Here is a 57,671-nt window from a genome sequence, read left to right as displayed (position 1 = left end):
TCCTCAGGAAGGCGTCATTATCGAGAACGACTGGGAGACAGAACCTTTCATTTCTACCGTTAGCTCGTTAGAAAATGAGACGGAAATCATTGGATATGTGTTCATGTTTCAAGACACAGAAACCGTTCATTCATTAATTAAACGATTAAACCAACATTTTCTCCTTGCTGGGTTCTTAACGGTTGGTCTAACATTATTTATTATCGCTTTGCTTTCGAAAGCAATCACCAAGCCTCTTATCAATATGAAGGACGCAACCTTTCAAATCAGTCAAGGGAACTACTCCATCTCCTTGCCCGAAACAGGGAACGATGAACTTGGCGATCTAGCTAAATCGATTGAATCGCTCGCACATGATCTTACCTTTTTAACGCAAGAGAGAAATGACTTTCTGGCAAGCATATCGCATGAATTACGAACACCGATCACTTATATAAAAGGGTACACAGAAATCGTCATGAAACGCGAGTTATCTGAAGACGAAAGACAGAACTACCTAGCTATTATTCTTGAAGAAACCAATCGTTTAAATGACTTAATTAAACAGCTATTTGACTTAGCCAAAATGGATCAAAATTCGTTTTTGATTGAAAAAACGGAAGTCAACATAAAAGAGATTCTTGAAAAAGTGGAAGTGAAACTAGCTCCAGCTTTTAAGGAGAAGGGAATGAATCTTCACATCTCCTGCCAAAAGGATTTCTTTTTACTGGCTGATCCGATCCGAATGGAACAGGTTTTTTTGAACTTACTGGATAATTCGATGAAATATTCTTCTTATAGTGGATGTACTAGCGTGATTGTTGAACTAAGAAAAAACCAGCTTTATGTGACGATTCGTGATACCGGTAACGGCATCCCTGAAGAGGATTTGCCACATATCTTTAACCGTTTTTACCGGGTAGATAAATCGCGGACTCGCATGCTAGGCGGGGCCGGTCTTGGTCTTTCCATTGTTAAGGAACTAGTAAATAAACATGACGGAACGATTACTGTGAAAAGCCAATTACAACAAGGAACAGAATTTCAAATGATGTTTAGGGGAGCGTGGAGTGATGAAAACGATCTTACTGGTGGACGATGAGCAAAGAATGTTGGATTTATTGTGCCTTTATCTAGAACCAAAAGGATACAAATGCGTTCCACACACTTCTGCTTTGTATGCACTTGAATACTTATCATCCTCTCAGGTTGACCTCGTGCTTCTTGATATAATGATGCCTGAGATGGACGGGTGGACGTTATGTGCAGAAATCAGAAAAAAATGGGATATTCCCATTATCATGTTGACGGCACGAACGGATAAGACCGATATTGTGAAGGGACTTGATATTGGTGCGGATGATTATATCTCAAAGCCATTTGATGAAGACGAACTACTTGCTCGAATTGGGGCCGTATTAAGAAGAAATAAGTCGACAAGCCAAATATTAACTTTTAAAGGGCTGGTTTTGAATCTAGAATCCTTTGACCTGCATTATGAAAAAACACCGATTCCATTAACACCAAAGGAATTTTCCATGATGGAGCTGTTTTTAACCCATCCAAATAGGGTATTTACGCGCGACCATTTAATCACCTCTATCTGGGGCCATGGTGTTGCTACTGAGGACAGAACCATTGACTCTCATGTTCGGAATCTCCGAGAAAAATTAAGAAAGGCCCATTTCCCTGCCGATGAGCACTTACAAACCGTTTGGGGATTAGGGTACAAGTGGCAGGACGGACAATAATAAGTGATGATTGACATACTATTTATTTTTGGAAGTGTGATTGGGAATGTGTTAATCGCTGTGGTTGGTGTTATTCCAAGTGCCTTTTTGACAGCAGCGAATATTTCCGTTCTCGGTTTTGAGGTTGGGTTAGTTGTTTCCATTATAGGAGAAGCACTTGGTGCCATTGTGAGCTTTTGGCTATATCGAAAAGGATTTTCGCATGTGAAGGAGAAGGTACATTTCAAGTGGAGATGGGTTCGACTCCTCCTTGACCGATTGTATCAATCAAAAGGATTTGAAGCTGTTTCCATCGTTCTTTTACTCCGGTTGTTGCCGTTTGTTCCGTCAGGTTTCGTGACGTTAACTGCTGCTATTGGCAAGATAAATATAGTAGCTTTCGGAATAGTGAGTACGATAGGAAAGATCCCTTCTTTGTTTATCGAAGCTTATGGGGTTCATCAAGTTTTGAAATATGATACGAAACTTCAACTCATCTTAGCTGCTGTTGTTATGATAATTTTTGTGATTTATTTTTTCGTAAAAAAGCGTCCCCGTGATTAATTAAAGGGTTCCGTTTTCAGTGCATACGTCTTTTCTTTATTTATTAACGTTTCTACGAAATTCCATTAACTTTGACATATTCAATTGACATCATTATTAAGATGGACAATAAGTATTGTACAATTAAAATAGAGGGTAGAAACTTATGTCATTTGCAGTTTTATTGATCTTTATAAGCTGGTCGATAAAAAGCTGCTGATTCCCGCATCTAAGTTCAAGAGGGTCCGCACTTTTCGGTTGAGGGTTCAGGTTAAGCACCCGAGCTGATAAATAGACGGAGAAATTCCGCTTAATTAGCAATTATGATTAAAAAAAGCTTAAATAGACGTAAAGATTCCGCCTATTGGCTCGAAAAATTTGAAAAGGGGAGATTTTGCTTTGCATAAGCGGAAAACCTCTCCTTATTTCCCCCGAAACGAGCTCCATTCTGTATCTAACCGGAAAATCTCCGCTTATTTTACTTTTGCTGGTTACTCGCTTTAGGGCAAGACATCTTATTTTAATGAAGGACACTCTATCTTTAGTTATTCAAATTTTGACCCACAATATTCTCCAATGCAATAATCAAATCATTCAGTTGATCCAAGCTAGCAATAACCTCTTTCATTGAATGTCTTTGGTCTTCGACTCCGGCATAAATTTCTTCCGTTGTGGCGGATGCTTCTTCCGTAATATTGCTAATTGAAGTCACTTCATTTACAATACTGTCCGAAGCTTCTAATAGCGATTTAGTTTTATGCTGGATTTGATCCGCTTGTGAAAATACATTGGTTGCATTCTGACTAATGAGATGAAGAATATTTTCTGCTTCTTTAGCCGCTTGCGAACTTAGTTCAAAAGCATTTTTACTAGTATTGAGCTTTTCTTGAAGCTGTATTATTTTAGAAAAAATATCCGTTAGCATACTTCCCACTTCTTCAGTTGCTTGACGTGAATGTTCGGCTAATTTTCGAACCTCGTCGGCAACGACCGCAAACCCCTTGCCTTGTTCACCTGCACGAGCTGCCTCAATACTTGCATTAAGAGCAAGCAAATTCGTTTGTTCCGTAATTCCTTTAATCGACCCAAGCATTTCTTCAATTTTGCTATTTTGAGCGGCAAGTGTGCCCATCAAGCTTACTGTTTCCGTCATGCTTCCTTCTACTTTGCCCATATTAGAAGCAAGCTGAGATAAATGTGTTGCTCCCACTTGAGTGGACTCACCTGTTTTACCAGATAACGCCTTCATCTCCTCTGATGTTTGAGTAACAAGAGAGATTTCCTTATGAATTTTTTCGATATTATCCTTAATATCATGGATCGAAACCGCTTGGTATTCGACACCTTTAGCGACTTCCCCAAAACCAACCGCAATTTCCTCTGTTGCCTTGCCCGTATGATTGACCTCGGCTTGAATGGATTGATAAAAAGATAATAACCCTTGAACAGAGCTTTTAATGTTCTCAAAGGTTTCCTGAAGTTGCTGCTGCTGATTTTTTGATTCTTCTAAGTGCACGTTCACATCAGAAACTACTTTTCTACCAATCACTGAGATGATGATTCCAGCCACACCACACATCGCAACTAACACGTATAGAACAACCAGATCCAGAACTGGCAATTGAACCGCTTGAAATGCTGGATTTATAAAAAACTGAATGGTAAAAACGAATAACATAAGAGCTGTTGCCATAAACATCACTTTACGATCCAAATAAACAATGGAAAAGATCAAATACAAAATAAAAATCGTCCAAGCATTAAACGTTGGAATGGCTATTAGTAGAAAATGACTCGCAATAAACATTAACGAGACTACTAGATACTTCGTCCAACTGAAGCTTGCAAGTTTTTTGTTAATTACAAATAGTAAAGAACAAACGATTACCGTTAACACAAAGAAACCAATCATCGGTCCAAGCTCAATCTGATTGAAAAAATACATGAGCCCGATGATCGGAATCGCCGATAGATAGAGCGAAATTACTGTATACGTCAGCAACTTCGTCCCCAGTTTTTCATAATGTGTTGCCATAGTGCACCTCTTCTATAATTACTTTGTTTTCCTAGATGAAGTATCGACAAATTTCGCGATACCTTTAGCTGAAAAACACACCGATAGAAAATATTTTTTACACTTAATGATAACGGCCCCAAGTAAACAAAAAGAAGGGTTCATGCTTCTAATTAGCACGAACCCTTCTTTTTATCCAGCCTTTTTTACCGACTCTATTACGGCTTGCGATTTTAACTTATGAATATCAGCTCGAATTAGTAAAGAAAGAACAAGGGCAACTACAAATAATCCCGAAAAGAAGGTTAAGCTTCCTGCATAGCTTCCTGTCGTATCCTTGATCCAAGCTGCGAACAGTGGACCTGCCAAACCAGCAGCTGCCCATGCGGTTAAAATATATCCATGGATCGCTCCTAATTGCTTCGTTCCAAACAAGTCGCCGATATAAGCTGGAATCGATGCAAATCCCCCACCATAACATGTATAAACAACGATCAGCATGCCCATAAACAACCATTGAATGGACACTTGTGGCAAGAAAAAGAAGATAACCATTTGCAGCACGAAAAATGCGGTATACGTATTTGGTCTACCAATATAATCCGATAATGAAGCCCAGCCAATTCGTCCAAGACCATTAAATATTCCAATCGCACCAACTAATGCAGCCGCTGTTGCCATATCAATACCGATTGCTTCCATTGCTAATGGCTTTGCTACTGCCAAAATTGCAATTCCACAGGTAACGTTAATAAATAACATGAACCACAAATACCAGAAACGCTTAGTCTTAACAGCTTGATTGGCTGTTAATTGTGATAAATCCAACGTAGCCTTTGCTTTTCCACTAGCAATCTTCTCTTTAAATCCTTCTGGCATCCAGCCTTCTTGCGGTTTTTCAAGATATAAAGAAGAGACAACCATGATGAGAAAATAAGAGATACCTAGAATATAAAATGTGTTAGCCACTCCAACAGACGTAATTAATGAGTTCATGATCGGGCTAGCAATCGCTGCCGCAAAACCAAATCCCATAATGGCTAAACCTGTTGCTAACCCTCTTCTGTCAGGAAACCATTTTACGAGAGTTGAAACAGGAGCAATATAACCTACTCCAAGTCCAATTCCTCCAAGTGCCCCATAAAACAAGTACAACAAGGACTTGGATTCCATATCAACGGCAAACCCTGCCCCTGTCATCCCAATTCCGAAGAAAACTGAAGCTAGCAACCCAGCTTTTTTCGGGCCGTACTTTTCTACAAAATGTCCTAAAAAGGCCGCAGATAATCCTAAAAATAAAATAGCAATACTAAAGGTTAAAGCCACTTCAGAATCCGACCAACCAAACATCTCTTTTAACGGTGCAGTAAAGTTACTCCATGCATACACGGAGCCAATCGAAATATGAATCCCCACTGCTGATAATGCGATCAACCATCTGTTCTTCCTCACTAACATCTCTCCTTAGTAAATTCTATCTATAAATTCTAAAAACGTTATGAGTGGATCATAACGGATTTTGCTTACCATAGGATTGAATCAACCAAAACACGAACATTATTAAAATAAACATATAAAATATTCGTCTTTTAAAAAGAATAAACCTACTTTACCATGTGAAAGTGAGGAAGACAATAGTAAATATGATATTTAATGTGGGAATGTTATAAATTTGAGGAATGAAAAATAGCTGTAAGCCTTTTGATAAGTGCTACAGCTACTGATGTTTATTAGAGGAAATAACAAGTGGTTTAGTTGGTCGTATGGATTTAATCCAACTGAAAAACTCTCTCTTACTATGCGATAAGCTATCATAGCTAAAAAAGGAGTAGTCCACAAAATCTAGATAGTTCTTTAACTGTTTCTTGTGTCCATTTCTAAACGCATTATAATCCCATAAGTTAGGTCTTTTAACAGGCAATGGTTTTACTTTTTGTAAGTAAGGATGCTGTTGATAAACGATCGCAAGAGTACGGATCAACCGTTTTTGAGTCCGATGATGTCTAGCCTGAACTAACAATTGTATGTAATCGACTCTGTCTCCAACCTGATAAATCAGTTGAATGATATCTAGAAAGTGTTTCGGGGAATCAAGATTATGTCTCCATCCATGCAAGCAGATCATATAAAAAGTATGATAGTCTGATAGTTCTTTTATATATTGGTAGCTTCCTAAAGTCCTAGCTCCTTGCCAAAACTCTTCTATCGGAAGCTTGGAGGTATCATCCTTCAACAGGTTCCAGTGTAACTCTATCGTTAATGGAATTTTTGAATTTGGAATTGGTTTACTAAAGCTACAGTGAAAATGACCTTTGATTGCTTTCTCTTCAACACAAAAACCTAAAGAGATAACTGTTGATATTGCACGTTCCAAGTCCTCCGGCTGAATGAGTACATCTATATCTGATGTACTTCGGGCTCCAATATGACCAAAGTACTTTTCAGCAAATAGTACGCCCTTCAAAGGTATGGCTGGGAGTTTAACTTGCTCAAAGCAATCCAATACTTTCGTTAATTGGCTTTTGATAAAAAGAGATAAAAAGAGATTTTCTTCGTATTGCTCCTTCAAACGTTCCTGGAAAAATACAGGTGTTCGATCTAATGTTCTTTGTTGCTTTAATCCGTAGTAAACTTGAGGAGCAACACCAAACTCCATGATTTCTTTTAGTAGAGATTTGTAATCATATGAATCTAGGGTTGCCTCTGATTCATACAAAGCCTGAATCCATTTCATGACACACCCTCCTTTCTTTATGCAAGTGATAGCTCAACTATTGGTTTGAACTTTGTGCGACTAAGTGTGTGGAAGTTCGTCATAAAAAAACACTTTTTCTATTTAGATATCTTCTTAAAAAGTCAGTTAAAATGGGGTGATTCATAATCAACCTTCCCCAGAGATGGATTCTTAGTTGGTTTGGAAAAACTTTACGGTTTCCTTTATCAATATATTTGAGTGTTCCAAGTATATTTTCATATTCGATTGGCTGATCAAAACCTATATTTGTATCACCTTTGCAGAAGTATTGTAGTTTTCCGTCTCTAACCTTACTATAGTAGAAGCGATGGGCAATCAATTGACCTGTTTCAGACCAGAATAAAATGACATCCCCCTTCTTCAATTGATTCCCACTACAAGGAACAAAGCGACAGAGATCACCATTTTGAATGGTCGGGTACATACTATAACCTTGACTTGGAAGATCTAACCACCCATCTTTTTGAATAGTTTTCTGCAATAAAGAAACCGTATCACTATCAAACCTCATGGGTTAACAGCCCATATTGCAACAATTCATCCAAAAACCGCTCGATATCTTCTGTAGTAATATCCTCGACACTCGAATACTCTTCTTGAACAGCCTGCCTAATTGTTTCAGCCGTTTGCTTTGATTCTAAAAGAGTCCAGCAGTATCCACCCACTTCATTCACTTTCGTAACGGTAAAATTGTCCGTATTTAAAATAATCCAGTCATTATCTAATTGGGTACAATCATATGCACTCTTTTTTATATATTGTTTCATTAAGAAATCAACTCCCAAAACGTATTATTCTTTTGGAAATGTAACTCGTAAACTGGAACTTGTTCAACTAGCACTTTTAATAGATTTAATACTTGCTTAGTCTCTTCTTTAGAATGGGACCAATAAAAAATCTTATTGACTAATTCAAGATACGCATCTGATTTTGCCATTACTTCTCTACTATTATGCGTTGCTTGATGTAATAGTTGAATAGTAGCTAGAGAAGCAGGGCGTTCTTTTCCTGATGCTTCTAACTCACTTCGAAAAGGGGAGTTGAACACCTTAATGCCCTCATTTGTAATCTTAACTATACTTGCCTCATCGGAGAGCAGCCTCCTAGGGCTAGAAAGCTTTGCTACTGTCGACTTACCTGCACCTGAATGTCCAGTAAAAATGTGCGCCTTCTTATTATCCAATACACATGAAGAATGAATTAATATTCCCCAGTTATGGTACACAATGTAGGAACTATATACGTTCATAAATGCATGTTTCAGAGCTAATTCATCGTGAACATAAATGGTCACTTCTTTATAATCTAATGTTGCTTCTATTAAATAATCCGCTCTACGAAAAGTGATGTATTTTGAGGATTTTGAAATATCGACTTCGTAATCCACAAAAGGCTTTCCGTAGTTGTCATGGATACTAATCTTCATATCAAACCTATTTGAAGATATAATGGCATTATTAAAATATTTTTCTATATATCTCCCTATCCAATTGGAATCCCATTTCAAGAAAGTGTAATGTTCAGCAATTAATACACAGCTTTTGTTCATATCATCAACCCTTAGAAAAATAAGATCAAATTGTTAATCCTTGATTCCCAAATTTTTTACCGCTCAAGTTTTTCTTAATACAGAACATCCAAGATGTATTCATACAAATCTATATTGAAAATGCACTTCTTATCATATAAAAACATTGGATACTACGGTTTATTTTATCTCTTCGTTAGTTCTTTTTAAAGAACATTCATTCGACACTTTTCGCTATTCTTTAATCATCCTCACCATCACAGCTTTATATTATGATCGTTTTCTTGGGCACGAGTAATTCTTTTCAATAGGTTACCAAATCTAGATTGGCTTCTATGATATTTCTTTCGCGTAAAGTACCATAATGCCCAAACCCCTATACCATTTTTCATTAAATCAACTAGAGAGAAAGAACGAAAGGGAATATAGTATTGATGTAGTTCATCAACTACTCCATAGCCGAATGCTATAACAACGGCAAATAGTTCTTTTTTATGTGACAGCTTTCCAAATATGAGGAAAGCCATCACTAAAAATAAATATAAAAGACCAAATTCAAAGAGATGGGCTAACTCTAGCCCAGCACCTATAAGCAATAGTATGTTCATGTCTATTTGAGTGGAAAGCATATAGACAGATTCAGGATCGAAGTTGCTAGTTTGAATCCAAATCAGTGCCATATACACGATGGGGATAACAAGTAGGAGCAATCTTATAAAAATCATTTTGTACCTCCGTTTATTAGCATCCCATCACAGTTTTCCTTGCAAAACAACATTACTCATCATTTCTGCATTTGGGTACTCTACGTTCTTGTACTGCTCTACTACCTTATGGACATCATAGCTCACTCGGACGTTTGAGGTTTGAATACTCCCCTCATTAATTTCAATAATAGAGTAAGAAGCCTTATTTACCCCGTCAAATGGAAGCCCTACACTTCCAATGTTTACTATACATTTTCCGTTGATAAAACGTATGTATGGCTTGTGAATATGAGCGTAGATATATAAATCTGCTTCCATAGTAACCAACTTTTCTAGGATGGTTTCGTCACTTGCTGATGGGGGAACTACTTCGAACAGACTGTCCGGAGTAGCATGGAAAGCTTGGATTCGTATTCCTTCAACCTCAAGGTTCAACTGAGTTGGTAATTTTCTTAAATAATCGATACTTTCATCAGATAGTTGGGAGACAATCCAATCTCTTTCTTTGTTCATTAGTTCGAGGACATGATCAGGGACCTCACCCTGCTGAACACCACGTACTACCCATTCGTCAGCATTACCTTTGATTACATTACAATCGAGTGCTCGAACTAGATCTAACGCACGCTGTGGTTCAGGTCCGCGGTAGCAGATATCACCTAGGACAAAGACTTTATCTACATTATTCTTTTGTATATCTTGTAGTACCGCATCCAGTGCAATGGCGCTGCCGTGGATGTCGGAGATGAATGCTAGTTTCATGCTCATTCCTCACTTCTATTTTGTTTAAATGTAATTATACTCCATCTATTCAATAGTTAAATTGTAGGCTCCTTACTAAATGAGCATTAATGAACAATAGAAAGATAGTTCACCCTATCAATTTCATTATTTTCACTGCTTCCCACCCTATATTATATACAATTATTTAATACCTGTTTCAATTGACTAGACAGAAATTTTAGTCTTTTGATTAATAATATCGTTATCAATATATTTACTAATCGGCTTAAAAACTAAATTTATTAAAAACGAAGAACATAAACAAAGAATTATTAGCCACAGGAAAATCAATATAGGATATTTAGGCGCGAATGTCAGGGTTGGAAAGATAGTCATGTAAAAAAACATATGTGTTAACCAAATATTTGTTGAGTGATTCCCAAAAAAATTTAAGGTATTTTTAATAAGAAGGCTTTTGTCTATAGCATTAAAAAAACAAATGAAAGTAATTGCTGTAAAAGGTGCAACAAACATCGATTCTATAAATCCGTGGAATACGATTAATATTAATATTCCAATGGAACATGTTAAATTCTTGAATTTTATTTTCCTCATTCGTTCACTAAAGAATGCGTAAATATTCTCCTTTAAAAATAAAGAGCCAATAATAAATGGAAATAATGATGTACCAATCAACACAATTGTATTGAATAGGAAAATTAATATTTGATTGTCTCCTAAGTCAATAATTTGTTTTATTCTGAATACATAAGAGACAAAATAAACACTTAGAGCTAGAAAGAAAATTAACTTGGAGTTAGTTTTCTTTACCATTTTTAGTATATATGGAGATAAAAGAACCAAAAGTACATAAGTTTGTAAAAACCACCAAGCACCATTATATGAATTTGATAGTAGTAACATATTATTAATAAATTCAATAAATGAACCTGGATAAATGTTGGGCCTAATTACGTTGCCCAGACCAACAAATAATATTAGAATTATCCAGTAGTTTAAAATAAGCTTAGAAAGTCTACTCCTATTTGAGTTTTTATAGGTAGGATTTTTTTGTGTGTAACTAAAATAAAGCCCATATCCACTAGCAAAGCAATATATTGGAACGCATGCATCCCCGAATAATGCAAGATAATATATTAATGGTTCATTTCCAATATAAATTAATGGTTCATATAGACCTTCATATTCCTTTCTACAAAATAAATGAAGGAGTAACATCATTAAGATAGCTACTCCTTTTGTTATATTCATATCTTTTTTTGTGATCTCCATAATACCTTCCTTTCTCTAAAATAGTACGATAATCAATGAGTAACATCTTTAAGGCATCACACTGAACTTCTTAATAAGCACTACCTTTGCTCAACTATATTATTTGTGTTTATATCAGTTGACCGTAGTTTTAACAGTGCGTTAATAAGATGATTATCTGCAATCTCATATTCAGCTGTATTCTCTTTAACGTTTAATGTATCAATACCAGTTATTGTTTTTTTAGTAATTAGCTGATTACCAACTATGCTAACCACTGACACATTTGTTGGCTTTGAAAATTCATATGTCCCAATTTTGATTAATGGTTTATTCTCTTTATTATTTAGAGCAGAAACTTTACTATTTTTAAGCTCCCATTTTTCTGCTCCTTGGATATAAACTGCTGCACCGTATCCTATATCCCCTAGTATTTCTAAGTTTGAATTTATTACTTGAATATTTGGATTCCCATATAAACTATTAACTTTAAGAAGATTATCATTACTAATTATCTTACAATTTTCAAGTACATATTTCCCTTCTCTATTAATTTCAAGCACTCCTACTTGTATATTGCAATTCCTATAGAGTCCAGCGGGTAAAAGTGTTCCTTTATTATGCTTATCTTTAAGGACTAAATTTTCTAGTACACTTTGATTGTTACCAACACCAGATAAAAGACTCTCTTCTATTGAATCAGAACTGATACTTACATTATTTAGTTGAATTGGTTTACTATCTAAGTAAAGTGCAACTCCCTCAACCTCTCTGTTATTAAAGTTCACATCGCTAATAAGCTGTTTATTAGCAAACCCTACATGTAGGGTTCCATCTTGGATTTTTGCTCTATTAAATGAAATCCCCATACCATAAAGTGAAATTCTCCCCTTAGTAAAGCTATTATTACTAACAATTGCATTCTTTGAATGCAATGTTAAATCTGATCCATTAAAAGTATTTCCCCTTATTATAACATCTCCTTTAAAACCTTCGTGTGAATATACTCCCACGCTCCCTTCAACAGATTGATTAAAAGTATTAGCTTCAATTTTTACATTTTCTCCATAAGCTAATACAATTTGAATTTTATTGTTCGTGAATGTATTCCCCTTGATAACTGTATTTTTACCTGGAAAATAACCCGGTTCAATATCAATTCCACTTTGCGGAGCTGTCCCATTTGTATGGTGAATATAGTTATTTAATATCCTTACATTTTCTGATCCAACTAAACTAATACCCTGGCGTCGGTTATACCCAATGTCACAATTTTTGATGGTAATATTTTTAGATGTATCCACTGTCATCCGACTAACTTTAACTCCTAATGGAGAAGGGGCACTAAAAACAGCACGGAAATAATCGGCGTCCTTCGGAATTGTTGATTCCCCGGTGTAAAATTTTAAATGTCTATCAAATTTAATAAAGCTCCTGTCTTTTCGATAGTAAAAAACATCTACTTTACTACTTGAGTCTATCCCTTCAGGTAACTAGAAATATATGTTACGATATTTTGTATATGCTTCATTATCAAAATTTGTAACTTCTCTAAGCTTAGTTCGAATCTTACCATCTTTTTCAATAGGCTCTCCCTTTTCATCAATAGCTCCTAATTCTAAACTATCTTCATTAATTTGTGATCCTGTAACTGTAGTTGCGGTTACAATAATACCGTCACCAGTAAATCCTTCTAGTTTTACATTTTCTATCATTATATTTTCTGATCCAGCTATATGAATCCCATATCCCCATTCATGTGTTCCACTAGTAAATTCACTCTTTTTTGAATAATCATGGGTTTCACGATCCCCTTTAAAAGTACCACCTTTTATTGTTACATTACTTACATCAGGTCCAAGATAAAGTATTGAATAAATTTCAAACCCATTGGTTTCTTTTTGAAATATTGCATTCTTACTAAGAATTAAATTCAAATTACTTTGTAGATTTATTCTAGATTCAGTGTCATTTTCTTTATCACCTTTTGCAACAAGGTATTTTCCATCCGGAACAATAAATTCTGTGTACCCCTTAACTTTTGCCCACTTTATTGCTTCATTAAAACCTCTAGTTGTTTCTGTTGGATGTGTTCCATCGTTATATATGTTCCAACGTTCTAGTTCTAGTTCATAGGAGGAATATTTTTTTTGTTTTAAATGTTCCTCTTGTACAAAGATACAAAACAAGCTAAAAAATAAGGTTATTAATATGATTGGTTTATACAAATCAAATCCTCCATAACAAAATAAAAGGAAATAGTGTTTACTATTTGAATATTACTTCAAATGTGTATTTTACCTCCTAAAGATGCCCGTACAAATTTGTAATTAATTCATATACTCATATTAAATAATTAAATTAAGGAGGAAATAGTATGAAAAACTTTTATGGAGCTTTTTATAATTCTTCCAAAATGTTAGGTGTATATATATGACAACTTATTTAGTTGAGTTAACACGTTGGAACATAAAAAACGATGGCACTGATGCTGTATCCACATCTTCAGGTATAAATGGTGCCTTAAGTTGGGCGGAACTGGAGGGCTATAACGAAGTAATACTACCTAGAGGAGTATATCTAATTGATGAAAATAACCCTGTAAAACCTTATAGCTTTATGACATTTAATCTAGGTGGAGCAACATTAAGGATTAGGAATAATAGCTTACCAAAATATGCAATAATTCTATTAGCAAATAATCAAAAATACACAAAAATCACAAACGGAAAAATCGAAGGCGATCGATATAATCACGATTATGCAGGAGGAGGTACCCACGAGTTCGGGGTAGGAATTGAATTAAGATATGGTGTTGAGAATATAAAAATAAATAATCTAGAAATATATAACACTACTGGTGATGGAATTCTTGGCATTACTTCTTTTGGTGGCATCGGTGGGAATTTCCCCAAGCTCTCTGGTAATATGGAATCAGGTGGTATAAATACATCAACAGGTGCTTTGACACAAGAAACTAACCGTATAAGATCAAAAGTTAACATTCCTATGGTCCCACAAATTACTAATTTAGGTTATTTTGGACTATATGGTGATAGTTTTGGAGGAGTCGGAAAAGAAATTACCACAGATGTTTATGATGTAATATTTTATAAGAATGATAATTCCTTTTTATCTTCTGTAACTGAGCTTCATTTTTTTGATGAAGTTGAGGTTCCTCCAGGCGCAAGTTATGCAAAAGTAGTTTTACACCAACAAAATGTGCCTTCTTCAACAGGGAATACTATTCTTATCAGAACTCCTGAATTCCCTAAATATGTTTTCATCGATAATTGTAATATTCACCACTGCCGAAGACTAGGGATAGCTATTTGTGGAATGAAATATTGCTATATTAATTCCTGTGAGATTCATCATATTAGTGGAATTGCTCCACAAGGTGCAATTGATATTGAAGATGGATATGACTTAAATCAGTATATATTTATTAACGGAAACAATTTATACGATAATAAAAGCTACAATATAATCGCTGTCGCAGGTAAACACTTAAATATTACTAATAATAGAATACAATTAGGTATTTTCACTATTAATTCTGGCGTAAATAAAGCCATTGTAGAAAATAACTATTTTTATAATTGTGGCCCACGCCTTGAAGGAGAAACGATATTCTCAAATAATCACTTATATGGATCACGTATGCTACTTCTTGGACAAGGCCAGTTATTAATAGCAAATTGTCACTTCCAAAATACTCCTATCATTTTCCAAAAGAGTAAAGCCTTCACTGTACAAGTAAGTAACACAAAATTCTACTTTGATAATGACTTTAAATTAGCTTCTACCAATCAAGGTTCACCACTAGTTTTTAGTATAGAGCCACAAACTATATCTGATTCTATATTTGAGGGATGTGGAACTGAAGCATTTACTTTAGTTCCAGCCGGTGCACATGATTGGGTATTAAATAACGTTACGTTTAATAATACTAGGCATGAGCAAAATCGAATATTAAGATTACCTCCAGGTGTTTATATAGGTTGTAAATTTATCAACAGTGGACGCCTTGGAGAGAACCCTGGAGGAACTTTCACCAAATACGAATTTGATGATTGCCATTTTGAGTGGAACTCTTATCCGTTGTTCTACATGTCTCCATCTGAATTGATAAATTTGTTTAAAGTGCATAACTGTCATTTCTACAATCAGAGTAGTTTGGATCCAAGCTTCTTTATTAATGGTAATTGGGGTCATATTAATTTTTCCAATAACACTTTTATATACCCTAATGGCAACAAAATGATTATGATCGATTTACGTGATACTGCTAAGGCAAATACCTTCAATATTTCAAGTAACACATTCATTTCAAACGGAATGATTAGCGTAAGTGTTAATAGCGCTTCTACAATCCCATTAGTTTTCAGAGATAATTTAATAATAAAATCACCAACAAGGTTACTGAACAATCCTATTCAACTTAATAATATTGTAGATAATAAACTTATACCTTAATTTATTTAGGATAATCACTTGGATAAATGCGCCCAAGTGATTATTTTTTTGTTTAGGTGATCGTTTTCATTGGTCTAGGATTTATAGTATATAAACCTCCTTTGTTTAAGACTATTATTAATTTTTTTAATAGGGTTAAGAATTAACTCTTTTTCATATTTGTTCATACTTATTAACCAGGTTATTACATTATATCCTATTGAAAAAACCAGTATTTTTATTAATAACAATGTCCAACTATCAGCTATTACAATTTCATTAATATATAATCCATATATAATGCTTATGGTAAGTGGGAGGCTCATTATTATTATATTCCCCCAAAATTTCGGGATATCAATACCTATACTCCTCCAATAATAAACATTTATTATTATTATGTTTCCCATTAAGAAAGATATTGCTGTAGCAACAGCACATCCTAGAATACCCCATAGTTGAACAAAGAAAACACTCATTACTACATTTAATAAAGCGACTATAAAATTAATAATTGATTTGAACTTCTGCTTATTTTTCGCCTGAAGAATAACTCCCCCCATACCTTGGATAAGTGATACTAGCATCGGTACTAGAATAATAAGTGCAACTATGTATGATTGTTTATAATCTTTGCCCACCCAAAGTATAATAAACTCTTGACCGAAAACAATAAAACCACTTAATGCAAAAGAGATAACGAGATATTGTACTCTCCCTACTCTTATAAAAAGTTCAGAAAGTTCGTTATCAGACACATTCAATGTTACCATCCTGGATACTTTTGATAAGAAAACATTTGAAATAGCTGCCGAAAATCCAGAGAAATATCCTGTGAAAGAAGCAGCAATAGAATAAATAGAGACAGCGACAGTACCACTATATATACCTAAAATCACTTGATCCGTAGACCAATATATCTGACTAATTACAATATTCAAGAATATGTAAAAAGAGAAAATAATTATTTCCTTTAACAAACTGTTATCCACCCGATCAAAGGTTATTTTTATATTCAACTTAAAAAAGCAATAATACATATTTATTATAATTGCAACAAAATTAATAATTGTTGTTACTACAACCATGGTTATTGAACCATAATTCATTAATAACAATGGAAGCATAATCGCTGGAACCATTATTGAACTTAAAATTGAGATTAATTTTTGTATAATAAATTTTTCATGTGCTAAAATAATGACACTAAACATCCCCAACCCTATTCCAACTGAAATATTTATTGTCATTATGCCAATCAGAATTTTCAAATCACCTAATTGATTGCTATTTAAAGAGTTAGAAAATAATGCTTCAACATTTAGTGCCATAATTATCCCTGAAACAAATGCTATTAAACCTAAAACTAAATACATCTTTAAAAATAGTCCATATAATTTGTAGCAATTCTTCTCATCCTTTAATGCTTTGTACTTTGCGGAATACCTTATGAGGGCATTTCCTAATCCAAAGTTTAATACTCCTACGTAACCAGCAGTAGCACTTGCCAAACTGTATAAACCATATTCAGACTGTCCCAAATATTTAAGCATTATAGGAGTATAAATTATTGATATGAAACTATTAATAAATAGCGCTAGATATGAGAGAATAGCCCCAGCCTTTAGTTGGTTTTTCATGTTTTTTCCCCTTAGATAAAGTACATTTAATTTTAAATGAGTTTGAACGGTATTTAAGTGAATAACTGTTATAGTGTTTCAGAAAGCTGTTTAATGTACTTTTGAGTATTTTCTTTATTCGTTTCTCTTTCAATAGATAAGTTATTTGATAGCCTTCTCCTAAGTTCTCTATTTTCTACCAATTTTTTCAACCCAAGATATAATTCATTTTCATCTACTGGTACTATAATTCCTGTTTTATTATCAACTATTTGTTCTCTCACACCGTTAACTTCAGTACTTAATATTGGTTTATTAAGACACATAGCTTCCATTATTGTTAGACAATATCCCTCATAACGAGAGGGTTGAACATAGATATCACACTGCTCCATAAAGGGGTAGGGATTTGAATTTGATCCCAATAGTATAAAATCACTTTCTATTCCACATTGTTTAATTAACTTTTCATAATCTTCTCTACCTGGCCCCTCACCTAAACAAAACCACTTAATTTTATAACCTTCGTTTTTTAATCTTGCTAAGACTCTTATTGCTAAATCTTGACCCTTTTCTTTAGAAAGTCTCCCAACAGTTAAAACTTTGATTTCACCATTATTCGATTCCAAAATTTCATTTTTTTCTTTAGCCTTCTCTTGAACCACTTTTGTGGAAACAATATTAGTAAATTTCTGTGTAAAACCTTTTAAAGAAGGTAATTTACTATGAAGTTTTATTTTTGCCTCTTCTGAAACTACAAAAATCTTATCAAACTTCTTGTAATATTTTTTAGCAAATCTAGTATTAAACCCTATTTTTGTTACATCAAAGTGGATCCACTGAAATTTCTTTTTTGCTCGAATTCTATTGACAACAAAATAGCTTATGAAGTCCATTGGACCTGCATAAGCTATAGCAATGTCATATTCATTATTTATCATTTCTACATCTCTAACTAAGTATTTATAAAGCAAACTGTATTCTCGGTTTATTTTACTAATTAGGTAGATAAAACCTAGTATTAATCCACAAATATATTTCCCTTCTTTAATTAGTCTACCTATTGATAAATGTAGAGGTTCGTTTAAAAACTTCTTTAATCTTTTATATTCATAGAGTTCTTCTACCTTTACATGGCTTGGTATATCCTTTAAAAAGCCACCCTTTTTTTCTAGCATCAGAATAGTTACATCATATTGGTCACTCGACATTTCATTAATCATATTTAGTAATGCTTTTTCCGTTCCACCTATGTTCATATTTATAAGCATAAACAGAATACTCTTTTTCAAATCCTATCACTTTCTTTCTTATCCTATTAGATTATAAAACTTTTCAATTTCTTCTACATTACCTTTTTTCTCTCTTTGAAGGTACTTAGTTATACTGTTTCTTAGTTCCTCTTCTTCAACTAAACGGATTATCCCATCAGTTACAGCACTACTGTTCATTTCTACTACTAAACCGTTTTTTTCGTGCACCATCTGATTAAAAACTGCATCAAACTTTGTCGTAACCACTGGTACATTTAACATACGTGCTTCGGCAATTGCTAAACCAAATCCTTCGTATCTAGAGGTTTGGACATAGATATTAGCCCCTTTGATATATGGGTAAGGATTTGGTTTAACCCCTAATAAAATAAAATGTTCAGAAATTCCATATTCCTTTATTTTCTGCTCTATTTCCCCTTGTAGGGGTCCTTTACCTAGTACATACCATCTAAAATTGATCCCTTTTTCTTTAAGCCTTCTACACGCGTCTAGCGCAATATCATACCCTTTTTGCTTTGCCAGCCTACCGATGGTGAGAATCTTTATTCCTTCAAAATTATCATTAAAACCTTCCTGGATATTGGCCATGTTTTGTATAAATTCTGGATTATTAATATCATAAATTACTTCTACTTTATTTGCTATCTCAGGGAATGTCTCTAATAAAATATCCTTGGTAGAATCCGAAACGGAAACAACTTTATCAAAATGCTCGTAGTATTTTTTTTGATATAACTTATCTACTCCATAAAGCCTGTAGCTTACATTTACCCAGGCAAACTTTTTCTTAGCCTTTACCTTATCAATAACAAAAAAAGTCGGAATTCCTTGGGCGTAACTTATCGCTATATCATATTCTACAGGATTTTCTTCAATTACACTCGCAACGCTTTGCCAAAAAACTCTGGCTTTTTGTGGATTTGAGTACTTCTTTATTCTTATAGTAGCCGAGTATCTCAGCCTAGCAGCTAAGCATCTAAATTCTAATTTCTTGAACGTATGTTTTACTGCATCATTAAGATTTAAATTTGTGTACTTAGAGTATTTAAATTGTGGTAGTATATTAACTTCCTTAGGAACTAGTTGTTCTAAAGTTCCCCCATGACCAAATAGTATAAGATCTACTCTGTACTTTGAATAATCCAATAGGGATAATAATGTCACTAGGCTTTTTTCGGCCCCTGCACAATCTAACGAGTCAATAACAAATAAAATTTTTTTCATTTTTTTCACTTCACTTATAATTTTTTTATCCCGTTATATTGTTACCTTGCTAATTATTTAGCTCATATAACCTTTTCTTTTGGTTTAATTTTTTCTTTTAAGCTTGTAGACGATACCCCTAACGTATACGGAAAGTATACAATTTCTACTCCTACTTGCTTAAACTTCTTTTCCATATCATTAAAAAGAGGATCACCTTTCCAGTCATCCCCAACAAACATTGCATTAAATTTTAATTTCTCCCATGTCTCAAACTTATTCCTATGTGTTTGTGGGACTACTAAATCTACATATTTTATTCCCTCTACAATTTGCATTCTCTCACAATGTGGAATGACCGGTAGTTTGTTTTTGTACATTTGAACCAATTCATCTGTACTTACTCCAACAATTAAAAACTCACATTGTTCCTTTGCTCTTTTTAATATATTTAAGTGTCCAACATGAAATAAATCAAACACTCCGGTTGTATATCCTACTTTGAATTGTTTCATCAGCTTTCCTCCATTCTTTCTCAAAACAAACTTGATATATTCTTTCCCATAACAGTGCATTAGCTTTCCCTGTTTCAAAAGAACCAACACTTTGAAGGAAATTATTAACCGACTCCGTATAATTTTCATTATTAAATTCTTGAATAATAACACTAAGTTCAAAATTAGTAGTAGCTGCTTTAAATGGCAGTTCCAAAATGTCAAAATATAATTTTCTGTCCTGTTGGGTGTAGTCAATAATATCAGGTACATATAAGAAACAAGGTCTATTTGTAACAGCAAAGTCAAACATTAATGAAGAGTAATCAGTTATTAGTAGATCAGAAATACTTAACAACTCTTGAATATCGTCATAACTTGTTACATCCAGTACTTTATCTTCGAGAAGCAATTGACTGGATTTTGCTATTAAATGTGGGTGTAGTTTTACTAAACATATCCACGCTGATCCAAACTTTTCTTCCAATGATTTTATTAATTGCTTGTAATCAATGTCGTATACTGATAAATCATTTTGCTTTCTAAAGGTTGGAGCATACAAGACTACTTGAATATCGTCGGATATATTTAAACTTTCTCTAATCTTTTTGCTTCGCTCTGAATCGTGATGAAAAAGAATATCATTTCTAGGTGTACCAATCTCAAATATCTCTCCACCATACCAAAAGGCTTTTTTAAAAATTTCGGTACTTGAATCACAACCAGATAAAAGTAGGTCACATTTCAATGAATCTATTTTTGCCATTTTTACGTAGTTTTTGGGTAAGGACTCTTCTGCATCCTTTTCAATTTGCTTTAATCTAAGGGAACTGTGCCAGGTTTGTATATAATATTGATTCTTCCTTTTTACAAAGTGTTCGGTTGTGCGAAAATTAGTAATAATTATTTTTGAAGTGCACAATTCGTAAAAATATCGCAAACTCATAGTCTTTACTTTTCTAACACCTGTAATATTGACACTACTTGGATTATTAAAAGCCCAAACTATATCAAATTCCCTCTTGAAGTCACTCTTCGTGGCGTACTCAGTTATGTATTTTGGATTACAACCATACTGGCTTCCATAATAACTAAATAGGAATATCTTATTTTTTTTTATAGGGAATAAATTAAATAAATTGATAAGTACCAAGGTAATATATTTTTTAAAATTTTCAGTCATGCTAACCACCCTTTATTATCTCCCTCGGCTTTATAATCATTTTCACTAACTCTTTAGACTTAGGAACAAACTTTAACATCCTTAATGCTTTCATTACTGCCAATGGGATTAGAGTTAAATAAGGTTTAATTAAGAATAACCTTAGCTGAAGATTTAGCATTTTATCCCCTTTTAGAGCTTTTAATAAAAACGGATGCTTATTCCTTATATACGTCTCTATTTGTTTTTTATGTTTACCATCTCTATCTAACTCTCTGTTCACTAATATAAGATGGTAATGAGTTAAGCTTGCTTTAAAAATTGTTACGAGAGATTCATGAAGTAAATAGGGATAATGTTTTTCAATAAATTCATGTCTTTCTTTTAGTCCCTCAAGAATATCTAAATTCCTAATCGTATACTTTGCAACAATACTATCGTTTCTCTGAAAGTAATAATACATTGGTTCATGTAAAATCACATATCTCTCTACTCGTTGCATTACCTTATGTGCCCAAAAGACATCTTCAAAGAGAACGCCTTTTTTAAACGGAAGATCTCGGACTAGTTTAGTTTTATAAAGTTTTCCCCAAGCAAAATTCTTCACAATATCATTTTTAACTAACTCTCTCATTAACTCACTATTGGAAAAGGAAATAATCTCACTATCACTATTATAGAATCGATTGTCATAAAGCAAATAGTCATCATAAGCGTAGTAAAATGATGTCTGTACTATATCTGACTGTTTTGATTTACTTGTAGTAACTAACCTTTGAATAAAATCTTTTTCTATCCAGTCATCGCTGTCTACAAAAATGACATACTCACCACTAACAATCTCCATTCCTGCGTTTCTTGCATCAGACAAACCACCATTTTCTTTATGAATAGTAATAACTCTACTATCTTTCTTTTCATACTCATTAATAATCTCGCCACAATTGTCAGGGGAACCATCATTAACAAGAATGACCTCTAAGTCTTCATAAGATTGTTTTAAAATGCTATTTATACATCTATGAATATATTTCTCGACCTTATATATTGGAACAATTACACTTACTTTCTCCTTCATCCTACCGCCTACTTTATTTCATTTACTATTTATTTTTTGATTCCTGTAAGTTTTGCCACTTAATAAAATCAAGTAACATTTTATATTCTTGTATTTGGTCCTTTTCCACACCTGAGTCTCTTAATTCTCTAACGAAGTCGACCCATTCCCTGTCTAATTGGGGTTCCTTTACATCATTACCTGATCCCAGCAATTCCTTTAAATCTACTTCTAACACAGAAGCAATTTTTTCAATGACATTTATTGAGGGATTTTGGTTTAGATTTCTTTCAATATTGCTAAGGTATGATTTGGCTATTCCAGCTCGATCTGCAAGTTCTGTTAAGGTAAGGCCTCTTCTTTTACGTATTTCGTATATATTTTTTCCAATCATTAGTTATACCCCGTTTATCCGTATTGTTGAACTTTATCACATCCAAGGTTAACGGATTTGATACATTCAACTACTCTTTCAAGTTCATCACTTGTCATACTTGATCCAGAAGGAAGACAGATTCCTGTCTCGAACAATTTTTCTGAAACACTATATGTTTCAAAATGAGAATAATATTTTACCCCTTTAAATAAAGGCTGCATATGAAGCGGTTTCCAGACAGGCCTTGCTTCAATATTCTCCATTGTCATTATTTCTAAGATTTCTTTTACAGAAACTCCTGCTTCTCTTTCGTCTATTGTTATTGCTGTCAACCAACGATTGGACATGGTATCCATTAATTCAGGCATAAAGTAAATACCTGGTAGTTGCCCTAGCTCTTGTTGGTAGTTAGAAAATACTCTTCTTCTAGCCTGTACTCTTTCCTCCAAGACCTCTAATTGACCTCTACCAATACCTGCCAAAACATTGCTCATCCGATAGTTAAACCCCATAGTACTATGCTGGTAATGTGGCGCTAAATCACGAGCTTGCGTTGCTAAAAATCGAGCTCGTTGCAAGGCTTCTAGATCGTCCGAAACCAACATTCCCCCGCCCGAAGTGGTGATGATTTTATTGCCATTAAAAGAATAAATCCCGAAATCTCCAAACGTACCACTAGGTTTTCCTCTGTAAGTGGCTCCTAATGATTCTGCTGCATCCTCAATAATAGGTACATCATGTTGATTACAAATAGCTACTAGTTCATCCATCTTGGCACTTTGACCATAAAGATTTACAACAATAACTGCCTTAGGTAGCCTTCCCTCGAGTTTCGCATCCCTAAATGCCCTCTCAAGTGCCTTTGGTGACATATTCCAAGTATCCGGCTCTGAATCAATGAAAACTGGCTCAGCGCCTTGGTAAAGAATAGGATTTGCACTTGCCACGAAGGTTAGGGAAGAGCAAAATACTGTATCCCCTTTACCTACTTCTAATAAAGAAAGAGCCAAGTGTATCGCAGCTGTTCCCGAACTTACAGCTACTGCTCCATTGGCCCCGACGTATTCGGCTAATTCTTTTTCAAATGCATCCACATTTGGTCCTAAAGGGGCAATCCAGTTCGTATCTATTGCCTCCTGAATATACTTCGCTTCATTTCCTGAGAGATGAGGAGGTGATAGGAAAACTCGACTTTTCTTTACTGTAGGAATCATTTATACACCCTCTATCAGTTGTAGTTTTATTACTTTTGCAGGGACACCAACAGCTGTACTAGATGGAGGTATTGATTTAATCACTGTTGCACCAGCACCGATGGTGGACCACTCCCCAATTTCTATGTTGGGGATTACTGAAGCTCCAGCACCAATATGGACGCCCTCTTCAACTTTTACTGCACCAGTTAAGGTAGCATGTGGAGATATATGAACATAATTTGAAATATAGTTATCGTGCTCAATGATTGCAGCTGTATTTATAATTGTATGTTTACCTATATACGAATCAGCATTTATCACTGCTTGAGGCATAACGACTGTCCCCACACCAATAGTTACACTAGGACTAATCCATGCTGTCGGATGAATGAGTGTTGCATAACATTCATCTTGGATACTTAATCTATTAACAATATCCTTTCGAATCATGTTACTCCCAATGGCGATAATAAACTTTATATCTGGATGAATTCGTAGAAGCTGGTTTGCCGAATCGATTGGACCCCTATAAATAGCCTCTTTAAAAGTTAGACTTGTGTATCTATCATCTAAAAAGGCTATAATTTGATTGTTTTCATTTAACCGAATCAAATCCAGAATGACTTTACTATGTCCTCCCGCTCCAACAACTGCTAGTTTCATCCATGTCCTCCTTCAACTGATTTTGTTCCCTTAAAGGGTTCTACCGTTGCAACTCCTCTTTGGGTAATCCCCTCGGTTTTAATTACCTTTTTAATGGTAATCAATAATATTTTTAGGTCCAGCCACAACGACCGGTTGTTTACGTACCAAACATCAAGCTTAAACTTATCTTCCCAACTAATTGCATTCCTCCCATTTACTTGGGCCCAACCTGTTATACCTGGACGAACTAAATGGCGTTTTACCTGTTCTTCTGTGTATAACGGTAAATATTCCATTAATAAGGGCCTTGGACCTACCAGGCTTATGTCTCCTTTAATTACATTAAGTAACTGCGGTAATTCATCCAGGCTATACCTTCTCAATGTCGCTCCAAAAGGAGTTAGGCGCATGCGGTCAGAAAACAAATTTCCCATGCTGTCTTTTGCATCAGTCATTGTTCGAAACTTATAGAGATAAAATGGTTTACCCTGTAATCCAGGGCGTTGTTGCTTAAAAAGAATAGGTGACCCCAGCTTTATTCTTACTAAGAGGGCAACAACCAGCATGAATGGTAAAAGTAAAATAAATAACATTACTCCACAAATGAGATCAAGACATCTTTTCACGTTTCCTACTCCCTAGGAAAGAATCTGCTTTTTAGATTCTAAAAGTTCATTCAGTCTTTGTTGAATCTCCATCATCATGTCACTAACTTGAATATCTGATTCCTGTCCTTTTGAATAAACTTCCACTAACAATTCCTTAAACTTTTGTTGCTGCATTCCCATTGTTTTTTCCTCACTTTATAGATTCTTCAATTTTTTCTCGAATTAATAAATCCTCACTTTTCTCTGTAGAGTGAGGATTTCCTTCATACCCATTTGGATGATTTTGTTGCCATCTCCAGGCGTCTATACACATGTCTTCTATTCCTTTTTCCGCTACCCAGTTAAGTTCACTTTTTGCTTTGGTCGGGTCCGCAAAGCATGTTGACACATCACCTGGTCTTGATTCCGTAATTCTATAAGGGACGTTAACTTTAGAAGCATTTTCAAATGCATAAATCACTTCAAGAACACTGTAACCTTTCCCTGTTCCAAGATTGTATGCATCGATCCCTTTTGTTTTCTTCACTTTATCCACTGCTTTTAAATGGCCTTTCGCCAGGTCAACAACATGGATATAATCTCTTACCCCAGTTCCATCTTTTGTTGGATAACTGTTTCCAAAGACTTTCAACTCACTTAATTTACCAACTGCCACTTGAGTTATAAAAGGCATTAAGTTATTCGGAATCCCATTAGGATCCTCTCCAATTAACCCACTTTCGTGTGATCCAATTGGATTAAAGTATCTTAATAAAGCGATACTCCAGCTTTTATCAGATTCATATAAGTCTCTTAGAATCTCTTCGATCATAAGCTTGGTTCGACCATAAGGATTCATTGCCCACAAACTAGCATCTTCCTTGATTGGTACGCTTTCAGGAATACCATAAACAGTAGCAGATGAGCTAAAAACGAGTTTCTTAACACCGTATTTCTCCATCACTTTACACAGAATCACTGTGCTCGTGATATTGTTGTGATAGTACGAGAGTGGAACATTTACTGATTCTCCAACTGCTTTTAGACCCGCGAAGTGGATAACTGCCTCAATTTCGTTTTCAACAAATACTTTTTCGACCGCTTTCTCGTCTAGTAGGTCAATATAATAAACTTTGAAGTCTTTCCCTGTAATTCTCTTTATTCTCTTCAAAGATTCTGGCTTGCTATTAATAAAATTATCTACAATTACGATTTCATTTCCTTCATTTAATAGTTCCACGCAGGTATGACTTCCGATGTAGCCCGCTCCACCAGTAACAAGTATAGCCAAATTTCTTCCCTCCCTTTTGTACCATTATGAATCGATTAATTGATATAGCTTTTCTATTTCATTCTCATTTCCGTAGCTAGTATTTTTTATATTATTGATAATGTTATTTTTATACTGTTCATCATCAATAAACCTTTTAATTCCCTTTACAATTCCTTCGACATTTGAATCCACAATCATTGCGTCATAGCCATCTTTTGCCTGGCTTTTTGCAGTAGGGAAGTTGGTTATTAGTACAGGCTTTTCTAAAATTTGAGCTTCTCTTATCGTTACGGCTTTCCCCTCATATCTCGAAGGTTGAACATATATATCTGCCGTTTTAATGTATGGGTAAGGATTAACTTTCTTTCCAAGTAAAAAGAAGTGTTTTTGTAATTCTAAATCATAAATAAGCCTAGTTAGCTCTTCTTCTAAGGCGCCATAACCAATTACATACCACTTAATTGAATACCCTAGATTTACTAGCTTTTTACACGCTCTGATTGCCCGGTCGATCCCTTTAGCATGGGAGAGTCGACCCACAGTAACAAGAATAGTATGGTCTGAATTACTTACTATTTCTTTTGGCATCTCAAAATTTGCTTGTTCTCTTACCATTTGTACCGAGAGTATATTTTCAATTACTGTTGTTCTCTCCTTTAGGCTTGGAAAGACCTTTAGAAAGGTTGAGGAACATTCTTCAGATACTGCTACCACTTTATCTAATTTATTCCACATCCGGCTTTCTACTTTTTTATTCAGGTATATATTCGAATAATCCGTATGTACCCAGCCGATTTTTTTTCGAGCATTTACCTTCTCTCCAATAAAATGATGTGGCCATAGGAAACCTATGGCCACATCATATTCTTTATGTAATTTTGGTAAGAAGGGGGTAACCAGTTCCCACCCATATTGGATGTTTAAGTAACCTGGTTCATCAATACCTTTTAACTTCCCTTGCAGTACACTTAAAGTTTTCCCCATTAGCCTTGTAATACCTATTTGATAGTACCCTTCCTTGATAATTTCCTTAATTGACTTTCTAAAAATAGTATACTGAGGAATCTCATTTAGTAAATTGGGTCCTTCTGGAAGAAACGAAAAGAATTCTCCCTCATGCTTGAATAACAACAGGTCAATCTCATACTTTGAATAATCGAGGTGTTGCAGTAAGCCTATTAAACTTCTTTCAACACCCCCGATTGCTAAGTCAAAAGAAGAAATTAATATTTTTTTCTTCATTATTTCTACCTCATCATTTGACATCAAGTTTGTAAACCATATAAGTTCATCCATTCAGAAACATTATCATCAATATGGAATCCCTTATAACGGATTTGTTTTTCTACTTCTTTTGGATTAATTGCCTTTGAAAAGGATTGACTCAAGATGGCTTCTTTCCATTGTTCCTCTGTATTATCAATTGATATAAATGTTACTAAACCTAATCCTAAATCTACTGTTTTGGGAACAGCTGTTGATGCCAAACATGGAGTTCCAGCACTTTGGGCCTCTAACATTACGATCCCAAAACCCTCAAATATAGAAGGAAATAAAAAGATATCAAAGGATTTCATTAACCTCGAAATATCCTCCCGTACACCTATGAACTTCACATGATCCATTAAATCCATTGTTCTAGCTTCTAGCTCAATAGTTTCTCTTAAAGGACCATCTCCCACAAATATGGCTACATAATTTGGATCTTCTTCTACAACCTTTTTTAATACTTTTAATATAAATTTTTGATTCTTAGACTCGGAAAATTTCCCTACATGACCTAATAGTTTAACTTTAGATGATAAGTCAAACTCTTCTATCACACTTGATCTAATTTCATTGCCCATATTCATATAACCAGATATATCAATACTATTTTTTAATATCTTTACTTTATTATATTCAATGGACTTTTTTCCAAATAAAAAAGCAGCCGCTTCTTCACTGCAGCTGCATAATTTTGTGGCATTCCACTTAATTAATCCCTGTAAAGCCTTAAAGATTAGCCCATTTATTGCCCCATTATTTTTCAACCAGTTCGTACTATGAGAGTGACAAATTCGATTTTGCACTCCGGACAGCCTAGCAGCAAGGGCAGGAAAACCACATTGGAAATCTGTATGAACATGAACCACTTCATATGCCGCTGCAGAGATAATCCTAACTAAGTTAAAAATATACTTGAAAGGTCCAACTGAACCTAGACTTTCAGTTTTATATATACGTCCTCCAAGCAATTCTATCTCTTCGTCATAGTCGCCGACAGCTTCGCTATGAGTAACAAAATCAAACTGAACTTTTGACCGGTCAATATTTCTATATATGTTCATAATTAAGGTTTCTGCTCCACCTCTGTCCATCGCACTTACTATGTGTAAAATCCTTTTCATTCTTTCATCCCTTTATAGAAAAATATCTAGATAGCCACTTTTATAGATTATATTTAGACTCACTACATTTTCATAATAGTAATATAAGATGTAACAATTGACCAAGGCGAAGTATACAAATCTTTGTGATCTATCTTTAAAGAGCTTCACAATCCAAGATATAAGTATTAGCTGATATAGACTAAAATAGATTGAGAATCTAGCAAATATCCAATTTTGAGTAGAGATAAGCATAAATACAAAACCTAATAGAGCCATATTAACAATGAAGTCACTACTAGGATTAATTTCCCTTAGACGATCTTTTCCTAAAAAAGCAATTACTAATGGTACGGCATCAACTGCAACCCTAATAATGTTTGCTCCTCCTTCATTAAAATTAGAGTAATGACCATACTGTGTGTCTTCAATTGCAGAAAATAAAATTGAAGAGAAAAGATCAAATCCTATAACAATAATGACAGAGGAAAAGAGTAAAATTATTGTGGCTTTAGACCACGCCTTGTATCTCACAATAAAATAAATCGGAATTAATACTAAAGCACTTTGGTGAAAGGTCGATGCGAATATTACAATTAATATATAAGCAATCCAGTTTCCATTAATTAAAAACCTTGTTGCCCCAAACACTATCGCAGCAGCCAGGACTTGCCTTATGCCATTCATAGACACTAAAAACAATCCACCCGTAATATAAACAAACAAACTTAACTCAAACAATCTTGAATACTTATACAGAACAGAAACAATTAATATGTTGGTAATAAGTGCACTCGTTAAAATCATTGCTTGTGAGTCACTAAAGTATATCTTTAGAAACATCTGGAGAATGCCAAAACCAATATCTTTTTGAGAAGTAATATACTCCCAAGAAAATTCGTTAGTATCATATATGTGTTTATAGAAGTACGTATCTCCTATGTTTGATCTAAGTCCTGAAATTAAAACTAAGGATACTAATGCACCCAATACTAGTAATTTGTTTGGACGCATATGAGAAGAATATTCTGTGTCTAGAACTGGTCTTGCAAAATATCTTGCACCTAGGGCAAATACAAACACTATAAAAAGATTAATCCATAGTAATGTCATAAAGTTTTCCTTTTATATAAATTGTATTAATACGTTTATCCTGCTCTTGTTTTAGATGTAATATAAATAAATAGAAAAAAGCCAAATGGAATTGCTAAAACTGTTAAGAACTTTTCAGGACTCTCCTTTATAAAAAAAACATTTTTAGTTAGAAGACTGCTAGAAACATAATGTATGGCTTGCCTAAACTTAAATGAAACCCCTGCAAAAGGGAGTTTCATTAATTCTTTTCTATAGAAGGCAAATCCTCTAGGATTTTTCCGATACTGTCTTAACATATTTAAAGAGGAACCATCTGGTAAATATTCTACACAACAAATCGTTTCATTCATTAATAACATTTCATACTGTTTATCTAGCATATAGTATTTGTAAGCTAATCCTACATATCTTTCATTCTGATACACAGGGTATGGATATTTTTTGGTTAAAACTGTACGATATACCAGTTTCTTATCTCCGCTAACTCCATGTTTATAATACAAATCAAATAGGGTCGAGTGTCCTATGTGTTCTGGAAGCTTTGTTCCAATAACTTTATTTTGGGTATCCGTGTCAAGCCCGATTAGTCCACTTACCTGGTCATTACCATGCTCTCTCCAAAATCTAGTGATTTTTTCAACAGCATCATCTGGCATATAATCATCGGAATCAATACAAACATTTAGTTCCGTGTTTATTAATTCGTAGGCCTTATTATGTGCACCATGCATCCCTTGATTCTCTTGCCATACGTATTGTATTTCAACTAGATTTTCTTTTAACCATTTTTCCACTAGTTCTTTTGTGTGATCTGTTGATCCATCATCGATGATTAACCAGATAAAGTCCTTACATGTTTGTCTAACTAAACTTCGATAGCAATTTTCTAGGCAATAAGCTCGGTTATAAGTAGGTGTGAATACCGTTAACATTTTCTCCATATTCTCACCCCGTTTGATTTAAATATATACTTTGTATCTTTTTTGCCGTTGAGGAAATATCGTATCCTTGTTCTAGAAGTTGTTTCCTTACATCCAACCGTGTATTTTTTGAAACACTTTTTAGTTGATCAACCCAAGCTTTGGTAGAGGTTAAAGGAAGAAAATTTACTAATTCCATGCCTAAATCAACCTCTGTTGATACCCCCTCTGAAATTAGACAAGTTAACCCCGATCCTTGAGCTTCAATAAGTGAAACCGGCAGTCCCTCATGTAATGAAGGGAAAATAAAAACATCCATTGCTTGCAGTAAATTATCAATATCATTACGAATACCCAAAAATTTAACATTATTTTTTAGATTTAGTCTATGTACCTTATTTTCTATATCTTTACGCAAAGGTCCATCTCCAACTAAGATTAATGTACTATTTGGATTGACTTTTAGGTAATTAGCAAAAACATTAATTAAGAAAGAATGATTTTTTTGTTTAGCAAATCTCCCTACATGTCCTAATACCATTGTGCTTTCATCTAGATTTAGCTCATTTCTTATTTTATTTCTTTTATCTATTGAAAACTCGAACCTTTCACTTTCAATTCCATTTTTAATAATTGTAGCTTTTTTCTCAAAAAGCCACTTGGCAGCAAGATTTGAACAAGCTAGTCTTAGTGTTGAATTTGACTCTATTAGCTTTCCAGAAAACCACTTATACGTTCTTGTAACAATATTTCCTTCACTTCTTGTATTATGACTATGGGCAATTCTAACAGGTACCCCAGCTTTTTTAGCCGCTCTTAGAACGAACCCACTCATTTTATCTAAATGGGAATGCACGATATCGTATTCCTGATGCTCTAAGAAAAATTCATCTAACCCTTTTACATATTGAAAATGACCTACATCAGTAATATAAGGAATACGATAAATCCTGCCCCCCATTTTTTTAATTTCCATATCAAAAACACCCGGCTTGCATGTAAGAAAGTCAAATTGCACTTTTTCCCGGTCAATATTACGGTATAGGTTCATAATAAGTGTCTCCGCCCCTCCACGGTTCATATTGACCACTACATGCAACACTCTTAATGGACTGCCCACTTTACTTCCTCCATATCGTTTATTACTTTTACATAAAGTACTCTCTTTTCTTCTAACACACGATTTAAACTGAATGTATCTAATATGATTTTCCTACTTTGTTCGCCCATTTCCTTTTGTAATTCCTGACTTTTTGCTAGCTGAATCATTCTCTCAGCCATTTTTACTGGTTCATCAGATACAATCCATCCATTACGATTTTGTTTAATTAACTCGCAATGTCCCCTGTTTTGAACAGCAATAATTGGTAGGCCACATGCCATTGCTTCCATAATATTTACTGGGAGTCCTTCTCTTTTACTTGAAGCTACAACGATGTCACTTATTTTTAACAATGATTCAATATCCTTTCGAAAACCTAGGAATTCAACCATGTGTTCAACCCCTAGCAACTTGGCAAACTTTTTGCATTCCTTGAGTAATACACCCTCACCAGCTAAAAGTAGCTTTGTCTTAGGAATACTTTCTTTAGCAATTGAAAGTGCCTCAATTAATAACTGTTGATTCTTATTCACATTAAACTCGGCTGCATAAAACATTAAAAAAGCATCGTTGTCAAAACGATACTCTGCTCTTAATACTTCTTTATGAAATTCTAATACGGGTGAGTATCGTTCAGTATCAACACCTACTCCGTGAATATGTTCAATTTGCTTAGCTCTAAACTGGTGAGTTTTAGCCAGGTTGTAGTCCTCTTCATTAATTGTAATTAAACAGTCTGTAAAATATGAGAGTATTCTTTCAAAAGGATAATACACTATCCAGTTTGGTAGGGGAGCCCCTTTACAAAAGTGGAAGCCGTGTGCTGTGTAGATCACTTTCGTACCTTTCTTTCTTGCAAATCTTGCAGCTAATCTAGCAATCACTCCACCCATTGGTGTGTGACAGTGTATTAGTTGATAGTCATTTTGATTAATAATATCTTTTAGCTGTTTGTATGCTTCAATGTTTTTTCTATGAAAAGGTGACCGCTGTATAGGCAAATTGAACTTTTTATCAACATATGGAAGTTCCATGTTTCCAGATGCAGCTACGTGAACATCCCATCCCTGTTCCTTAAACCACTTTAAATAAGGTAGGTGAAAGGCACTAAAATGATAATCGACGGTCGCACAGAACAACACTTTTCTTTTCATAGCGCACCTACTTTATAAATTGTCTATCCAGCACCGCTGATAGATAGTTTAATAGATCCGTTCGTAACTCCTCTTTTTGAAGAGCAAATTCAATTGTAGTTTGAATAAAGCCCAACTTTTCCCCCACATCATGTCGAGTTCCTTCAAAATCATACGCATATACTGCTTCATACTTATTTAACCCAGCGATAGCATCAGTTAACTGAATTTCTCCACCAGCTCCAGGTCCTTGCTCTCCTAAAATATCAAAAATTCTTGGATTCAAGATGTATCGCCCCATAATAGCTAGATTTGAAGGAGCCTCTTCCATTTTAGGCTTCTCTACTAGGCTATTCACACTAAAGAATCTTTCACCAATTTCATTGCCGTTAACAATACCGTAACGTGAAACCTCTTCCATCGGGACCTTTTGTACACCTAGAACGGAAGCTTGATATCTTTCATATTGATCAATTAACTGCTTTAAACATGGTTTTTCTGCTTGAACAATATCATCCCCCAGGAGGACAGCAAAAGGCTCATTCCCAATAAATTTCCTTGCACACCAGATGGCATGACCTAAACCCTTCGGTTCCTTTTGACGGATATAATGAATATCTGCCATTTGGGACGACTTTTGTACTTCACTTAGCAGTTCAAACTTTCCCTTTTCAATCAGGTTTTGTTCTAATTCAAACGAATTATCAAAGTGATCCTCAATCGCACGTTTTCCTTTTCCCGTTACGATGATGATATCCTCAATTCCTGAAGCGACTGCTTCTTCAATAATATATTGAATCGTTGGTTTATCTACAATCGGTAGCATTTCTTTTGGCATAGCCTTCGTTGCTGGAAGGAATCTCGTTCCTAATCCTGCTGCTGGAATAATTGCCTTTTTTACTTTCTTCATTTGTTTCCCCTTTCTTATCCTGAAATGGATACAACTGTTGCTTTCTTTCTTTTCACTTTGTTATTAGCAAGATCCACCAATAATTCTCTTAATGTTTCCTTTTCCATCGTATGGAAGGTCTGAACAATTTTATCAATGTCTTCGAGATAGAGCTTTGCCGGTTTTCCTATATATATATTCGGAAACACTTGTTTTTCCTGTACTTCATCGTCCTTAAGTAACTCCTCAAAAAGCTTCTCACCCGGACGAATTCCCGTAAACTCAATTCCTATTTCTTCTATTGTATATCCCGATAGCTTGATTAAATTCTTTGCCAAGTCCACTATTTTTACCGGTTCACCCATATCCAATACGAAGATCTCTCCTCCACGTGCTAGTGCACCTGCTTGAATGACTAGTCGAGAAGCTTCCGGAATAGTCATGAAATAACGAATCATATCTGGATGAGTAACCGTAACCGGTCCACCTTTGGCAATTTGTTTTTTGAATAACGGAATCACACTACCACGACTTCCGAGTACATTCCCAAAGCGAACCGCAACAAATTTCGTCTTACTTTTTTGATCCATGTTTTGAACGATCATTTCAGCAAGTCTCTTCGTTGCTCCCATGACACTTGTTGGATTTACAGCTTTATCAGTAGAAACCATAACAAATGTTTCGACACCATGCCAACTGGCTGCTTCTGCAACATTCCTAGTTCCAATAATATTATTTTTGACTGCCTCTTCTGGGTTTCTTTCCATTAAAGGTACATGCTTATGGGCTGCTGCATGGTATACCACAGCTGGATGGTGAGTTCCCATGACATCCATCATTTTTTTAGCATCCTGCAAATCAGCAATTTCTGTTACAATCTCAATTGGTAAATGTCCAAACTTCTCTTTTAGCTCTTGTTCAATGGAATAGATACTATTTTCACCATGTCCGAGTAAAACAAGTTTTTTAGGTGAAAACAAAGAGATCTGTCTACATAGCTCTGATCCTATAGAACCGCCTGCCCCAGTTACTAACACGACTCGGTTAGTTACATATTCCGAGATACGATCCATATCAAGAACGACTGGACTTCGACCAAGTAAGTCCTCTACCTCAACATCTCTTATTCCGCTAACAGCCACTCTTCCAGTAACAATGTCCTCTAACATCGGAAGGATTTGAGTTTTCGCTTTCGTTTTAGCACATTCTTGAAAAATAATGTTCAGTTCTTTTCTTCCTAAAGAAGGAATGGCAATTATAATGTTATCAATACTTAATGAGTCTACTGTTTTAGTAATTTGATTGATACTACCCAATACTGGTATACCAAGAATGTCTAGTTGATGTTTATTGTGATCATCATCAATAAATGCAACTGGTATTAAAACTGAATCACTACTTCTTAATAACTGTCTTGCAACCATCATTCCAGCAGAACCAGCACCAATAATTAATGTTCTCTTTTTTTTCTCATTAGACTTTAAATAGTTATCACGATAAATTCTCCAACAGAATCTTGAGCCACCAATCATCGACATGTGAAGAAGCCATGTAACCGCTAATAATCGAAAGTAAATTTCTCCAAGCATAATCTGTTGAGTTAGTGCAGCTGTTACAATTGATAATGTTACCACTTTACAAATAATAATCATTTCTCCTACACTTGCATATTCCCATGCTTTCTTATACACATGTAAAAGCAAGGAATAGATATGATGGCTAAATACGATAGTTAATGAACTTAATATAATTGGAGATGTAATAACACCAGTACTTGCATTTGTAAGAAAAAAGCCAAAGAAAATAGCCGTTAACACAATGAAAGAATCAATTAATATAAATAATGACAATCGTTTCTTATAAGACAATTTTCATCCCCCCAATTCGTATTTATTGCTTAATCTAAAGTCACATTTCTGCGTTGAATAGCATAATCAATGATTTTTTTAATCTCTTCTAACTGTTCACGTGTTGCTTCTTGTTTTATGTACCTTACCGTCTTTTTAATTGTCTTCGGAAACTTATCAATATTCCCCATCACTGATCGAACTCCTTAGGAATAAAATAAAAAACTTAACTATACGTTTTTCTGTGTAAAAAGCGTATAGTTAAGTTTTTTATTAATAAAACAGGGCATCTAACCCTACCTCACATCACACTATCGACGACTCGCGTCTAAGGTTTTTCACCCACAGCATAACCGAGTGCCTCCATTGATATAGGTAAGGAGACATCACCTTTTAAATCTTTCTATTGTGAACACGAACCTTCTTAATTAAGAACGAACGGATTAAAAAAAAGACTAGCCTACTTGGTTTACAATCACACCTACTAAAGGAGCTTTCGCAAATTCTAAGACCTTCTTAGATTCTTGAGCTGCCTCCAGTTTGGTTGTTGCTTTTTGTACAACTAGAATGACTCCATCACACAAGTTTGCTAGAACTTTGGTGTCTGTTACCTCAAGTACTGATGGTGAATCAACCAGAATAAGGTCATAGAGTGGTTTTATATGTGATAACAATTCTTTCATTTTCTCTGATTCAAGTAGCTCTGCGGGATCGAGAGGAATCGGTCCACTTGTTAATAAATCAAGATTATCGATATTACATTTTGTAATAGCTTCACAAAAAGGTGTTTTCTCACTTAGAATATCTGTCAATCCAACCTCATTAGTCACTTTAAATAGTTGGTGAATACTTGGATTTCTAAGGTTTCCATCAATAAGAAGAACCTTTTCTTTTTGTTGTGCAACGGAAATAGCTATATTAGAAATAATAGTTGATTTTCCTTCAGATTGCCCTGGTGAGCTAACAACAAGCAAATTGTTTTTCTTAGCTTCATTTAGGAAGTGAATATTCGTTCTTATAGTTCTAAACTGTTCAGAAATGATTGATTCAGGATTTGAGTAGGTAATTAAGTTCCTTTTCTTAATCTTAGTTAATTGTTTACGTCTACTAAATACCAATAGAATCACCTCGATTATTCACATTAACCTTTTTGGTTTTGTTAATATTCTTTTTGGACATTATGGACACAATTCCCAAAATAGGGACTTCTAGAAGTTCCTCGACTTCCTGCTCTGAGCGAATGGATTCATCAAGCGAGTCAACTAAAAATATTAAGCCTATCCCTATGACGATGCCTCCGATAATGGCTGCCCCCAATATCTTATTTTCATTACTCTCATTAATAGGAATTGGATTTACCTGTGCATCCGAGAGTACTCTAACATCATCAAAATCCATAATATTAGGAATCTCTTGAATAAAGACACTAGCAGTTGTATTGGCAATTTCTGCTGCTAGTACAGGGTTTACATCAATGACACTGATTTTTACCACTTGAGTCTCATCAATACTTCCAACTTGTATACTTTGAGCTAAAGATTCTGGTGTTCTTTCAATACCTAGTTGAGTTATTACCTTCTCTAATACTGTTTTGTCCTTAATGATCACTTCAAGTGTCTTTCGTTGTCCCCCCTCAGCATTAATGATAATATTAGTAGATGAACTATATAACAGCGTTGTTTGGTTTATAGAACTGTAAAAATAGCCAAATAGTGCTGCCAGTATAGTGATGGTTATTCCAATCCAAGCACGTTTCTTTAAAACTCCAATTATCTCTTTTAAATTTATTTCCTTTGCCATGCGTCGATCATTTTGAAAACGCCCCATACATATCACCTTGTTCTCTTTGTATTGTATAGTTCTAAATAAAGAACAACTACTACAAAAAAATAGATTTCCTGTGAGGAATCTTCTTTTTTGAACTAATATTCTTTATAATAAATATATTAGTTCTTTAAAGAGAACAAGTCAACATAATTTTAATTTCTTTAAGAAAGTGTAAATATTAAAGGGTTGCTTCAAGTTGTTTTCCAAGTAAATGACTAAACAAACCTCTTCTATCTTTAGCCAGCTGATTAAACTTTCCTGATTGAATAATTTGCCCTTGGTCTAGCACAATAACCTGGTCAGCATTCTGGATCGTTGATAACCGATGTGCAATAACAATGATCATCATTTTACCTTTTAACCTCTCTAGGGACTCTTGAATTTTCCTTTCATTTTCCGTATCTAATGCACTAGTAGCCTCATCAAGTACCAGTATTTCTGGGTTACGCAAAATGGCACGAGCTAAGACAACACGCTGTCTTTCCCCGCCTGAAAGTCGAATTCCTCGGTCTCCTATTAGTGTGTCTAAACCATTTGGGAGTTGTTTCACAAAGTCAGCTGATGCAAATTCTAGTGCTTCCCACAATTCCTGCTCAGTTGCTGAAGCCCTTGTAAGTAATAGATTCTCTCTAATCGTTGTATTAAATAAGAAAGGGTCTTGTGGAACATAACTCACTGATTGCCTCAATCCTAACAAGTTTTGTTGGGTAAGTTTTACACCGTCAATAAGTATTTCTCCCTTTTCAGGCTGATTTAGTCCCATAACTAAATCCACAAGAGTACTTTTACCTGCACCTGAAGGACCTACAATAGCTGTCATCTGATTTGCTGGAAAAGATATATTAATGTTTTTCAAGGAATATTTATTGTCTCCTTGAATATAACGAAAATACACATTCTTACACAAAATACCTCTGTGAATCTCGAGTCTTTGTTTATGCCTTTCATCAAGCCCTTTAAATTCTTTCGCATTTCTTGACTCACTACTTAACTTAATAACTGCTTTTAATGCAGGAACAATCGTAGCTATTTGTTCAAGACTCGATTGAATTCCCGTTACTCGAGGCCATAATCTAGAAAAAATTACTAGGATTAGCATGAGCTGTGCTGCCTGAGCTTGAAATAAATTAACAGAAAAGAAAATAAAAAGTGCAATTAATCCTACAGACGAAATTTTATAATAAAATTGGGAAGTCGTTTTTAATTGAATATACTCCATCTGTTCTACGTACATTTTTTGTGTAATTGAATGAAACCAATCCATTCTTGACTTTTCTAGGTTATTACTTTTTATCTCTTTCATTCCATTAAAATTATCTGTAATGCCCGCTAAGAAATTCTTTCCGTTTTCAGATGTCTTATTTCCTAGTGCACTAGACCTTTTAATAAACCCTCTTGAAAAAATCGCTAGAAATAATCCACTAATTAATACAAATGCTGTTATTTTAGGTGCCAAGAAGAAAGCAATCCCAATCTGTATAAATGTAAAAATAATTGAAGTAATAAACTGTAAAAAGATATTTGTACCTGCACTTACCCTTGCTAACTCTGATGTTATCGTGTTGATAATATCTGTCTTTCTTCTCTTAATGTAAAAATCCCAATTTGCCAGCAACAAATCTCTATATATTTCAAGACGTAAATGCTTGGCAAAACCATGTTGAATTTTGACATTTTTTACAGTCACATACCGCTGAATAATATTTAGGATCACGTTAATAAGGACAAATAGTCCAAGTATAAGGATAAGTCTTTGTTCTTTTGGTACTTGATTCAAACCTTGAAATAACATTTCTAGTGGCATCGTTTGTTCATTTACATTCACTATTCCACTGTAGGTTACTAGAGGTAACAGTAATAACAACCCCACCCCATCCAATAAGCTGATAAATACCATACCTAGAAGATTAAAATATAGCTTTTTTCCGACAAAAGAGTATAACTGCCTATAAAAATATAAGACCTGTTTCATTAAATATCCTCCTACGACAATACATGTCTATTCTTCCTTTTCCATAACAATAAAAATGGACGAAGTGGAAAATATAGAAAATGTAACTTTCTTGGTAATGGTAGTATTTCAGCGTCAGTATAAAATGGGTGTAGAATACTTAGTAGATGTACTATTTTTTGCTGTAGTGACATTAGTGAAAACAAGTGTCTCGCATGGTATTTAGAAATTTCTATCGGAACTGGTTCACTGTGTAAATTAACCATATTTTCAAAGTAAAACACAGCATTTTGAGCTAGCTTCATCGACTCTTTCTTAGTTGTTAAGCCTCTCACATCACTCGTAATTGTTGTCTGAAACAGCGAATGGGATAATATCAATGATTGGCCAGCTACTTTTTCTGATTGGCATTCTTGTAATAGCTGTTTGATTGCCATCCAATCTAAGTCCTTTTTAAGAATTTGATGAATATCCATAAGCCAACGAAGACGTGACCATCCATGACGAGCACCGTGGGTTACTAGAAAGTAGAACAGATCCTCTTCTCCCAAATAATAAATGGGCTTCTCTTTTAATACATACTCTCTTTTTCGACTCCATAATTGTGAAAAAGACGGTTCGTTACTTGGTGCGGGATTTAATCTCCAATGTATTTCTACCTTTGTTCCATGGGTGTTATGAAAATATGTGAAATGATGGTGTCTCCATTTCCAATCGCCTAATAAAGTTTTAATATATTCATCCTTTTGATATCCTAGCTCAACTAGAATCTCTTCAACCGCTTGGAGATCATGTATGGATGTTAAAATATCCAAATCGCCACACGTTCTGCTCGATAAATCACCATAAAGATCTTTTGCTAAAATAGGTCCTTTTAAAAATAAAGTTTGTATTTTGTTAGCTTGTAAAGCATGATTAATAGTTTCCATTTCTCGAGAGAGAAAAAGCATGTGAAAAGTATTTTTTTCATAGGAAGTTTTTAATTTTTGAAGTACATTTTTGGGAATCCACGGAATGTTTGTTTGAGCCAATTTATTATATAAAGCGGGGTAAAGTCGATGGTGGTATGATAGCTTTATAAATATGTCCCAATTTATTTCTCTATCTGATATTCTTTCTTCGAATAATAGATAATTATCCTCAAGTAAATTTAATATTAATTGTAATTCAGCTGGGATTGTAGATAGGTTAACTTCGCATACGCTTTTCATGGCTTTCCCCTTTTTTACTACCTGTTCTTTTCGCAAACATACTCACAACTGTAAATCTTTTCATTTCCTCAGCACCTGATACGTAAAAGGGGCCACTGCGCAGCCATGCATGAGCAACCAACTTGCCATCTATTTCTCTAGTCGTCCCAAGATATAAGGTACTATCAATCTCTCTTCTCTCCAACATTTTTAGTCCAGCAATTCCTTTAACAAGGCATTGACTCTCCCAAAATGTATATCTACTCATTAGGTGAATAGCAGAGGAAATATCCTTTATTATTTGTCTTTCACTCTCAATGACATCATGATGAGTCTCCCCCATGTATTCACCCAACTTAGGTGCAATACGTGAGAATTTTTTCATTTTAAGTACTCTTGCCCATCCTAAAAAAATAAATGCTTCGCAAAAAAGAAGCTTTGTTTTTTTATCTAATAATAAAAAGGATTTACACTTTGAGAAAAAATTCATAATAAAGACCTCTTACAAATATACTTTCTTACACTATCTTTACTAATCCTTCATTTAGTAAGTGATTAAGAAAAGCTACGACTTGTTCCTCACATTCTTTCTGTTCAACTTCGTACAATTCGGTTAATCTTGTAATAACCTCTTTCACCTTAACATCGCTTTCTATTAATCCCCAGATTGCACCGCCACTTTCACCCAAGTTATAGTACTTTCCATTCTCAATACTTAACATTACCTTTTCTCCACCCATATCACTAACAATATTTCCTTCTACTTGTTTAACATAATCAGTTAACATAATCTCCTTTTGCTTTAACATTTTTTCACTCCTTATCAATTGTATTTAAAATTAACTCGGTTAAATCATTTATTGTAAGACGGTTAGTTGGTCGTTGTAACTGGTACATAGAAGTTACACTCGCCACAGAAGCAGTTAGACGAAAGTGCCATTCCTGTATATTTAGCCGTTCAACTAAAAACTGTCGAAATGTGTGATCGTATAACTTTTTAATTTGTTCTAGTTTATGAATCTGTCGAAGAGCTACACTATCTTCCTTGCCTTTTACAAGTTCAAAAATTCCGCCTAATTCCAATGGTTCCGAATGAAAATGTGAGGATACTGGAACTATAAACTTAGTTTCCCGATCAAATATAGAAGAAAACTGATTTGTATCAACACTAAAAACATCAAGGCTTTCTTTCCAGAGCTTTTGTTGGGGGTATGCTGGAGTTACCATAGGTTTGTTATCTAGTAATGAAATAGGAATAATATCATCGCTCAATAGGCTATATCCTTTTGAGAGCAGGGCAGCTGCCAGAGTAGATTTTCCCGCTCCAGAATCTCCGACTATCCCATATGCTTTATTATTAATAGATATGGCACTTCCATGAAGTGGTAGGATTCCTCTTTGCAAAAGAAGCGCTCCCATACAAGACCCAAGTATATATAAACGTAGTCGATCCTCCTCACCTAACTTCAAGGGAGAAACTACTATATTATTTCCGTTTTTTATACAGAAGATCGCTGTATCTGGTATATATATCCAGACTACTTGATCTTCCACTAGACAAAACCTATTAGATACTTTAAAATTGTTCCACGAATCTTTTAAATCCATTATTTCAATTTTAATATCAATCGATGTTTGGTCTACATCAATTTTCATTAATTCTGGTAATTCAATTTCGCTACTAAATACTAAACCAAATCCTCCATATACAGTGCTTTGTATAGTTTTCATAAGTTATTCCTCCAACTAACTACCTTAAAAATCCAATACGCCCTCATACCAGACCATGCTACGAGGGCGAGATTGATTAGCCTAAGTATAATTACTATTAGCTGTAGTGAACCACATCGTGGTGAGGTGAATCTGGATCTGGTTGAACAGCATCAGGAGTTTTAATTCCTGGACCTGCCATTGTCATACTTACATTCAATTCTTCTAATTGTGGAGCTTTCCATTCCTTTTTCATATATAATCACCTCCCTTCAATCAAAACTCTTAATAAACCTAAATAAGATTAAACTTCTCATTAGTATTTTAAAGTCAAACTCAAACACCATATTTCCTTTGGGATTATCTTTAATTGTCTTTAACGCCTTCCTCATAACATCTAGATTTAAAATATCGGTAGCAATTGGGTCATGCAGCATTTCCTCAAGTTCATGAATAAAGGTATTCCAAATTGAAGTCATCCGCTGGATACCATCTGCTCCTTGTAGACCCCGAGTGAGCATATTTAACCGAATATCTTCTGGTAAATATCCCTCAGTAGCTCTCCTAATAAGCGCACGATCTAACCCATTTTTAACAACCTGATTCTCTGGAACAGATAAGCAATAACGAATGACTCTAAGGTCATTGGTTGGGTCTCTATCAACTACACCATATCGAAGAGAAAGCTTCGAGCCATAGGTTCCAGTAGTATTCCAATAATAAACTTTTTGAAATTGATCCATCCTTATTTGGTAAACACTAGAGTTTAACCTTCCACCAACATCAATTCCGTGTTTAGTCAAAATCTCTATAACATTTGTCTTATTTGCAAAAGACTTGTTAATATAGGAAGGAAATAAATCCTCCTCCGCTATTTTTTTATTTCCTGTAGAAAATGCCTTACTGTTAACAACAGACATTACCCTTCTTCTCTTCGCCCCAAGCCTATTGCTATACGTATTTACCTCTCGAAATAACTTAAACAACTTTAATTGTTTTAAGAGCATTGCATAGTAATCGAATGATGGTCCCCAGGAAATAGACCAATTTCCTCGTTGTCCATTTAGAAGCACACCTATTCCTTGTTTGCATGCCTCTTCATAAATACCTCTTAGCCAGTAAGTATTTTCAAAAAATTTATATGGCATTTCTATAGTATTTAACCATTCCTCAATCTCAGTGTAAGAATTTCGCTCTCTAAAACTTAAAAACTCAGATGATATATTTCCAATATATTCAACTGTCTTTTCAATCAGCGGTCTTTCATTGGGAATTCTACTTCTAGGGGTCCAATCAACAAAATCATCAACAGGAACGTAACTAAATGAATATAATGGTTTACCCCCACTCTTCAATTGTTTACTAGCAAAACTAGCAACAGAGCCTGAATCTAACCCCCCACTTAAATGCGCCCCAACCTTTAGATGTGTTCGTAATTTTGAATTCACAGCATCAGAGAAAACCTCGCGAAATGCCTCCACATACTCCTCATCCGATTTATATTGAAGTTTTTTATCATTGGTCAAAAGGCAGTATCTATTAAGCTTAACCTGATAATTGTGTATTGTAATAGAATGTGATGGTGGAAGTTGTTGTAGTTTTTTGTATACCGTTAGATTAGGATCCACAGACTCATACATCCCTGGATTAGCCAAATACTCCGCAATCCACATTTCATTTAATTCGTTGCTAACGAATTCTAAGCCCAACATCGGCTTCATCACCGTACAAAACACAAACCTCTGCCCATCTTTAAAGTAATACAGCGTTCGACTACCCGAAAAATCCCGAGCTCCAAACAACTTCTGCTCTTTCTCATCCCAAATCACATAGGCAAAGTCCCCAACTAAGAATTTAGGCGACTCCTCTCCCCATTTATGATAGGCGAGGAGAATCAGTTGACTGTCCGTAATCTTCTTCCGATCTTCTCTATCAATCTGCAAAAGCTGAAAAAGCTCCTCTCGATTGTCGATAATCGCATCGGCTGTAATGGCTAAACGTCTTTCATAGTCATAGAATGGTAGCTGTTCGCCAATGGATTCTGGTGTGATCCATTGAGCATGGCAGCCTAGGAACAGATTATCTTTATGCCAGGTTTGTATGTCGTTGGCAGGAAATTTTTCTAGAGCTTTCATCATGCCAGTGCTTTGTTCAATTGAGACGGGTTCCCCGTTAAGGTTTAAGATTCCAGCAATTGCGCTCATATTTCCTCCTGATTACAAACAATATGTACTTATATATATCATTGCGTTCTCATTAAAGAACATCTATTGCAAAAAAAATTGCTTTCCAATTTTTCTATTAGAAGTACCTGATAGTTCTTTATTGAGAACTTCTTTTGATAAAATAAAAATACCACCTTCCACTTCTTTAGTCAATCTACTTTTTTAAATTTACAAAAATAAAATTAGACATTCACAAAATGAATGTCTACAAAATGAGCAACGCCGTACCAATCGTAATCAATACCGCTCCAGCAATCGTATTTTTCGACGGCTTCTCCTTCAAAATAATAAAACTAAGCACCATCGTAATAACCACACTGAACTTATCAATCGGTGTAACGACACTCACCTTTCCGAAGGCGAGCGCTGCAAAGTAGCAGAGCCATGAAAGCCCCGTAGCGGCACCAGATAAAATCAAAAATATGTACGAGCGTTTCGAAATAGTTTTTAACTCCTTGCCTGTCTTTTGAAAAAAGACGATGCTCCATGCAAACAGTATAATTACAACCGTTCGGATAAAAGTGGCTACATTTGAGTCCACGTCTTCGATTCCGATCTTAGCTAAAATGTTTGTTAAAGACGCAAAGATGGCTGAGAGAACCGCCAACCAAATATATGACTGGCCCACTCGAACTTTTTTCTTCTCTTTATTTCTTCCAATTAGCACAAAGGTTCCGACAGAGATAATGACTCCTCCAGCAACGACAAGGGTTGTCGCTGGCTCTTGAAGAACAATAAACGAAAGAATGATCGTTAATACAACACTTGCTTTATCAATCGGAACGACCTTCGATACATCACCGATTTGTATTGCTTTGAAAAAGCAAAGCCAGGATAGCCCTGTTGTTAGCCCAGACAAAACAAGGTAAAACAGTGCTTCTCCCGAAACCTCAAACAAGGCATCTGTTTGCTTGGTGATGACAACCATTAAAAAAGCCATAATTAGTACCACGACAGTTCGGACGGCTGTGGCGAGGTTGGAGTTTACATTTTCAATGCCGATTTTTGCTAGGATAGCGGTTAGTGCTGCGAATAAAGCGGCAAGTAAAGCTAAAATAATACTCATTGAATCAGCTCATTTTCTTTTTATATACTTACTATCTCACTGTTGGATAATGAAATACTTCTTTATCTTATTTTCGCCAATTACTAAACATTCGTCCAGTTTGTAGCAACTTAAAAATAGATTTCTAACACTCTAGTTTCGCGATGCTTGAAGGGGTATTGACTATCTTGTTAACATTTTTCCAGAAAAACCCCAATAAGGGCATGCTTATTGGGACTTCGCCAGCTACAGCAGTTGAATATTCGCCTCTCTGCAAGATTGTAAAATCTCCTCATTCCAAATCGACACTTGAACCTCGCCAATATGTGCTTTTTGCAGGAAAAACATGCACAATCTTGATTGGCCAATTCCTCCACCAATGGTGTAAGGAACTTCCTTATTTAAAATAGCTTGATGAAACTCTAACTGTGCACGCTCTTCAGCACCCGCTAGTTTTAACTGTTGTTTCAAAACTTCTTCATCTACTCGTATCCCCATAGAAGAGACTTCAAATGCCATTTCAAGTGTAGGATTCCAAAGAACTATATCTCCATTCAACGTCCAATCGTCATAATCAGGAGAGCGGCCATCGTGTTTGCTGCCTGACTTTAATGCACCGCCAATCTGTGAGATAAACACTGCACCATATTCCTTTGCAATGATATCCTCTCTTTGCTTCGGTGTTAACTCTGGATATTGATCTTCGAGTTCCTGTGTCGTGACAAAATGAATATTCATCGGAAGGGAGGGTGTTAGTTCTGGGAAAAAGTCATTAAGGTAAATCTCTGTGGAACGAAGCACATTATAAATTTTCCGTACTTCAGCCTTCAAGGTTTGGATATTGCGTTGTTCTCTTGTAATGACCTTTTCCCAGTCCCACTGGTCCACATATAGGGAATGAAGATTGCTTAGGATTTCGTCGCGGCGTATGGCATTCATATCAGTATACAAGCCTCTACCTAAACCAATTCCATACTTTGCTAAAGCCAGCCGTTTCCATTTAGCCAAAGACTGGACCACTTGGATTTGGGTGCCTTTTATATCTAAAGCATCAAAGGAAACAATACGTTCAACACCATTTAGGTTGTCATTAATGCCATTGCCCTCTTTTACAAGGATTGGCGCTGATACGCGAATTAGATTCAATTCTTCAGCTAAATTGCTCTCAAAATAATCCTTCACTTTTTTTATCGCTTGTTCAGTTTGTAGTAAATCGAGCTTTGATTTGTAACCGGTAGGGATTTTCCTTGTCACTTGACATCATCCTCATTCTCTTTAGTTTGCAAGCCTACTTCTTCTCTCTTTAGCTTTAAATGGTTAAAGGGCATCCACTTCACGTACAGTGTATGAATGTGATATTAGGTGGTGAATGTCCTGTTAATTTCCTTTTTAAGACCTTATGGAAAATCTTGCATACACCACCTTAAAATGGACATTCTATGACAGTAATAATTATTAGGAGGGTATCTTTTTGGCAGAAAACATAGATAAAAATGCTTCAAACGGACAAGATGAGAATCGTGAAACTTTAACCACACGTCAGGGCCATCCAGTGCCAGATAATCAAAATATCCGTACGATTGGTAACCGCGGACCAGCTACACTTGAGAATTATCACTTCATTGAAAAAATTTCCCATTTTGATCGTGAAGAAATACCAGAGCGTGTGGTTCACGCACGTGGCTCTGGAGCTTTTGGATATTTTGAAACGTATGGAAAAGTGGGAGATGAACTAGTAGAAAAGTATACGCGCGCAAAAGTATTCTCTGGGGCTGGGAAGAAAACTCCATTAATGGTTCGTTTCTCTACAGTGGCAGGAGCGAAGGATTCACCAGAAACAGCACGCGATCCTCGTGGCTTCGCTGTAAAAATGTATACGGAAGATGGAAACTGGGATCTCGTTGGGAACAACCTGAAAATTTTCTTTATTCGTGATGCGATGAAGTTCCCTGATATGATTCACGCTTTTAAAGCGGATCCTGCTTCAAACGTTCCCAATCCACAGCGGATGTTTGATTTCGTTTCCCGTACACCTGAGGCGACACATATGATTACCTTCCTTTTCTCTCCATGGGGAATTCCTGCAACATATCGTCATATGCAGGGTTCTGGTGTAAACACGTATAAATGGGTGAATGCCGAGGGTGAGGCTGTGTTGGTAAAATATCACTGGGAGCCGAAGCAAGGAATCCGAAATTTAACACAAGATGAGGCTAACGATATTCAAGCAAAAAACGTAGGTCATGCCACACAAGATTTATACGAAGCAATCGAACGCAGGGATTATCCAGAATGGGAGCTTTTTGTTCAGATTATGGAAGATGATTACCATCCGGAACTCGATTTTGATCCTCTCGATGATACAAAATTGTGGCCAGAAGATCAGTTCCCATGGTTACCGGTAGGTCGTATGGTCCTAGATCGAAATCCAGTAGATTTTCATGCTGAGATTGAGCAAGCTGCCTTTGGTACAGGGGTACTTGTTGATGGAATGGACTTTTCAGATGATAAAATGTTGCAAGGTCGTACCTTCTCTTACTCCGATACCCAACGCTATCGTGTTGGAGCAAACTATTTAAAAGTGCCTGTTAATGCACCAAAGGAACCTATCCACACCAATCAGCAACGTGGGCAAATGGATGTACGTGACCCAAAAGAGTCAGGGGATAATCCACATATTAACTATGAGCCATCAATGCTCGGTGGATTTAAGGAAGCCAGTAGAGAAGGTCGTGCACCACACCAGCCGATGTATAATGCAGCAGCAATGAGTGCGCCAATTGATCGTCCTAACAACTACGGGCAGGCAGGCCACACCTACCGAAGCTTTGAAGATTGGGAGCGTGATGAATTAATTAAAAACCTATCCGAAGCACTTGCCGTATGCGACCCAAAAATTCAAGATGCCATGATTGATCACTTCACACAAGCCGATGAAGAGTATGGTCGTCGTGTGAAGGAAGGTCTTCAAATGAAAATGAAAGAAATGGAAGGTATGGAAGCAGGTAAAGTTCCAGGCCGTGAAGCGGGTCAATCCAAATATGGCCAAGGTTCATTAGCTGCGAATGAAGCAACAGAAGAAGCGGTAAAGAAAAGCCACAAAGCTGATCCTTATTAATGATTAAGTGAGTATTGAGTGTCGATCAGGTGATGAAAAAGGCTGATCTTTATTAGGTTTTGAGGCGAGCAGCACGGGGTGCGGCTCGCTTTTTGCTGATTTTGGGGCCGCTGTTTTTCGGAGGTTGCTGATATATCTTGGAAAGTCGCTGATATTTTGTGGAAGTCGCCGATATATGGAACGAGTCCTGAATGATCCGGGAGTCCACACCAATTTCTCCCCCATTTTGATACAGAATGCCATGAAATCCCATCCATATTAAGCTATAATAAAACCATAAGCTAGTCTTCTACTGAATTTTCCTTAGGATGTGTAAAAGAAATGAGCCATTATTCTGCTACGAATATAAAGATTAGTAACCTATCCATTTTTAAAGGGTATCAAGTGCTTTTTGAAGTGAAAGGGCAGACTTATCAAATGTTAGTTGGGGGAGCCAATTTCGATTTTCCTATGAACATTATTCATTACTTTAAAGAAGACGGAAAATGTCCTGTTTGCGACAAATATACGCTAACTTATCCAATGGGACAGCAACCATGTTCGGCGTTGCTTCGAGACAAAATGATGCTATTCGATCTTTTTCAAAGAAAATTTCAATCAAAATAAAACAAGGCAGCCCGTATTCAAAAGTGGCTGCCTTTTCTTATGCGGCTAGTTGCTCTTGTTTGAAGCTTGTTAGTTTACGATATTGGAAGAAAACAACACCTGCTGCGAGGATTCCTATGAAGTTGACGAGAAGCGCAAACACAAATACACCATGAATATCAACATATCTGGTAATGAATCCTGATACCATCGGAATAAGGGTCGTTGCTAATCCTGTTGCGGTGTACATAATTCCTGTTACTGAGCCTTTGCGATCCCAGAAGAACTCGCATAATACGGTTAATCCTAGTTGAAGAACACCTGCTAGAAAGAATCCGATAAGGAATGCTGAAATCATTGCGAGCACTGGTGTTTTAAAAGTCAATAATGCCAAAATCGACAAAAATGAGAATATCGGATAAACAAGTACAATGGTTACGGGACGAATCGTCTTTCTTACTAAAAATGCTAAAGAGATGACAGAGAGAAGAGCTCCCCAGCTGTAATAAGACATCAGCTTTAACGAATCAACTAAAGGCATCCCTATCATTTCTTGCCCGTAAGTGGGAATCCAAATATTCATTAAATAAAGAAGAGCTGGAGCAGTAAAACCAATAACGATAATGGCCACTCCTTCGATCATAAAATTAGGCTTTGTATAGAACACGACAGGTGGGCCGCTATCCGTACTTTCTGCGCTGACCTTATGATTAGGAAACTTTGCCTTCACTAACATGAAACCTGATACTAAGAAAATGATGGCTGGAATAAAAAACGATGCTCCGTAAAAAATATCATGCTGAATAAAGAAGGCAATCAATAATGGAAGTAAAGCAGAGCCGAAAGAAATAAATGCCTTTAATGCAACCGTAGCTGAACCCGCTGTCTTTGGGAAAACCTCCATTAACGTTGGGTATGTTCCTGCATCTAGAAATGCATTACCCAATCCACCACAGAAAGCAAAGACAATCGCCATTACATAGTTTGCACTAAGTGGAATACCGATTAGGAAGACAGCAAACAATAGACAACCAGCGACGATAAATGGTTTTCTACCAATCTTATCTGACCATACTCCACCTAAATAGAGTGATAATAGTCGACCAAGTCCAAACGCCGAAATGATAAAGCTGATTCCGGCTTTATCTGTGTGGAATTGTTCCGTTAAGAAAGACATATTTTGTGCAATCATAATATAGGCCATGCCAAAGACAAAATAGTTGATGTAGCAGCCAATTGCAGTGAAAGAGTATTTATTTTTCATTTTCAGCACTCCTTTCTTCTTAAGTAAAGCACACATTGTGAGAACTTGAGCATATTATATCAACATTAAGATACTTATTACGTTGTAAATGCGTCTACTTTTTGAAATCAAATTGTCTAAATTGAGAACTTTCTAGAATCATAGGGGATGGCACTAATACGTACGATTAGTGCCATTTCCTTTTTTAGCTCGCCATTTTAACCGGAGCTGTTGCCTTTTCTGCATACTTCTTGTTCACATATACGGCAAGTCCGACACCGATGGCTGTGATGGCAAAGTTAAACAATAGAAGATACAATGGACCATTTACTCCGCCAGCTTTCGTGATCGCTCCTGCAGCTGTTAGAATCGTGTAGTTTGCGAGACTTGAAGCGATCATAACGATCGATGTCATTTTTCCACCGTTTGCTGGAGATAACTCTACAGCTAGAGATGTTACTAATTGAAGAACTCCACCTGCAGCAGCAAACCCAAGGACGAATCCACCTACTAATAAAATCGAAGGTACTTTCACAAAGTATATCACTAGCAACATGACTGCAGCGATCGCTGGGTAAAGAGCAACCACTTGAACCGATTGAAGAATTTTTTTGTTAATTAAATAGGATGTTACTAAAATTGCAATAACTGACCCAAGTGCATAATACGATTGAATTTTACTTGGGTCCGCTAAACCGTATAGTTTTCCTAATTCCTGATTCGCATTTAACCACAAGATAAATGTAGAAGTAACGGTAAATCCTAATATCACAATCGCCAAACTTGGTCCTGTTAGCTTTACCTTTTCTGCTTTTTTAGAGTCTGCTTTTTCAACTCTCACCAACATTGGAGGGAATGGTAAAACCGCCATTAATACCCCCGCTACTGCTAAAAGAATCGCTGATAAATAGAATAATGTTGTAAATGGCATAGTGTTTGCTGCTACAAAACCAATCATAAATGGAAGCAAAAATTGTCCAATGGAAATCGAGAACTTTACAAATAGATTGCCCACATCTCCTTTTTTCTTAAAAATTTCCATGATGGCTGGATATACAGCTGTATCTATGAAAGAGTTCGCCACCCCGCCTAGTAAGGCAAATGCGTAGGCAACATACATACTTGGTGAGAATACAAGACCGATAAAATAAGTGACATAGGCTGTAATACCAATTAATCCAGATACTCTTCTTCCAAATTTATCTGACAGTGGTCCTGCAATGGGAAGCGAGATTAAACGTCCCAAACCTAATGCGGCAATGACTGTAAGCACCATACTAACGTCAAATGTACCATCCGTTAATGTGGTAGCCCCCCATTTTTCTGCAAAATTCTGCTTGTATTGCGCTAAGATGGATACTCCAATTCCGTGTACTAAATAAGTAAAATAAAGTGCGAATGCGATTGGATAATATTTTTTATTTGTCTCCATACCTTCTTCTCCTTTCAAATTTGTGAATCACTTCACATTATTAATGAAAAAAATATATTTATCAGAGAAAGGAATAGCATCCCTTTCTCTTTTAAAACATTTGCTCTTTTACATACTCAACCGGCATATCTTCGCCAGTCCAAAGCTTAAATGCTGCTGCACCTTGCCAAAGCATCATTCCTAATCCATTGATTGCTTTCGCACAACCAGCTTCTTCTGCTAATTCTAGTAATCTTGTTTTACGTGGAATGTATACGACATCAGATACAATGAGCTCTGGTCTTAACCAAGATGCATCTGGCACCACGCTCTCTCCTTCTAACGGTTTCATTCCTACACCTGTTGCATTTGTAAGAATATCGCTAGTTGCAATTTCTTCCTTTAATCGATCGGCATCATCAAGATTGTAAACCGTCGCCTTACAATTGATTCCTTCTATTTCTTCGTTAATGGTTTGGGCATTCTTTAATGCACGATGGTAAAAGTCGTCCTCACGGTTGAAAATCGAGATTTCAGCTACTCCATCCAAGGCTGCTTGAATCGCAATAGCAGTCGCTGCTCCACCAGCACCCATCAAGGTCATTTTCTTGCCAACGACGTCCACACCGGCTTCTTTTAATGCTCTCATATATCCAGTTCCGTCTGTAATATGACCGATTAGCTTTCCGTTTTCATTAACCACTGTATTCACTGCACCCGTAAACTGAGCAGCAGGAGATAGTTCATCTAATAATGGAAGGATTTTCGTTTTATTAGGCATGGATACATTAAATCCTCTTACTCCTAACGCTCTCATTCCTGTTACCACATCTGATAACTGCTCATTTCCTACCTCAAACGCCATATATGTGTAATTTAAACCACGCTCTCTTAATGACATGTTTTGCATTGCTGGTGATAATGAGTGACCGATTGGTGTTGCTAAAAGTCCGATTAATTTTGTTCTGCCATCGATGCGTCCTAAATCTGCCATGTTCCTTGCCTCCAATTGAATTGTTGTTGTCCTAGTTGCTTGATTGTGAAATTATTCACAAGAACAAATAAATTTTTTCTTTTTCTATCATGAATTCATGTTATGCCTTAATTGTATGGGGGAGAGAAAGGAAAGTCTAATTGAAAAAAACAGCCTAATTCATAGGCTGTCCCTATTAAAAATCCCAATAAAAACAAAAAAACCATTCAGTTGAATGGCTTTTTCCTCACGTATTATCTTGGCTCATAAATATCCCAAGCAACCTTTAAAGAATCGACGATATAATCGGCGATCTCATCTGCTTCCTGAGTATCGGTTTTTACCTTTGAATGGTGGTATTGATAGATCTCTTGTCTACTATTAAAAAGCTCCAATATTTCATCAATATTCCGACCTTGAAGAACTGGTCTTGAATCAATAATTAAACTAATACGATCCTTCCAATATTCCCACGATAAGTCTAGGAAAAACACGATACAATTTTTCAAGCACGCTTCGCGAATATCTTCTTGAAGAAACGCTCCGCCCCCTAAAGATAGAACAGAAAGCTTTTTCTTGCTTAATTCTGTGATTACTTCTTTTTCTTTGGCACGGAAGGCCTTTTCACCAATTTGCTTAAAAATTTCTGAAGTCGGTGCACCGTATTCTTCTTCAATCACTTGATCAATATCTATAAAATCACGATAAAGCTTTTTGGCTACTAATTTTCCAATCGTTGTTTTCCCCACACCCATAAAGCCGATAAATACGATACTTTTCTCTCTTAATGGCACTTCTCTTACTGACACCTGTCATCACTCCAATACTTAACCGGACCAAAGCATATTGTATTCTACCATGTTATCACTTTTTTACGTTTGTTCCAAAATAAATTTCTGAGAATTCAAGTTTTTTTATCACCAAATGACCAACTTTATGATATTATACATATATGAACATATGCTCATATGTCGAATCACTGATTAAAGGAGCTAGATGATGGAACGTACTGACCATTCTTTTCTTAACCAAACAACAGCGGATGAAGCAGCAAGAATTTTTAAAGCACTAGCTGATCCAACAAGAATTAAAATTTTATACCTACTCTCCCAAGAGGAATGCTCTGTGAGTCATATTACGGAAGTACTGGAGATGACTCAATCTGCCGTTTCACATCAACTTAGCACACTGAGAAAGCTCAGATTAGTCAAATACCGTCGGGATGGAAGTACTTTGTACTATTCATACGATGACGAACATGTTATCACGATTCTTCAGCAAGTCCTTTCCCATATTAATTGTAATTAGGAGGAATTCACATGGGTCACCACCATCATCACCACGGTCATGGGCATCATCACCATCATGGACATGACCATTGCCATGATCATTTTGATTCGCAGCGGGAAGGAAACAAAAAGGGGTTATTAATCGCTTTATTTGTTACAACTGGGATTATGTTCGCCGAGTTTTTTGGAGGATTAATTACCAATAGTCTTGCACTTTTGTCAGATGCGGGGCATATGCTTAGTGATGCGAGCTCTTTGCTGCTTAGTGTGGTTGCTCTTTGGATTGCTTCTCGTCCGGCTACACCAAAGAAAACCTTTGGATTTTACCGTTTTGAAGTATTAGCCGCCCTTTTTAATGGAGCCACATTATTTGTTATTGCTGGTTTTATCGTTTGGGAAGCATTTGAACGATTTTTTGAACCTCCGACTGTTGCAAGCGGTACGATGATCCTCATCGCTTGTATTGGTCTCGGAGCAAATTTAATTAGTGCTTGGTCTTTATTACGAAATGGTGATGTCAAAGATAATGTGAATGTGAGAAGCGCCTATTTACATGTATTAGGAGATGCGTTAGGGTCTGTTGGGGCAATTATTGCTGGAATCGTCATGCTACTGTTTGGATGGTATATCGCGGATCCCATTATTTCCGTCATTGTCGCTTTATTAATTTTACGTAGTGCATGGGGTGTCATTTCTCATTCTCTTCATATACTAATGGAGGGAACACCACCATCTGTGAATCAAGAGGATGTCAAAAATGCTCTTGAATCAATACATGGTGTAATCGATGTACATGATCTCCATATTTGGACGATCACATCCGGACTACATTCGTTAACATGCCATCTGCTAGTAAAGGATGATCAGCCTTCACAAACGATTCTTCAAGAAGCTATTCGTATGGTACGCGAGAAATATCATATTGATCATGCAACATTTCAAATTGAAACATCCACCCAACTTCATCAAGAATTAAAAATTTAAAAAAGTGCTCCCTCATTTGGGAGCACCTTACATATATTAATGAGATCCAGCCTTTTTCAACTCGAATGTTTCTTCGGTTTGTGCTGCAAGCTGTTTCTTTTTCATGGTCATTCTTCCTGCTAAGACAACACCAGCAATGACAAGGATTTCGAATCCGTATTTAACAAAACCATTTGCGAAAATACCTTCTAGGAATCCTTCGCCAACAATCATTTTTGCTGCTGTCCAAGCTAAAATAGCTGATCCGATTGTTACGATAACTGGGAAACGCTCGATCCATTTAATAATCATCGTGCTACCCCACATCACAACGGGTACAGAAATCAATAATCCGATAATAACTAGAGTCATATTGCCGTGAGAAGCACCAGCGATTGCAAGTACGTTGTCTAATCCCATTAATGCATCCGCAATAATAACGGTACGAATCGCTGCCCAAAAGTTATCACCAGCTTTTACATCACCATGGCTATCATCATCCGTTAATAACTTATACGCGATCCAAACAAGCAACAGTCCACCAACTAAGTGTAAACCTGGGATCTTAAGTAACCAAACGACAGCAAGTGTTGCTACCACACGAATGATAATTGCTCCAAGCGATCCCCATAGAATCACTTTTTTCTGTTGTTCCTTTGGAAGATTTCTAGCTGCTAAACCAATAAGAATGGCATTATCACCGGCAAGAACTAAGTCAATGACAATAATGGTAAGTAGTGCAGTTAAAAATTCTAGTTCCATAACAAATTCCCTCCTAAAAAGTAAGTTCTTATCGATTTTTTTGCCTACAAAAATAAAGAGACCTTGCCATTGTAGGCAAAGGTCTCGCTAAGCACATGTTTATGCCAACAAAGCCGATGGATTTGACTCCATGTAATGACGACTTTGTTTCAGGAAAAATCCTGACGCTACTCCCCTTTACTGAGAAAGGAAAACCGATAATATTCATTTGTACTATACTATTACTATAGTCGAAACAAAATGATTATATTTCTATTATGACACAAATTTATTACTATATGCAACTATAAAACTTGTAACATTTTTCTCTTTTATAATAATTGAATGCCTTCAGGTAGGACCACTGCTTTTAAAATATCCACCTCATCTACACGCTTGTACGTATAGGAAGAACCATTTAAAAGGGCAGTATCTAAGTAAGCTGGGTGAGCCATGACTTCGATTTTTAATTGTTGGGTGAATCGTTCCTTGAGCTTGTTGAAATACTCTGCTTCCAACCCGTCTCCATAAAAATCAAATAGGGCCACATCTGAGAATGGCTCGACTCCTTGAATTTGTTCTAATCCATTTGCTCTAACAGGTAAGTTGTATTTTTTAGATAATCGTTGAACAACCGGTAATAGCTCCTCAATTGTATGAACATGGTGATGACTATCCATATGAGTAAGAGGGACACCTGAGCTTAGGAACTTTTCAATTTGAGCTGTCCATTCTCTCTCCACCTCTTCAAGAAGTACACTGTCTTTTTTCAAGTGGAGCTCAGACAAGGAATGAAAATATCCCTCTTCATTTGTAAGTGACGAAACATCTTGTAAAAGAGGTTTCCCGCATGTAAGGACTAAATGAATTCCGACTTGCAGGCCAGGATGTTCTTTTGCAAGTTGAATGGCCTGTTCCGTTCCTTCCATATTCATCATCATTGTGGCGGAGTTCACAATTCCATTCAGATGAGAGTCAATAATCCCATAATTTACTCCAGAACTAAAACCAAAATCGTCTGCATTTACAATTAATTGAATCATGTACATTCTCCTTATCTCAAAGTAAACTGTGGCAAATGCTCTTTATGTGCTTCTAACATTTCATCGAGAATCGTCTTCGCTGTTTGATCACTTGGAATAAAGGGATTCATGGTCATGGCTAGAAGGGCTGTATTATAGTTTCCAGTTACTGCTGCTTCAATGGCCACCTCTTCAAAGGATTTCATATAACCAACTAGTCCTCTAACGGCTACTGGCAGTTCTCCCACACTAATTGGTTTCGGACCGTCTTTCGTAATAACACAGCTTACTTCAACAGCGGCATGAGCAGGAAGATTGGAGATAGCCCCGTTATTTCTTGTGTTCACAGCTTGGATATCACGCTTATCACTATACATCGAGTGAATCAATCGAACGGCTGCATCACTGTAGTAAGCTCCGCCTCTTTT

The 57,671-nt window shown here is 35.8% G+C and carries 58 protein-coding genes and 1 riboswitch (2 of these 59 cut by a window edge); of the genes, 8 read left to right on the top strand and 50 right to left on the bottom strand.

What is annotated here, in order from left to right; genetic code table 11:
- The 3 genes in view from ACRX5O_RS09705 to ACRX5O_RS09695 are tightly spaced (at most 6 nt apart) and all read left to right on the top strand, a layout consistent with a single transcriptional unit that may run on beyond the window.
- Nucleotides 1–1,081, top strand: partial view of a sensor histidine kinase gene (locus tag ACRX5O_RS09705; protein ID WP_433905746.1) — the 3' portion only. 320 nt of this gene lie to the left of the window's left edge; the window shows 1,081 of its 1,401 coding nt (coding positions 321–1,401); its start codon lies off the left edge, out of view; it ends in the stop codon at nt 1,079–1,081.
- Entirely contained in the window at nt 1,053–1,730 is a 678-nt protein-coding gene (locus tag ACRX5O_RS09700; protein WP_433905872.1) for a response regulator transcription factor, read from the top strand. Before ACRX5O_RS09705 ends, ACRX5O_RS09700 begins: the two co-directional genes overlap by 29 nt.
- Before the next feature lie 6 nt (nt 1,731–1,736).
- Nucleotides 1,737–2,273 (top strand): TVP38/TMEM64 family protein, encoded by a 537-nt coding sequence (locus ACRX5O_RS09695; RefSeq protein ID WP_433905871.1) that lies wholly within the window; start codon nt 1,737–1,739, stop codon nt 2,271–2,273.
- A gap of 520 nt (nt 2,274–2,793) precedes the next feature.
- Here the strand turns inward: ACRX5O_RS09695 and ACRX5O_RS09690 are convergent.
- From ACRX5O_RS09690 to ACRX5O_RS09640, 11 genes are all read right to left on the bottom strand, one after another.
- The gene (locus ACRX5O_RS09690; protein ID WP_433905745.1) at nt 2,794–4,287 is read right to left on the bottom strand and encodes a methyl-accepting chemotaxis protein; all 1,494 of its coding nucleotides are present in this window, start codon (nt 4,285–4,287) and stop codon (nt 2,794–2,796) included.
- A gap of 171 nt (nt 4,288–4,458) precedes the next feature.
- Entirely contained in the window at nt 4,459–5,724 is a 1,266-nt protein-coding gene (locus ACRX5O_RS09685) for an L-lactate MFS transporter (protein WP_433905744.1), read from the bottom strand.
- 259 nt (nt 5,725–5,983) lie between these two features.
- Nucleotides 5,984–7,000, bottom strand: a complete 1,017-nt coding sequence (locus ACRX5O_RS09680; protein WP_433905743.1) for a nucleotidyltransferase family protein — start codon at nt 6,998–7,000, stop codon at nt 5,984–5,986.
- 79 nt (nt 7,001–7,079) lie between these two features.
- Entirely contained in the window at nt 7,080–7,532 is a 453-nt protein-coding gene (locus tag ACRX5O_RS09675) for a signal peptidase I (protein ID WP_433905742.1), read from the bottom strand.
- A complete protein-coding gene (locus tag ACRX5O_RS09670) occupies nt 7,522–7,788 on the bottom strand; it encodes a PqqD family protein (protein WP_433905741.1) in 267 nt (88 codons plus the stop codon). The genes ACRX5O_RS09675 and ACRX5O_RS09670 overlap by 11 nt, the downstream gene beginning before the upstream one ends.
- Nucleotides 7,788–8,570, bottom strand: a complete 783-nt coding sequence (locus ACRX5O_RS09665) for a hypothetical protein (protein WP_433905740.1) — start codon at nt 8,568–8,570, stop codon at nt 7,788–7,790. Before ACRX5O_RS09665 ends, ACRX5O_RS09670 begins: the two co-directional genes overlap by 1 nt.
- A 236-nt stretch (nt 8,571–8,806) precedes the next feature.
- A complete protein-coding gene (locus ACRX5O_RS09660; RefSeq protein ID WP_433905739.1) occupies nt 8,807–9,274 on the bottom strand; it encodes a VanZ family protein in 468 nt (155 codons plus the stop codon).
- 27 nt (nt 9,275–9,301) lie between these two features.
- Nucleotides 9,302–10,018, bottom strand: a complete 717-nt coding sequence (locus ACRX5O_RS09655; protein ID WP_433905738.1) for a metallophosphoesterase family protein — start codon at nt 10,016–10,018, stop codon at nt 9,302–9,304.
- A gap of 186 nt (nt 10,019–10,204) precedes the next feature.
- Nucleotides 10,205–11,272 (bottom strand): acyltransferase family protein, encoded by a 1,068-nt coding sequence (locus tag ACRX5O_RS09650; RefSeq protein ID WP_433905737.1) that lies wholly within the window; start codon nt 11,270–11,272, stop codon nt 10,205–10,207.
- An 80-nt stretch (nt 11,273–11,352) separates the two neighbouring features.
- Nucleotides 11,353–12,561: a right-handed parallel beta-helix repeat-containing protein gene (locus ACRX5O_RS09645; RefSeq protein WP_433905736.1), complete on the bottom strand. Its 1,209-nt coding sequence runs from the start codon at nt 12,559–12,561 to the stop codon at nt 11,353–11,355.
- A 183-nt stretch (nt 12,562–12,744) separates the two neighbouring features.
- Nucleotides 12,745–13,479: a hypothetical protein gene (locus ACRX5O_RS09640; RefSeq protein ID WP_433905735.1), complete on the bottom strand. Its 735-nt coding sequence runs from the start codon at nt 13,477–13,479 to the stop codon at nt 12,745–12,747.
- Nucleotides 13,480–13,684: 205 nt separating this feature from the next.
- Between ACRX5O_RS09640 and ACRX5O_RS09635 the strand changes: the two genes are divergently transcribed.
- Nucleotides 13,685–15,730, top strand: coding sequence for a right-handed parallel beta-helix repeat-containing protein (locus ACRX5O_RS09635; RefSeq protein ID WP_433905734.1), 2,046 nt, complete (start codon nt 13,685–13,687; stop codon nt 15,728–15,730).
- A gap of 74 nt (nt 15,731–15,804) precedes the next feature.
- On the opposite strand, the gene ACRX5O_RS09630 is transcribed toward ACRX5O_RS09635, so the two are convergent.
- The 32 genes from ACRX5O_RS09630 to asnA all read right to left on the bottom strand — a co-directional run bounded on the left by ACRX5O_RS09630 (nt 15,805) and on the right by asnA (nt 47,152).
- Nucleotides 15,805–17,349: an oligosaccharide flippase family protein gene (locus ACRX5O_RS09630; RefSeq protein ID WP_433905733.1), complete on the bottom strand. Its 1,545-nt coding sequence runs from the start codon at nt 17,347–17,349 to the stop codon at nt 15,805–15,807.
- 68 nt (nt 17,350–17,417) lie between these two features.
- Nucleotides 17,418–18,599, bottom strand: coding sequence for a glycosyltransferase (locus tag ACRX5O_RS09625; protein WP_433905732.1), 1,182 nt, complete (start codon nt 18,597–18,599; stop codon nt 17,418–17,420).
- 39 nt (nt 18,600–18,638) lie between these two features.
- A complete protein-coding gene (locus ACRX5O_RS09620; RefSeq protein ID WP_433905731.1) occupies nt 18,639–19,826 on the bottom strand; it encodes a glycosyltransferase in 1,188 nt (395 codons plus the stop codon).
- A gap of 62 nt (nt 19,827–19,888) precedes the next feature.
- Complete coding sequence (locus tag ACRX5O_RS09615) at nt 19,889–20,320, bottom strand: FAD synthase family protein (RefSeq protein WP_433905730.1); 432 nt, start codon at nt 20,318–20,320, stop codon at nt 19,889–19,891.
- The gene (locus tag ACRX5O_RS09610; RefSeq protein WP_433905729.1) at nt 20,280–21,482 is read right to left on the bottom strand and encodes a CDP-glycerol glycerophosphotransferase family protein; all 1,203 of its coding nucleotides are present in this window, start codon (nt 21,480–21,482) and stop codon (nt 20,280–20,282) included. The genes ACRX5O_RS09615 and ACRX5O_RS09610 overlap by 41 nt, the downstream gene beginning before the upstream one ends.
- 1 nt (nt 21,483) lies before the next feature.
- Nucleotides 21,484–22,539 carry a glycosyltransferase family 2 protein gene (locus ACRX5O_RS09605; RefSeq protein WP_433905728.1) on the bottom strand — a complete coding sequence of 352 codons (1,056 nt, stop codon included), beginning with the start codon at nt 22,537–22,539 and terminating at the stop codon, nt 21,484–21,486.
- Between the two features lie 25 nt (nt 22,540–22,564).
- Nucleotides 22,565–22,912 carry a helix-turn-helix domain-containing protein gene (locus ACRX5O_RS09600; protein ID WP_433905727.1) on the bottom strand — a complete coding sequence of 116 codons (348 nt, stop codon included), beginning with the start codon at nt 22,910–22,912 and terminating at the stop codon, nt 22,565–22,567.
- 14 nt (nt 22,913–22,926) lie between these two features.
- Nucleotides 22,927–24,108 (bottom strand): DegT/DnrJ/EryC1/StrS family aminotransferase, encoded by a 1,182-nt coding sequence (locus ACRX5O_RS09595; RefSeq protein WP_433905726.1) that lies wholly within the window; start codon nt 24,106–24,108, stop codon nt 22,927–22,929.
- Complete coding sequence (locus ACRX5O_RS09590) at nt 24,109–24,753, bottom strand: acetyltransferase (protein ID WP_433905725.1); 645 nt, start codon at nt 24,751–24,753, stop codon at nt 24,109–24,111.
- Complete coding sequence (locus ACRX5O_RS09585; protein ID WP_433905724.1) at nt 24,750–25,361, bottom strand: sugar transferase; 612 nt, start codon at nt 25,359–25,361, stop codon at nt 24,750–24,752. Before ACRX5O_RS09585 ends, ACRX5O_RS09590 begins: the two co-directional genes overlap by 4 nt.
- Nucleotides 25,362–25,373: 12 nt before the next feature.
- Nucleotides 25,374–25,523 (bottom strand): YwzD family small protein, encoded by a 150-nt coding sequence (locus ACRX5O_RS09580; protein WP_433905723.1) that lies wholly within the window; start codon nt 25,521–25,523, stop codon nt 25,374–25,376.
- A gap of 10 nt (nt 25,524–25,533) precedes the next feature.
- On the bottom strand, nt 25,534–26,613 hold the full coding sequence (gene galE / locus ACRX5O_RS09575) for a UDP-glucose 4-epimerase GalE (RefSeq protein WP_433905722.1): 1,080 nt from the start codon (nt 26,611–26,613) through the stop codon (nt 25,534–25,536).
- 24 nt (nt 26,614–26,637) lie between these two features.
- Nucleotides 26,638–27,840, bottom strand: coding sequence for a glycosyltransferase (locus ACRX5O_RS09570; RefSeq protein WP_433905870.1), 1,203 nt, complete (start codon nt 27,838–27,840; stop codon nt 26,638–26,640).
- A 20-nt stretch (nt 27,841–27,860) separates the two neighbouring features.
- Nucleotides 27,861–28,985 carry a glycosyltransferase family 1 protein gene (locus ACRX5O_RS09565; RefSeq protein ID WP_433905721.1) on the bottom strand — a complete coding sequence of 375 codons (1,125 nt, stop codon included), beginning with the start codon at nt 28,983–28,985 and terminating at the stop codon, nt 27,861–27,863.
- Between the two features lie 12 nt (nt 28,986–28,997).
- Complete coding sequence (locus ACRX5O_RS09560) at nt 28,998–30,077, bottom strand: EpsG family protein (RefSeq protein WP_433905720.1); 1,080 nt, start codon at nt 30,075–30,077, stop codon at nt 28,998–29,000.
- Nucleotides 30,078–30,112: 35 nt separating this feature from the next.
- Complete coding sequence (locus ACRX5O_RS09555; protein WP_433905719.1) at nt 30,113–31,000, bottom strand: glycosyltransferase family 2 protein; 888 nt, start codon at nt 30,998–31,000, stop codon at nt 30,113–30,115.
- A 4-nt stretch (nt 31,001–31,004) separates the two neighbouring features.
- On the bottom strand, nt 31,005–32,099 hold the full coding sequence (locus ACRX5O_RS09550; RefSeq protein ID WP_433905718.1) for a glycosyltransferase family 1 protein: 1,095 nt from the start codon (nt 32,097–32,099) through the stop codon (nt 31,005–31,007).
- On the bottom strand, nt 32,084–33,235 hold the full coding sequence (locus tag ACRX5O_RS09545) for a glycosyltransferase family 4 protein (protein ID WP_433905717.1): 1,152 nt from the start codon (nt 33,233–33,235) through the stop codon (nt 32,084–32,086). Before ACRX5O_RS09545 ends, ACRX5O_RS09550 begins: the two co-directional genes overlap by 16 nt.
- 7 nt (nt 33,236–33,242) lie before the next feature.
- Complete coding sequence (gene galU, locus ACRX5O_RS09540; protein ID WP_433905716.1) at nt 33,243–34,124, bottom strand: UTP--glucose-1-phosphate uridylyltransferase GalU; 882 nt, start codon at nt 34,122–34,124, stop codon at nt 33,243–33,245.
- A gap of 14 nt (nt 34,125–34,138) precedes the next feature.
- Nucleotides 34,139–35,971, bottom strand: coding sequence for a polysaccharide biosynthesis protein (locus ACRX5O_RS09535; RefSeq protein WP_433905715.1), 1,833 nt, complete (start codon nt 35,969–35,971; stop codon nt 34,139–34,141).
- 29 nt (nt 35,972–36,000) lie between these two features.
- A complete protein-coding gene (locus ACRX5O_RS09530) occupies nt 36,001–36,144 on the bottom strand; it encodes a hypothetical protein (protein WP_162927664.1) in 144 nt (47 codons plus the stop codon).
- A gap of 261 nt (nt 36,145–36,405) precedes the next feature.
- Nucleotides 36,406–37,068: a CpsD/CapB family tyrosine-protein kinase gene (locus tag ACRX5O_RS09525; RefSeq protein WP_433905714.1), complete on the bottom strand. Its 663-nt coding sequence runs from the start codon at nt 37,066–37,068 to the stop codon at nt 36,406–36,408.
- Complete coding sequence (locus ACRX5O_RS09520) at nt 37,058–37,777, bottom strand: YveK family protein (protein WP_433905713.1); 720 nt, start codon at nt 37,775–37,777, stop codon at nt 37,058–37,060. Before ACRX5O_RS09520 ends, ACRX5O_RS09525 begins: the two co-directional genes overlap by 11 nt.
- Before the next feature lie 178 nt (nt 37,778–37,955).
- Nucleotides 37,956–39,749 carry an ABC transporter ATP-binding protein gene (locus tag ACRX5O_RS09515; protein WP_433905712.1) on the bottom strand — a complete coding sequence of 598 codons (1,794 nt, stop codon included), beginning with the start codon at nt 39,747–39,749 and terminating at the stop codon, nt 37,956–37,958.
- Between the two features lie 11 nt (nt 39,750–39,760).
- Nucleotides 39,761–40,939, bottom strand: coding sequence for a nucleotidyltransferase domain-containing protein (locus ACRX5O_RS09510; protein ID WP_433905711.1), 1,179 nt, complete (start codon nt 40,937–40,939; stop codon nt 39,761–39,763).
- Nucleotides 40,917–41,408 carry a lasso peptide biosynthesis B2 protein gene (locus tag ACRX5O_RS09505; protein ID WP_433905710.1) on the bottom strand — a complete coding sequence of 164 codons (492 nt, stop codon included), beginning with the start codon at nt 41,406–41,408 and terminating at the stop codon, nt 40,917–40,919. The genes ACRX5O_RS09510 and ACRX5O_RS09505 overlap by 23 nt, the downstream gene beginning before the upstream one ends.
- 28 nt (nt 41,409–41,436) lie before the next feature.
- The gene (locus ACRX5O_RS09500; protein WP_433905709.1) at nt 41,437–41,727 is read right to left on the bottom strand and encodes a lasso peptide biosynthesis PqqD family chaperone; all 291 of its coding nucleotides are present in this window, start codon (nt 41,725–41,727) and stop codon (nt 41,437–41,439) included.
- A gap of 4 nt (nt 41,728–41,731) precedes the next feature.
- On the bottom strand, nt 41,732–42,649 hold the full coding sequence (locus ACRX5O_RS09495) for an aldolase (RefSeq protein ID WP_433905708.1): 918 nt from the start codon (nt 42,647–42,649) through the stop codon (nt 41,732–41,734).
- A 97-nt stretch (nt 42,650–42,746) separates the two neighbouring features.
- Complete coding sequence (locus tag ACRX5O_RS09490) at nt 42,747–42,884, bottom strand: paeninodin family lasso peptide (protein WP_433905707.1); 138 nt, start codon at nt 42,882–42,884, stop codon at nt 42,747–42,749.
- A 16-nt stretch (nt 42,885–42,900) separates the two neighbouring features.
- Nucleotides 42,901–44,832 carry an asparagine synthase-related protein gene (locus ACRX5O_RS09485; RefSeq protein ID WP_433905706.1) on the bottom strand — a complete coding sequence of 644 codons (1,932 nt, stop codon included), beginning with the start codon at nt 44,830–44,832 and terminating at the stop codon, nt 42,901–42,903.
- Nucleotides 44,833–45,058: 226 nt separating this feature from the next.
- On the bottom strand, nt 45,059–45,919 hold the full coding sequence (locus ACRX5O_RS09480; RefSeq protein ID WP_433905705.1) for an EamA family transporter: 861 nt from the start codon (nt 45,917–45,919) through the stop codon (nt 45,059–45,061).
- Nucleotides 45,920–46,144: 225 nt separating this feature from the next.
- Nucleotides 46,145–47,152 carry an aspartate--ammonia ligase gene (gene asnA, locus ACRX5O_RS09475; protein WP_433905704.1) on the bottom strand — a complete coding sequence of 336 codons (1,008 nt, stop codon included), beginning with the start codon at nt 47,150–47,152 and terminating at the stop codon, nt 46,145–46,147.
- A 217-nt stretch (nt 47,153–47,369) separates the two neighbouring features.
- Here asnA and ACRX5O_RS09470 point away from each other — a divergent pair, with 217 nt between their 5' ends.
- Both ACRX5O_RS09470 and ACRX5O_RS09465 read left to right on the top strand, forming a co-directional pair.
- Entirely contained in the window at nt 47,370–49,016 is a 1,647-nt protein-coding gene (locus ACRX5O_RS09470; protein WP_433905703.1) for a catalase, read from the top strand.
- Between the two features lie 321 nt (nt 49,017–49,337).
- Nucleotides 49,338–49,622, top strand: a complete 285-nt coding sequence (locus ACRX5O_RS09465) for a hypothetical protein (RefSeq protein ID WP_433905702.1) — start codon at nt 49,338–49,340, stop codon at nt 49,620–49,622.
- A gap of 37 nt (nt 49,623–49,659) precedes the next feature.
- Here ACRX5O_RS09465 and ACRX5O_RS09460 read toward each other — a convergent pair whose 3' ends face one another.
- From ACRX5O_RS09460 to ACRX5O_RS09445, 4 genes are all read right to left on the bottom strand, one after another.
- A complete protein-coding gene (locus tag ACRX5O_RS09460; RefSeq protein ID WP_433905701.1) occupies nt 49,660–50,865 on the bottom strand; it encodes an MFS transporter in 1,206 nt (401 codons plus the stop codon).
- Nucleotides 50,866–51,049: 184 nt separating this feature from the next.
- On the bottom strand, nt 51,050–52,276 hold the full coding sequence (locus tag ACRX5O_RS09455) for an MFS transporter (protein ID WP_433905700.1): 1,227 nt from the start codon (nt 52,274–52,276) through the stop codon (nt 51,050–51,052).
- Nucleotides 52,277–52,367: 91 nt separating this feature from the next.
- Nucleotides 52,368–53,249 (bottom strand): shikimate dehydrogenase, encoded by an 882-nt coding sequence (locus tag ACRX5O_RS09450; RefSeq protein WP_433905699.1) that lies wholly within the window; start codon nt 53,247–53,249, stop codon nt 52,368–52,370.
- A 233-nt stretch (nt 53,250–53,482) separates the two neighbouring features.
- Nucleotides 53,483–54,037 (bottom strand): shikimate kinase, encoded by a 555-nt coding sequence (locus tag ACRX5O_RS09445; protein ID WP_433905698.1) that lies wholly within the window; start codon nt 54,035–54,037, stop codon nt 53,483–53,485.
- A gap of 190 nt (nt 54,038–54,227) precedes the next feature.
- On the opposite strand from ACRX5O_RS09445, the gene ACRX5O_RS09440 reads away from it, so the two are divergent.
- Both ACRX5O_RS09440 and ACRX5O_RS09435 read left to right on the top strand, forming a co-directional pair.
- Nucleotides 54,228–54,536 (top strand): ArsR/SmtB family transcription factor, encoded by a 309-nt coding sequence (locus tag ACRX5O_RS09440; protein ID WP_433905697.1) that lies wholly within the window; start codon nt 54,228–54,230, stop codon nt 54,534–54,536.
- Between the two features lie 11 nt (nt 54,537–54,547).
- Nucleotides 54,548–55,501, top strand: a complete 954-nt coding sequence (locus ACRX5O_RS09435; protein ID WP_433905696.1) for a cation diffusion facilitator family transporter — start codon at nt 54,548–54,550, stop codon at nt 55,499–55,501.
- A 36-nt stretch (nt 55,502–55,537) separates the two neighbouring features.
- Here ACRX5O_RS09435 and ACRX5O_RS09430 read toward each other — a convergent pair whose 3' ends face one another.
- The 3 genes from ACRX5O_RS09430 to ACRX5O_RS09420 form a co-directional block, all read right to left on the bottom strand.
- Nucleotides 55,538–56,242 (bottom strand): TerC family protein, encoded by a 705-nt coding sequence (locus ACRX5O_RS09430; protein WP_433905695.1) that lies wholly within the window; start codon nt 56,240–56,242, stop codon nt 55,538–55,540.
- Between the two features lie 89 nt (nt 56,243–56,331).
- Nucleotides 56,332–56,430: riboswitch (yybP-ykoY riboswitch) on the bottom strand.
- A 123-nt stretch (nt 56,431–56,553) separates the two neighbouring features.
- Nucleotides 56,554–57,264 (bottom strand): chitin disaccharide deacetylase, encoded by a 711-nt coding sequence (gene chbG / locus ACRX5O_RS09425; protein WP_433905694.1) that lies wholly within the window; start codon nt 57,262–57,264, stop codon nt 56,554–56,556.
- 11 nt (nt 57,265–57,275) lie between these two features.
- Nucleotides 57,276–57,671, bottom strand: partial view of a 6-phospho-beta-glucosidase gene (locus ACRX5O_RS09420; protein ID WP_433905693.1) — the end only. The gene runs 921 nt beyond the window's last position; 396 of the gene's 1,317 nt are visible here — the last part of the coding sequence; the start codon falls outside the window, past its right edge — the gene reads right to left on this strand; its stop codon occupies nt 57,276–57,278.

It is taken from the genome of Robertmurraya mesotrionivorans, assembly GCF_050971805.1.
GTDB lineage: Bacteria > Bacillota > Bacilli > Bacillales > Cytobacillaceae > Robertmurraya_A.
Note: the sequence above shows the minus strand (reverse complement) of the source record. Positions and strands in the feature narration are given on the sequence as shown.

Excerpts from the sequence above, each read along its gene's own strand:
- ACRX5O_RS09700 (WP_433905872.1), top strand. The coding sequence starts at position 1,053 with ATGAAAACGATCTTACTGGTGGACGATGAGCAAAGAATGTTGGATTTA.
- ACRX5O_RS09695 (WP_433905871.1), top strand. The coding sequence starts at position 1,737 with ATGATTGACATACTATTTATTTTTGGAAGTGTGATTGGGAATGTGTTA.
- ACRX5O_RS09690 (WP_433905745.1), bottom strand. The coding sequence starts at position 4,287 with ATGGCAACACATTATGAAAAACTGGGGACGAAGTTGCTGACGTATACA.
- ACRX5O_RS09685 (WP_433905744.1), bottom strand. The coding sequence starts at position 5,724 with ATGTTAGTGAGGAAGAACAGATGGTTGATCGCATTATCAGCAGTGGGG.
- ACRX5O_RS09680 (WP_433905743.1), bottom strand. The coding sequence starts at position 7,000 with ATGAAATGGATTCAGGCTTTGTATGAATCAGAGGCAACCCTAGATTCA.
- ACRX5O_RS09675 (WP_433905742.1), bottom strand. The coding sequence starts at position 7,532 with ATGAGGTTTGATAGTGATACGGTTTCTTTATTGCAGAAAACTATTCAA.
- ACRX5O_RS09670 (WP_433905741.1), bottom strand. The coding sequence starts at position 7,788 with ATGAAACAATATATAAAAAAGAGTGCATATGATTGTACCCAATTAGAT.
- ACRX5O_RS09665 (WP_433905740.1), bottom strand. The coding sequence starts at position 8,570 with ATGAACAAAAGCTGTGTATTAATTGCTGAACATTACACTTTCTTGAAA.
- ACRX5O_RS09660 (WP_433905739.1), bottom strand. The coding sequence starts at position 9,274 with ATGATTTTTATAAGATTGCTCCTACTTGTTATCCCCATCGTGTATATG.
- ACRX5O_RS09655 (WP_433905738.1), bottom strand. The coding sequence starts at position 10,018 with ATGAAACTAGCATTCATCTCCGACATCCACGGCAGCGCCATTGCACTG.
- ACRX5O_RS09650 (WP_433905737.1), bottom strand. The coding sequence starts at position 11,272 with ATGGAGATCACAAAAAAAGATATGAATATAACAAAAGGAGTAGCTATC.
- ACRX5O_RS09645 (WP_433905736.1), bottom strand. The coding sequence starts at position 12,561 with ATGACAGTGGATACATCTAAAAATATTACCATCAAAAATTGTGACATT.
- ACRX5O_RS09635 (WP_433905734.1), top strand. The coding sequence starts at position 13,685 with ATGACAACTTATTTAGTTGAGTTAACACGTTGGAACATAAAAAACGAT.
- ACRX5O_RS09630 (WP_433905733.1), bottom strand. The coding sequence starts at position 17,349 with ATGAAAAACCAACTAAAGGCTGGGGCTATTCTCTCATATCTAGCGCTA.
- ACRX5O_RS09625 (WP_433905732.1), bottom strand. The coding sequence starts at position 18,599 with ATGCTTATAAATATGAACATAGGTGGAACGGAAAAAGCATTACTAAAT.
- ACRX5O_RS09620 (WP_433905731.1), bottom strand. The coding sequence starts at position 19,826 with ATGAAAAAAATTTTATTTGTTATTGACTCGTTAGATTGTGCAGGGGCC.
- ACRX5O_RS09615 (WP_433905730.1), bottom strand. The coding sequence starts at position 20,320 with ATGAAACAATTCAAAGTAGGATATACAACCGGAGTGTTTGATTTATTT.
- ACRX5O_RS09610 (WP_433905729.1), bottom strand. The coding sequence starts at position 21,482 with ATGACTGAAAATTTTAAAAAATATATTACCTTGGTACTTATCAATTTA.
- ACRX5O_RS09605 (WP_433905728.1), bottom strand. The coding sequence starts at position 22,539 with ATGAAGGAGAAAGTAAGTGTAATTGTTCCAATATATAAGGTCGAGAAA.
- ACRX5O_RS09600 (WP_433905727.1), bottom strand. The coding sequence starts at position 22,912 with ATGATTGGAAAAAATATATACGAAATACGTAAAAGAAGAGGCCTTACC.
- ACRX5O_RS09595 (WP_433905726.1), bottom strand. The coding sequence starts at position 24,108 with ATGATTCCTACAGTAAAGAAAAGTCGAGTTTTCCTATCACCTCCTCAT.
- ACRX5O_RS09590 (WP_433905725.1), bottom strand. The coding sequence starts at position 24,753 with ATGAAACTAGCAGTTGTTGGAGCGGGAGGACATAGTAAAGTCATTCTG.
- ACRX5O_RS09580 (WP_433905723.1), bottom strand. The coding sequence starts at position 25,523 with ATGGGAATGCAGCAACAAAAGTTTAAGGAATTGTTAGTGGAAGTTTAT.
- ACRX5O_RS09565 (WP_433905721.1), bottom strand. The coding sequence starts at position 28,985 with ATGAAAAGGATTTTACACATAGTAAGTGCGATGGACAGAGGTGGAGCA.
- ACRX5O_RS09560 (WP_433905720.1), bottom strand. The coding sequence starts at position 30,077 with ATGACATTACTATGGATTAATCTTTTTATAGTGTTTGTATTTGCCCTA.
- ACRX5O_RS09555 (WP_433905719.1), bottom strand. The coding sequence starts at position 31,000 with ATGGAGAAAATGTTAACGGTATTCACACCTACTTATAACCGAGCTTAT.
- ACRX5O_RS09545 (WP_433905717.1), bottom strand. The coding sequence starts at position 33,235 with ATGAAAAGAAAAGTGTTGTTCTGTGCGACCGTCGATTATCATTTTAGT.
- galU (WP_433905716.1), bottom strand. The coding sequence starts at position 34,124 with ATGAAGAAAGTAAAAAAGGCAATTATTCCAGCAGCAGGATTAGGAACG.
- ACRX5O_RS09520 (WP_433905713.1), bottom strand. The coding sequence starts at position 37,777 with ATGGGGCGTTTTCAAAATGATCGACGCATGGCAAAGGAAATAAATTTA.
- ACRX5O_RS09515 (WP_433905712.1), bottom strand. The coding sequence starts at position 39,749 with ATGAAACAGGTCTTATATTTTTATAGGCAGTTATACTCTTTTGTCGGA.
- ACRX5O_RS09510 (WP_433905711.1), bottom strand. The coding sequence starts at position 40,939 with ATGAAAAGCGTATGCGAAGTTAACCTATCTACAATCCCAGCTGAATTA.
- ACRX5O_RS09505 (WP_433905710.1), bottom strand. The coding sequence starts at position 41,408 with ATGAATTTTTTCTCAAAGTGTAAATCCTTTTTATTATTAGATAAAAAA.
- ACRX5O_RS09500 (WP_433905709.1), bottom strand. The coding sequence starts at position 41,727 with ATGTTAAAGCAAAAGGAGATTATGTTAACTGATTATGTTAAACAAGTA.
- ACRX5O_RS09495 (WP_433905708.1), bottom strand. The coding sequence starts at position 42,649 with ATGAAAACTATACAAAGCACTGTATATGGAGGATTTGGTTTAGTATTT.
- ACRX5O_RS09490 (WP_433905707.1), bottom strand. The coding sequence starts at position 42,884 with ATGAAAAAGGAATGGAAAGCTCCACAATTAGAAGAATTGAATGTAAGT.
- ACRX5O_RS09485 (WP_433905706.1), bottom strand. The coding sequence starts at position 44,832 with ATGAGCGCAATTGCTGGAATCTTAAACCTTAACGGGGAACCCGTCTCA.
- ACRX5O_RS09480 (WP_433905705.1), bottom strand. The coding sequence starts at position 45,919 with ATGAGTATTATTTTAGCTTTACTTGCCGCTTTATTCGCAGCACTAACC.
- ACRX5O_RS09465 (WP_433905702.1), top strand. The coding sequence starts at position 49,338 with ATGAGCCATTATTCTGCTACGAATATAAAGATTAGTAACCTATCCATT.
- ACRX5O_RS09460 (WP_433905701.1), bottom strand. The coding sequence starts at position 50,865 with ATGAAAAATAAATACTCTTTCACTGCAATTGGCTGCTACATCAACTAT.
- ACRX5O_RS09455 (WP_433905700.1), bottom strand. The coding sequence starts at position 52,276 with ATGGAGACAAATAAAAAATATTATCCAATCGCATTCGCACTTTATTTT.
- ACRX5O_RS09450 (WP_433905699.1), bottom strand. The coding sequence starts at position 53,249 with ATGGCAGATTTAGGACGCATCGATGGCAGAACAAAATTAATCGGACTT.
- ACRX5O_RS09440 (WP_433905697.1), top strand. The coding sequence starts at position 54,228 with ATGGAACGTACTGACCATTCTTTTCTTAACCAAACAACAGCGGATGAA.
- ACRX5O_RS09435 (WP_433905696.1), top strand. The coding sequence starts at position 54,548 with ATGGGTCACCACCATCATCACCACGGTCATGGGCATCATCACCATCAT.
- ACRX5O_RS09430 (WP_433905695.1), bottom strand. The coding sequence starts at position 56,242 with ATGGAACTAGAATTTTTAACTGCACTACTTACCATTATTGTCATTGAC.
- chbG (WP_433905694.1), bottom strand. The coding sequence starts at position 57,264 with ATGATTCAATTAATTGTAAATGCAGACGATTTTGGTTTTAGTTCTGGA.